The sequence below is a fragment of the Cupriavidus cauae genome, from assembly GCF_008632125.1.
In the GTDB taxonomy this organism is placed as follows: domain Bacteria; phylum Pseudomonadota; class Gammaproteobacteria; order Burkholderiales; family Burkholderiaceae; genus Cupriavidus; species Cupriavidus cauae.
In genome coordinates this window covers 1-57392 of the sequence record NZ_VWRN01000017.1, presented here as the reverse complement: position 1 = coordinate 57392, position 57392 = coordinate 1, and the positions used below count along the sequence as shown (strand labels likewise).

Sequence of the window (57392 nt, the reverse complement as noted above, 5' to 3'; positions counted from 1 at the left end):
GAGCATCGTGCTCAAGGAGGTCAACGGCACGCCGGTCTATCTGCGCGACGTGGCCGAGGTCACCATCGGCCATGAAGTGCGGCAGGGCGCGCTGATCAAGAACGGCCAGACCGAGGCGGTCGGCGGCATCGTGATGATGATGCGCGGCGGCAACGCCAAGGAAGTCGTCAGCCGCGTCAAGCAGCGCGTCGCCGAGATCAACGAGCGCGGCATGCTGCCCGGCAAGTTGCAGATCGTGCCGTACTACGACCGCAGCGAACTGGTCGATGCCGCGTTGTGGACGGTGACCAAGGTGCTGCTCGAAGGCGTGGTGCTGGTGGTGATCGTGCTGTTCCTGTTCCTCGGCGACCTGCGCTCGTCCGTCATCGTGCTGGCCACGCTGGTGCTGACGCCGCTGCTGACCTTCATGGTGATGAACCAGGTCGGGTTGTCGGCGAACCTGATGTCGCTGGGCGGTCTGGCGATCGCCATCGGCTTGATGGTCGACGGCTCCGTGGTGGTGGTCGAGAACGCGTTCGAGCGATTGGGGCGCAAGGATGAACTGAGGCTGACCAAGACCGAGGTGCTGGTCAAGGCGGTGCAGGAAGTGGCGACGCCCGTGATCGTCGGCGTCGGCATCATTATCCTGGTGTTCCTGCCGCTGATGACGCTGACCGGCACCGAGGGCAAGATGTTTGCGCCGCTGGCCTTCACCATCGCGATCGCGCTGGCGATCTCGCTGGTGCTGTCGCTGACGCTGTCGCCGGTGCTGTCGTCGTACCTGCTCAAGGGCGGTGCGGAGCACGACACCAAGGTGATCGCCTTCCTGAAGCGCCACTATCTGCGGATGCTGGGCTGGGCGATGGCGAACAGCCGCAAGACCGTGGTCGCCGCCGTGGTCGCGTTCCTGGCCACGCTGGCGATCGTGCCGCTGCTCGGTTCGTCGTTCATGCCGGAGATGAAGGAAGGCTCGATCGTTCCGGCGATCGACCGCGTGCCCAACATCTCGCTGGAGGAATCGATCAAGCTCGAGAAGGAGGCCAACAAGCTGGTGCTCAGCGTGCCGGGCGTCAAGTCGGTGGTGTCCGGCGTCGGCCGCGGCGAGAGCCCGGCGGACCCGCAGAGCCAGAACGAGTCCACCCCGATCGCCAGCCTGAAGGACCGCGACGAGTGGCCCGACGGCTGGACCCAGGACGACATCGCCGAACAGATCCGGCAGAAGCTGCGGGCGATCCCCGGCGTGCAGATCGTGATGGCGCAGCCGATTTCCGACCGGATCGACGAGATGGTCAGCGGCGTGCGTTCGGATATCGCGGTCAAGATCTTCGGCGACGACCTCGGCAAGCTGCGCGAGCTGGCCGGCGAGGTGGCGCGCGTGGCGGGCGGCATCCAGGGTTCGCAGGACATCCGCATCGAGCGCATCACCGGTCAGCAGTACCTGTCGATCGAGATCGACCGCCAGGCGATCGCGCGTTATGGGCTCAATGTCTCGGACATCCACGACATCATCGAGATCTCGATCGGCGGCAAGCGCGCCACCGACATCTTCGAGGGCGAGCGCCGCTTCAGCGCCGCGGTCCGCCTGCCGGAGCGCTTCCGTCATGATGTCCAGTCGATCCGCCAGCTGCTGGTGACCACGCCGGACGGCATCCAGGTGCCGCTGCAGAGCGTCGCCAAGATCGAGGTCAGCGACGGCCCGGCGCAGATCAGCCGCGAAATGGCCAAGCGCCGCGTGGTGGTGATGATCAACGTCAAGGACCGCGACCTCGGCGGCTTCGTCGCCGAACTGCAGCAGGCGGCAGACAGCAAGGTCAAGCTGCCCGAAGGCTATTACTTCGAGTGGGGCGGCCAGTTCCAGAACATGGAACGCGCGATGGGCCACCTGAAGATCATCGTGCCGATCACGATCGCCGCGATCTTCTTCCTGCTGTTCCTGCTGTTCAACTCGCTGCGCTTCGCCACGCTGATCATCACCGTGCTGCCGTTCGCATCGATCGGCGGCATCATCGGCCTGTTCGTCACCGGCGAATACCTGTCGGTGCCGGCATCGGTGGGCTTCATCGCGCTGTGGGGCATCGCGGTGCTCAACGGCGTGGTGCTGGTGTCCTATATCCGCGGGCTGCGCGACAGCGGTCTGGATCTGGACACCGCGGTGCGGCAGGGCGCCGCCCAGCGCTTCCGCCCGGTGATGATGACGGCGACCATCGCGCTGCTGGGCCTGGTGCCGTTCCTGTTCTCGACGGGGCCGGGCTCCGAGGTGCAGCGCCCGCTGGCGGTGGTGGTGATCGGCGGCCTGATCACGTCGACGCTGCTGACGCTGGTGATGGTGCCCACGCTCTATCGCTGGTTCGACGACCACAAGCCGAATCCGGCGACGGACGAGCCGGTGTAATCGAAGGCCGGGCGCCGGCACCGTGCCGGCGCCATGGTGGTGCGTTGGGGTCCCCGCGAAGGCGGGGGCCCTTTTTTATTGCCGGGCGCTCCGTCAGTCGTCCCGCGCCAGCCGATGCACCGGCTCGGGCAGCGCATCGAACAGCGGCTTGCCGAAATACTGCCGATCGCTGACCGCCAATTGCCGCAGCCCCTCGCGCAGCGAACGCAGCGCACGGGCCGCCTGTTCCAGTTGGCCCGCATGGGCGGCATACCACGCCAGTTCGAACCACAGGCTGCTCTGCTGCAGCAGCGGATACTTGCGCTCGCCGCGCTGCGATTCCGCCAGGCGCCAGGCGGCGACCTCGTGCCAGCTGTCGGGCCAGGCCGGGCCGGTGAAGGCGTCGGCGAAGGGCCCGGCCAGTTGGCGCAGCGCGGCCACGCCGATCGGCGCGGCGGCCTGGAATTCGGCCAGCGTGGGACGCGGCGCGGTATGGCAGGCGCCGCGGGCGATGCGCATCAGATAGATCGCGTTCCACGCCGACGGATGGCGATTGCCCGCGCCGCGGCCCAGCCATTCCGACAGGCCGATCCACTGGATCGCGCGCTCGGCCTCGCGCTCGGACGAGACCCCGGGCACGGCACCGGGCAGTGCGCCGGGCAAGGCGCCCGACCATGCGATGCCGGCCTCGCCGAACAGCCATAGCGCCATGCCGATATTTGCCGCGACGTGCTGAGCGGCATCGGAGACGTTCGATTCGAAGGCCGCCGCCAGCGCCTGCTCGAAATGCGCGACGGCCTGCTCGGCGAGCGTGCCGGCCGCTGCCGTGTCGTTGGTCGCGGCCGCCGACAGCGCATGCGAGCGCTGGATCAGCGCGGCGAGGTTGTGCCACTCGAAGCGGACGTGCGGGTGCACCTGCACCAGCGTCGCGCCGGGCGCGTTCTGCGCCAGCGCCTGCAACAGCGCCAGCGCCCCGCGCAGATCGCGCTCGTCGTAGGCGCACCAGGCCGCGACGATGCCTTCCATCGCGTCGAGGTAGTCGTTGCCCGCGATCGCGTGGCCGCGCCGACGCCGTCGCAGCGCGCGCAGCATCTTGCGGGTTTGCGCGCGGTCGCCGAGGCGGCGCCACAGCAGCGCCTCGTTCAGCGCGACAAAGGCGTGTTCGAATTCGCTGACGGCGAGCCGGCGCGCGGCGCGAAATGCCGTCAGCGCGGCCGGGGCGTCATGGCTGCCGTTACCACCCTTGCCGGTGGCAGCCGCTTCGTCACGCGCCAGCGGCGTCAGCAATCGCCCCTCGCGCAGCGCCTGCTTGCCGTCGACGAAATGGCGCCAGAAGGACAGGTCGGTCTGCGTCACCATCCGCTGCGGCGCGGCGGCCTTGCCTTGTGCGCGCCCGTCGCGGTCCAGACCGAGAAAGGCGGCAATCTCGTGCGCAGTGGCGGGCGCGCCTTCGACCTGGCAGACGATGCGCTGGCGCTCGTGCGCGGCCAGCCAGAACGGCCCCTGGCTGCGTCCTTCCAGATTGAGGAAGCGCGGGTCGCGGCTCGCGTCCTCGCCCCATCCGACCTGCAACTGCCAGCGTCCGAAGTCCTGGAAGGCGCGGGCGATCGCCATCCGCAGCGTGCGCGCATTGCTCATGCGCTCGCGCAGGTCGTCCGCGTAGACCAGTGGCCGTTGCGGCGATGCCAGCGTGGCGTGGTGCAGCCGCACCAGCAGCCAGACCGACTGGTAGGCGGCGCGCGTGCCGTTGACCGATTGCGGGGCGGACAGTTCGACGACGACGGGATCGGGCATGGAGCAGGGGGAGCGAAAGGGGCGCAACGGAGCGGAAGGAAGACGGAAGGATGGCAAAAAAGGCCGGTCGATGTGACAGCCGTGACAGCCGTGCCGGATTGTCGCATGGGCAGGATTGGACCGGAACTCCGCCATGGCTACGATGCGCACTGTCCGGCCGGCGATGCGCCGCGCCGGCCGGACCGGCGCGCACAACCCGCCGCTGCCATCGGCAAGCCGCCGATCGCAGCAGCCCCAACGAACAAGGAGAGACCATGAAGTCCCGTACCGAAGCGCAGTCCCTGCACGCGCATGGCCTGTATCGCCGCCGCCTGCTGCAACTGGCCGGCGGCGCCGCGCTGCTGCCTGCCGCGCGCCTGGCGCTGGCCGATGTCGCGCCGGCAAGCGCCGTCGCCGCGCCGAGCGAAGTCGCCCGCGGTGATTTGATGGCGCACTTTCGCGCGCTGGACGTCGACGGCTGTTTTGCGCTGTTCGACGTCAAGGCGAACCGGATGACGCTGGTCAACGCATCGCGTGCGAAGACGCGCATGGTGCCGGCGTCGACCTACAAGATTCCGAACAGCCTGATCGCCTTCGAGACCGGCGTGGTGGCCGATCCGGACCAGATCCAGCCATATGGCGGCGGCAAGACGCGCTTCCCGCAGTGGCAGCGCGACATGAATCTGCGCGAGGCGATCGCGATGTCGAATGTGCCGGTCTACCAGGGCATTGCCCGGCGGATCGGCATGCAGCGGATGCAGACGTGGGTCGACCGGCTCGACTATGGCAACCGGCAACTCGGGAAGGTGGTGGATCAGTTCTGGCTGCGCGGGCCGCTGGCGATCTCGGCGGCCGAACAGACGCGCTTTCTGGCGCGGCTGGCACAGGGCCAACTACCGGCGTCGCGCCTGAGCCAGCAATGGGTGCGCGAGATCCTGCGCGTCGAAGCCAATGACGATCACGCGATCTACGCCAAGACGGGCTGGGCGATGGATGCCGGGCTGAACCACGGCTGGTGGGTGGGGTGGGTCGAACGCAGCGGCGGCGTCCATGCCTTCGCGCTCAATATGGATCTGCAGCGCGAGGAACTGGCGCCAAAGCGCATGGCCATCGCACGGGCGATGATGGCGGAACTTGGCGTGTTGCCCGTGGAGAACGGGCAAGCGCGCAAGATGAGCTAGCGCAAGACGGACCAGCCCAAGCGAGCCAGCGCAAGATGAGCTGGCGAAGAGCAGCTGGCGAAGACGAACTGGCGCGGGGCGGAGCTTGCCGCGCCGGGCGTACCGGCTGCGTCAGGCTGTCGCGTGCGCCTTCGTGGCCGCGGCCTTGCGCTTGCCCTTGGTAAAGCTCGACAGGCCGTCGATCACATCGCGACCGTAGGCGACGGCCGCTTCGATCGCCTCGCGCGGACTGCCGGCGCGATGCGAGCGCAGCGCCGGCAAACCGGTCGACGGCTCTCCGCCCAAGGCGATGATGTTGACCGTTGCCTCGAAGCTGTCGCGCGCGGTGCCCGACTTGCCGGCTTGTTCGCCGGCGTGATGGACGTGTGCCGAGAGGCGATAGCCCTTGTAAACAGCGTGATTGGCGTACATGGTGGACTCCTTGGAAATGCGCGCGCTCAATGGCGGCGCAAGCGCGTAATCGCGCGTTCGCCCGCCTGGCGGGCGACCTGCTTTGCCTGCGCTTCCGTGCGATGCAGCGTGTCGCGTACCGCGACGTTTTCGAGCACCCGCTCGCGTCCGCTTTCATAGCGGCTGACGATGTAAGTGGCGAACCACTGGCCGGGGCTTTGCTGGATCGGATGGACGGCGACGGTGTATTGGTTCTGGTTCTGGTTTTGGTTGTGTTGTTGATTCATGTCATTGGAAGGGGGCGGTCCCTTGCCCTGATCCGATGGGTCCGCGCAGATGCCAGAGGCAGGTGCATGCGGATGTCGAGCGCTGCGGCGCGTGAGTGCGCGCCAGTTGCGGCTTACGGAAACGGCTTGGTCGCGAGGCGAGGCCCGGCTCGGTTGAGCCGAAACAGCGGTGAGGCGACGGAACGGGAACGCTGGGTGGTGAATGCCGGACGTCAGGTCGGGCGGCGGGGCCCTGGGGGCCAGCCGGACAGTGTCTTGTCTTAATAATCTGTCCGGGTTTTCGCCTCTTGGGGCGAAGGCACACACTATAGCACGGTTGGCCTGTCAGCACGGGCTGCGCGGGTAGGCTCCTCTCCCGCGCGCGGGAGAGGGTAGGGGAGAGGGAAAAACGGCGCTCGCCACGGCATCGCCGTCGCAACCAGCCTTCGTCTCCCCCGCAGCGCAGCGAAGCGCCTCACATATGCAGCACGCCGCGAATCGTCTCCGCCAGATCCTTGGCGAGGAACTTCGACACGTAGGCGTCCGCGCCGACCTTGCGCACATGGTCCTCGCTGGCATTGCCCGACAGCGACGAATGGATGACCACCGGAATGCCCTGGAAGCGCTTGTCCGCCTTGATCTTGCGGGTCAGCGTGAAGCCATCCATCTCCGGCATCTCGAGATCGGTCAGCACGCAGGCGATCTCGTCGCGCACATTGCGCCCGGCCTTCGCGGCGGTGGCGGCGATGTCGTTCAGTTCGTCCCACGCTTCCTGGCCGGTCTTGGTCATCACCACGGATACGCCCATCGCATCGAGACCTTGCTCGATCAGGCTGCGGGCGAGGGCGGAATCGTCGGCCGCCAGAATTTTCGTGCCCGGGCGCAGCGCCAGCTTCGGTCCGACGGTGGACGGGTCGACATCGGGCTGGCTGGTCGGCAGCACGTCGCGCAGGATCTGTTCGACGTCGAGCACCTGCACCAGGCGAGCGTCGGGGGTGTCCGCATTCAGCTTGGCGATGCTGGTCACCAGCCCCCCCTTGGTGCTGGCCTCGGCCGAGACCACTTCGTTCCATTCCAGGCGCACGATTTCCTCGACGCCCTCGACGGCGAAGCCCTGCGTCGAGCGGGCGTACTCCGTGACCAGCAGGATGCCGCAGCTGCCCCCCTGTGGCGTGCAGCCGACGATCTTGGCCAGGTCGATGACCGGAATCACCTGCCCGCGAATATCCGCCATGCCCAGCATCGCCGGCGCGCCGCCGACCACGGTCGTGATTTTCGGCATCACCAGAATTTCACGGACCTTGAATACATTGATGCCGAATATCTCGTTCTGGCCGGAACGCTCGGCATTCCCGAGCCGGAACAGCAATAATTCGAACTGATTATTGTTGGTCAGGTTGGTCCGCTCGTCGATTTCCTTCATCAAGCCGCTCATGACTTCCTCTTGTTCCTCGCGACGCCCGCGTGACCGGTGGCGCAGTGTGTTGTCGATGACACACGAGGGCACGGCTACGAAGAGGGCCCGACCGCTCGCGGTACGGGTCATTAACGACAGGGCGGACGGAACCTTGAGGGTGCATGCGAGGCACCAAAAGCGTGCATGTGTCAACTAAAGACTTACTTACATGTGATATAAAAATTACTGTATGAAAATTACAATATTCGCGTCTATGATCGCGTGTACGACGATGTAACATCATTGATACATCAATTACAAATAGAAATCCCCCGGACATGCGCCTCGGCTCGGCGCAGTTCAGGCGGATGCAAGGCAGCACCCGCGTACCTTTGCGGGATGCGGCCTGCTACGGGTATGGCAAGGGGCGGTTAGACCGGGTAAACCCGGCGTATCGGTTGGGAGAAGTCTGTATGCACGAGCCGAATAGGGTGCCGTGGTGTCACGCCACGCGCACGCCTTCTCTCCGTACGCATTGGCGCCTGCGCGCCGACGCGGTGTTCTACCGCGCGCGCTTCACTTTGCAACTCATCTGCGGCCTCCGGCGAGCGCCTCGTGCCTGGCACGTCGGCCTCGCGCCCGACCGTCTTCTGGTCGGCGCCGCGACGGGCGCCATGCCCTGAAACCGTCCACGACCCGTGGTCGTTTCGCTCACGCGACAGTTTCCGCAAAGTTCACATTCGTTTTAATTCCGATTCACGGATCGCCGCTATGATCGCCAACGAGGCGATCAATGTATTTACTTTAATACAATGAATACATTGCGATGTTGGATCGAGCCCGGAGCAGTGAAACCGGGACCGGACCTGGCAATTCGCAAGGAGAAAATCCAGATGTACGAGCCCAACCAGCAGCACCACGCGAGCGGAGCCAAGCTCGCGCCCATGGGCTGCATGATCCAGCCGCGTTTCGCAGGCACGTCGCAGCGCGCCCTTGTGCGGCTGCCGGCTGCCGCATTCATCACCGCAGCGTTGGCAGCGCTGATCGCGGCGTCGCCCGACGCCGCGGCACAGGCCGCCGCGCCGCAGCCGGCTGCCAATACGTTCCAGGCGCAAGCCGCGCAACTGGGCATCAAGTCGTGCGCTCCGCTGTTCGCCAGCCTGGGCGAAAGCCTGACGCGCGGCACGACCTATGCCTCGACCGCACAAGCCCAGCAAGGCGCGCCGAACGATCACGGGGCGCACGCCGTCGTTGGCATGAAGTACGACACGCCGAACTACAAGGGGCAGGCAGCGGGTGTGATCTACACCGCGCCGACCAAGGCCGGCGGTTGCGAAGGCAATCTCGTGCGCGTGGCGCCGTTCCCGCAGTCGTGTCCGGACGTCGTCCGGCAGCTGCCGCAGGGAAGCACCCTCGCGACCACTCTTTCCGGTACGCCGCTGTACAACCTGGGCGGCAACCAGGGGCAGGCACTGCTGGTTCCCAGCGGTGCCGGTTGTGTTGTTGTCACAGTAGCAAGCGCGATGGAACGCCGATGAAGCGGGCCACGTAGCCACAGCACTGCATCAAATCGCACCGGCCGGTTCAGGCCGGGCGACTTCCAATTTCGATTTGGGGATCGAAACCCCGGTTTACGCCGGGGAAGGGGGGCTTTTTGTCTTCGCAAATGGCCCATTCAGTTTTTTGGCGAACTTTCTGGGGGTAGTCGCCATGCATCAAGCCAATACGAGGGCCCGAGCGCGCGCTCGGGCCGGTCTGTCTGGAACTTCGGTTGCTGCCACGGATGGCATGCATCCTTCCGTGCGACGTCGCATCTTCGCGGCGCTGCGTCGCGCACACCGCGTGCTCGGCATGAAACGGGATGGGCTCGGCCTGGGCGCACTGGGCGCATTGGGAACGGCCGGTGTGACAGCGTCGGGGTCCGCCGCCGCAGCCGGCGGTGAAGGCATGGTGGCGCGCAATGCCGGAGGGCTGCTCGCCGGAATGAGCGGGCTATTGCTGATGACGTCGCTGGTCGCACCGGCGCATGCGCAGTATTCCGCGGGCGGAGGCACCGCGACCGGCCTGAACTCCGTTGCGGTGGGACCGGGCTCGAGTGCTACTGGGTTGCGCAACGTCGCGGTGGGCAGTGGCGCCAATACAGCCGGAATCGATTCGATCGCACAGGGTACCAGCGCAACGGCAGGCGACCAGAATGCGATCGCCATCGGCTTCCAGGCGTATGCGACCGAAATCAACGCCATCTATCTTGGCGCACGGACCGTCCCGACATCGGGCAGCACCGCCGTAGGCGCGGTGGGGATCGGCACGGACGTCACCGCGTCCGCGCTCAACGCGATTGGGGTTGGAACGCGCGCTCTTTCGTCGGGGCAATACACGGTTGCCATCGGCCAGGACTCGGTCGCCAGCGGCGGGGGCGGCGCGGTAGCAGTGGGCGGCGGTGCCATCTCGAGCAACGTCAATACGGTAGCTATCGGCGTTGCATCCGAAGCCACTGCAGCCGGGGGCAGCGCCCTGGGCACCAATTCGCATGCGTTGGGAGGAAACTCCACTGCGGTCGGTGTCGGCTCCACGGCCAGCGGAAATTTCGCCATCGCTTCTGGTTACGCATCCAACGCAAGCGGTCTCAATGCGATCAGCGTGGGTCGTGATTCCGTTTCGTCCGCCGAAAGCGCGGTTGCGCTCGGCCAAGCCGCCCAAGCAACAGCAATTTCTTCCGCCGCATTTGGCCCTCAGGCTGTTGCCAGTGCTACTGAAGCGCTAGCTCTCGGCTATCAAGCCACGGCCAGCGGCGTCAATACGGTCGCGATCGGCAACCAGGTCACCGTAGCGGGCGAAGGCAGTATTGGAATTGGCGCCAACACGGGTCCGGCGGTCGATGCCGCGTCGACCAATGCGGTCGCTATCGGTTGGGCCGCACAGACCGTCAACGCGCCTTCCGCCGTGGCCATTGGCGACACAGCGATCGCGAACGCTGCGTCGGCTCTCGCTTTGGGGGATGGCGCTCAGTCCTCGGCTGCGAACGCAATCGCCATGGGTACCAGCGCAATCGCCGATTCCGCGGACGCCGTGGCAATCGGCAACGCCGCGCGAGCCACCGGCGGCAAAGCCGTCTCGATCGGTTCGGGCAACGTCGCGAGCGGCAACGGCGCCGTTGCGATCGGCGACCCGAACACCGCCACCGGCGACGGCGCGGTCGCGCAAGGTATGGACAACACCGCGACCGGCAACGGCTCGGTCGCGATGGGTAACACCAACATGGTGGGCGGCGGCGGCCAGGCTGTGAGCACGCCGGGCACCGCTGCGCAGGGCGCAGTCGGCATCGGCTACCAGAACAGGGTGGTCGGGCAAGGCAGCGTGGCCCTCGGTAACGCCAACCAGGCTCTGGGCGCCGGTTCGCTGGCCTTCGGCGACACGGCCGTCGCCGGTGCGGCTCGAGCGACCGCGATCGGTGCCGGTGCGCAAGCCGCGGCCTTGGATACCGTTGCAATGGGTACCAGTGCGGATGCGACCGGCGTAGGCAGCATCAGCATCGGCGTCAACGCTTCCGCTTCTGCTGGCACTGGTGTGGCCTCCGGCACCGCGATCGGTAACAATGCCGTGGCCTCTGGCCTAAACGGCGGCGCGACGGCGGTCGGCCAAAACGCCTCTGCCACGGGTGAGTATTCCGTGGCGCTCGGTCTGGGCAGCTCCGCTGGTGACCACGCCTCCATCGGCATTGGCACTTCGTCGAACGCGTCGGGTCTTCGCGCCATCGCCATGGGCGATACCGCTCAGTCCACTGGCGCAGGCTCGATCGCCATCGGCGGCAGCCAGGCGGGATCGTCCGTCGCATCGGCAGACGATGCCATCTCCATGGGTGGGGCGGCAAATGCCACACAGGTCGGAGCGATTGCGCTCGGCGCAGGCGCGCGGGCGACGGTGAGGGCAGGCGATGTCGCGCTTGGCTCCGGATCGGTAACTTCGGCCCCGACGCCGACGGCCAGCACCGTCATCCGCGGCACCACCTACACGTTCGCCGGCGCTAATCCGCAGAGCGTCGTCTCCGTTGGTGCCTCCGGTGCCGAACGCCAGATCCAGAACGTGGCGGCAGGCCGGATCGCGCAAAACTCGACGGACGCGATCAACGGTTCGCAGCTGTATGCCGTGCAGCAGTCGCTGCAGTCCGCAGTGACGGGGGCGTCTGCCCATTACTACAGCGTGGACAGCAACGGGACGACCGGAGCCAATTACAACAACGACGGCGCGACCGGACGCTTCGCGCTGGCCGCGGGTGTGGGTGCAACTGCGAGCGGCATCCAGGGTACGTCGGTCGGCTATCTGGCCAATGCCAGCGGGCAAGAAGGTACTGCGATCGGCTATGCCAGCACGGCGAGCGCCGTCAATGCCACTGCCTTGGGCAATCAGGTCACGGCCGCTGCCGACGGCAGTGTCGCCATCGGCACGAACAACATTGGCACGCACGTCGACGCCGCTTCGACGAACGGCGTGTCGATCGGCTTCTGGACCCGGGTGAACAACGCGCCGTCCGGCGTCGCCATCGGCGACCGCGCCCTGGCCACCGGTGCCAACACCACGGTCGTCGGGGCCAATGCGACGGCGGGCAATGCTGGCGCCACCGCGTTTGGGGCGGGTGCGCAAGCCGCCAATGTCCAGACGCTGGCTGTTGGCCAGAACGCTAGCGCCACCGGTCCGGAGTCTTCTGCCTTCGGCTATAACGCGGCTTCGGTGGGGTCGAACTCCCTCGCCGTCGGCTCCGCCAGCACCGCCGCCGGCAACACCACCATGGCAATTGGCCAGAATGCCAATGCGTCGAACTACGCGACGATTGCGATGGGTCTGAACACGGTGTCGGACGGCAATAGCACCATCGCGATCGGCAACGGTGCCGTTGCACACGATTACCAGGGCGTGGCAATTGGCGGAAACAGTGTCGCGAGCAACGCGGGAACGGCGATCGGTGGCGTCAGCGTCGCGACCGGCAACAACGCCACGGCAGTGGGGCGGTCGACCACCGCAACCGGTGACCGCAGCGTTTCCGTCGGCGTTCTGTCACAGGCGACGGCCGCAGACGGCATCGCCATGGGTTACCTGGCCAACGCAAGCGCTGCCGGCGGTGTGGCGATGGGCCTCCAGTCGTCGGCAGCTGCGGCCAATGCCATTGCGGTAGGCACCACTGCCGTGGCCGACTCCGCCGACGCGGTCGCGATGGGTACCGGCGCTCGTGCAACGGGCGGCAAGGCGGTCTCCATCGGCGCGAACAACGTCGCCTACGGCGATGGCGCGGTGGCGATCGGTGATCCGAGCTACGCCAGCGGTACCGGCGCGTTCGTCGGCGGTGCCAACAACATCGCCAATGCAGACGGCACGGCAACCGCCACGGCGGCCAACGCGGCCAACGGCGCGGTGGCGATCGGTAATGCCAATACGGCCATTGGCCAGGGCTCGGTCGCGTTGGGCAATGGCTCCCGTGCGGGTGCGGCCGGTGCGCTGGCCTTCGGTGATACCGCGACGGCAACCAATGCCGGCGACGTGGCACTGGGCTCGGGCTCGGTGACCGGCGCCGCGGTCGGCACGGCGGGTGCGACGATCGGCGGAACGGCCTACACCTTCGCGGGTGGCAACCCGTCCTCGACCGTCAGCGTGGGCGCCGTGGGTGCGGAACGCACCATCACCAACGTCGCGGCGGGCCGTCTGGCTTCCGACTCGACCGACGCCATCAATGGTTCGCAGCTGTACGCGACCAACCAGAAGGTGGACCAGAACACCACCGATATCACCAATCTGAGCACCACGATCGGCGATATCAACAACGGTGCTGGCATCAAGTACTTCCACGCCAATTCGACGTTGCCGGACAGCCAGGCGATCGGCACCAACTCGGTGGCGATCGGCCCGAACGCGGTGGCCAACAACGCGGGCGACATCGCGCTGGGCTCCGGCTCGGTGACGGCCGCCGCGGTGGGCACGCCGGGTGCGACGATCGGCGGAACGGCTTACACCTTCGCGGGTGGCAACCCTGCCTCCACCCTCAGCGTGGGCGCCGTGGGTGCGGAACGCACGATCACCAATGTCGCGGCGGGTCGCCTGGCTTCGGACTCGACCGACGCCATCAACGGTTCGCAGCTGTACGCGACGAACCAGAAGGTGAACCAGAACACCACCGATATCACCAATCTGAACAACACGATCGGCGATATCAACAATGGTGGCGGCATCAAGTACTTCCACGCCAACTCGACGTTGCCGGACAGCCAGGCGATCGGTACGGACTCGGTGGCAATCGGCCCGAACGCGGTGGCCAACAACGCGGGCGACATCGCGTTGGGCGCGGGTTCGGTGACGGCAGCGGCTGTGGGTACGGGTGGTGCGACGATCGGTGGCAACGCCTACACCTTCGCCGGTGCGACGCCGACCTCGACGGTCAGCGTTGGCGCCCCGGGCGCGGAGCGGACCATCACCAATGTCGCGGCGGGTCGTCTGGCTTCGGACTCGACCGACGCGGTCAATGGCTCGCAGCTCTACGCGACCAACCAGCAGGTGGATCTGAACACCACCGACATCGCGACCAACACGACCAATATCGCCAACCTGAACAACATCATTGGCGATATCAACAACGGCGCGGGCATCAAGTACTTCCATGCCAACTCGACGTTGCCGGACAGCCAGGCGCTGGGCACGGACTCGGTCGCGATCGGTCCGAACGCCATCGCCAACAACGCGGGTGACATCGCGTTGGGCGCGGGTTCGGTCACGGCTGCCGCAGTGGGGACGGGTGGCGCGACCATCGGTGGCAACGCCTACACCTTCGCCGGTGCGACGCCGTCCTCGACGGTCAGCGTGGGTGCGGCTGGCGCCGAGCGGACCATCACCAACGTCGCCGCGGGTCGCCTCAGCGATACGTCGACCGACGCGGTGAATGGCTCGCAGCTGTACGCGACCAACACGCAGGTGAACTTGAACACCGCCGATATCAACAATCTGAACACCACGATTGACAATATCAACAACGGTGGCGGCATCAAGTACTTCCACGCCAACTCGACGTTGCCGGACAGCCAGGCGATCGGTACGGACTCGGTGGCAATCGGTCCGAACGCGGTGGCCAACAACGCGGGCGACATCGCGTTGGGCGCGGGTTCGGTCACCGCTGCGGCAGTGGGTACGGGTGGTGCGACGATCGGTGGCAACGCCTACACCTTCGCCGGTGCGACGCCGACCTCGACGGTCAGCGTTGGCGCGGTGGGCGCGGAGCGGACCATCACCAATGTCGCGGCGGGCCGCCTGAGCGGCACGTCGACCGACGCGGTGAATGGCTCGCAGCTGTACGCGACCAACCAGCAGGTGGACCTGAACACCACCAACATCGCCACCAACACGACCAATATCGCCAACCTGAACAACATCATTGGCGATATCAACAACGGCGCGGGCATCAAGTACTTCCACGCCAACTCGACGCTGGCGGACAGCCAGGCGCTGGGTACCGACAGCATCGCGGTCGGTCCGCAGGCCGTGGCCAACAACACGAACAGCATCGCGATGGGTAACGGCGCGGTCTCGAGTGTCGATGGCGGCGTGGCGCTGGGTTCGGGTTCGGTGTCGGATCGCGCGCTGGCCCCGGTCAGCGGCACGATCACGGCCGGTACCGCCCTGGTGCCGTACAACACCACGGACGTGAATCTTGCCGGTGCGGTGTCGGTCGGCAATGCCGCGACCAACACGCTGCGCCAGATCACCAACGTCGCCGACGGTACCAGCGCGCATGACGCCGTGACGATCCGCCAGCTGCAAGGCGCGATTGGCTCGGTCACCGCGACCGGTACCAAGTACTTCCACGCGAACTCGGCGCTGGCCGATTCGCTGGCGGTCGGTGTCGACTCGATCGCGGTGGGCCCGGAGACGATCGTCAACGGTGACAACGGCATCGGCATGGGCAAGAACGCCCAGGTCGCGCAGACCGCCCCGGGCGGTACCGCGATCGGCCAGAACTCGCTGGTGTCGCAGGCCGATGGCGTCGCGCTCGGTACCAACGCGCAGTCGCAGGGCATCCAGTCCCTGGCGCTGGGCGCCGGTTCGCAGGCGGTGTTCGCGAACAGCGTCGCACTGGGCGCAGGCTCGGTGACGACGGTGGGCGCGCGTACCGGCTACATCGGCTACGGCGTGGGCGGCGGCCAGAACTCGGTGGGCGAAGTGTCGGTGGGCAACGTGGGTGCCGAGCGGCAGATCACCAACGTCGCAGCAGGCTCGGCGCCGACCGATGCGGTCAACGTCAGCCAGCTGAACCAGGTCGCGCAGAACACGGCGACTTCGCTGGGCGGCGGTGCTTCGTACGATTCGACCACGGGCTCCTATACCGCACCGAGCTACTCGGTCGGCGGCAGCACCTACAACAACGTGGGCGACGCGCTGGGCGCGCAGGACACCATCGTCAAGAACCAGGGCGACAGCATTGCGAACCACCTTGGCGGCGGTACGACCTACAACCCGGCGACCGGCACCATCGGCGGCGGCTTCACCGTCAATGGCAAGACCTACGCCAACGTGGCCGACGCGATCGGCGACACGGCGGGCCAGGTCGAGAACTCGATCCAGTACGACAACTCGGATCGCTCGCAGATCACGCTCGGCGGCACCAACGGGACGAAGATCACCAACGTCGCCGCCGGCAACATCAGCGAGAACTCGACCGACGCCGTCAACGGCTCGCAGCTGCACCAGACCAACACCACGGTCAACAACCTGGTCGAGGGCAAGATCGGTATCGTCAAGCAGGAAACGAGCAACGGTCCGATCTCGGTGGGTGGCGATACCGGCGGTACCACGGTGAACATGGCCGGCAAGGATGGCGATCGCCGCATCACGGGCGTGGCCGAAGGCACGGCCCCGACCGATGCGGTCAACGTCAACCAGCTGAACCGCATCAGCCAGGGCATCGACCAGAAGTTCGCGGGCATGGACAGCCGTATCCGCGCGGTCGAGAACCGGTCCAACGCGGGTATCGCGTCCGCGATGGCGATGGCGGGTCTGCCGCAAGCCTATCTGCCGAACAAGAGCATGGTGGCCATCGGTGCCGCCACGTTCAACGGCGAGACCGGCTATGCGCTCGGCCTGTCGCGCGTGTCGGACAACGGCTCGTGGATCTACAAGGCGTCTGGTGCCGCTTCGTCGCGTGGCGACTACGGTGGCGCGGTGGGCGTCGGCTATCAGTGGTAAGCCGATCAGTGGTCAGCCGCGCGGAATTGTCCGTGTAGCAAGGGCGTGCGCCTGTCCCCCAGCTGGCGCACGTCCGACCACTACCCGATCATCAACGTCCCGTCGGCGCGATGACGCCAAGCCGGGACAAGGAGTTCGAAACCATGTTTGATTCGATGAAACGCCATGCCGCACCCTGCGCGGCCGTGCTCGCGGCGCTGCTGCTGGCCGGCTGCGGCAATCTCAGCAAGATCGACGACCGCGGCCACACCGCCGAGCCGGTCTGGCCGAAGATGGACGTAGAGAACATGACGCTGCTCGAGGGCATCCATCCGGATCCCGACAAGCTGGCGCTGGTCAAGCCCGGCATGACGAAGGACCAGCTGTACCATCTGCTGGGCCGCCCGCACTTCCTCGAGGGCTTCTTCTTCGTGCGCGAATGGGACTACCTGTTCCATCTGCAGACGCCGTCCGGCGACAAGGCCTGCCAGTACAAGGTCCTGTTCGACCGCGACACGCACGCGCAGCAGTTCCTGTGGCGCGAGAAGGAGTGCGAGGAAGCGGCGAAGGCGCTGGTGAAGAAGACGAGCGCCTGATCCAACGTCACCGCGCATGCGGGGACCCGGCGACTTGAGGTAGCATGCGGGGTCCCCGTGATCGCGGGGCAGCACAGTGGTTATCGGGCCGGCGACGGCCCAATTTTTTTGGAGTTGCCATGTATCGCGTCGTATCGGTCGCCGCTTCGCTTCTTGCCGTGCTCACCCTGGGCGCCTGCCAGCAGATGCCCGCCCAGCAGACCGCCCAGCCTGGTGCGATGGCGCCCGCCGCGCTGGCGGGCCAGGCACCGGCCCAGGCCCCCGCCCAAGCTCAGGCGCAAGCGCAGGCCGCGCCGCGTGCCGCGACGCAACTGCCGAGCGTCGATTTCCGCCTGGCCCAGCCCGAGCGCGCGCCCGAGCTCCAGGAGCTGCGCATGGCCAATGCGACGTTGTGGGTCGCGCCGCAGCCGGTGCTCAGCCGCGGCGACCTGAACACGGTGGTGGCCGTCAAGGCGAAGGACGGCAAGCACTATGTGCGCTTCGGCTTCACGCAGGCCGGCGCGCAGAAGCTGGCGGCGGTGACGCAGCGCTTCCCCGGCAAGGTGCTGGTGCTGACGATCAACGGCAATCTGGTGGCGACGCCGCGCATCGCGCGTCCGGTGACCAATGGCCTGTTGTTCGTGCCGATGGCCAGCGAGCAGCAGGCGCTGAACGTGGCGGCGGTGATCGGCGGCGCCGGCGCGCCGACCGGGCTCGCAGCACCCGCAGCACCTGCCGCGCGCGCACCTGCGGCGCGCGCGCCCGCCGCGCGGTAAGGCGCTCGCCGCCTACTTGCCGATATAGCCGGGTAGTCCCCTTGCCTTGGGACTCCTGGCTGCCTTGACCGCCAACGCCAGCGCATAGGCAAAGCATTCCGTATTCCCCATCGGCCCGCGAATCTCGCGCCGGAAGAAGTCCGCCCATTTGAAGTCCGGATAGGCCTGCTTGACCCGGCGGTAACCGCCGGCAATGCGGGCAAAGGCCTCGAGGCTGCGATACGGATCGTCGCGCATTCCCGCCACCGAGCGCGGCAGCGCCGACAGCGGCTGGCGCTGCCCGTGCTCGTCGTAGGGGTGGACCTGATGCCGGCGCAGCATGTACTCCCAGAACTCGTCCTCGGAGCGGTCGCTCAGGTCCTTGCGCACGAACACCGGGATGATCTCGAAGCCGAGCTCGTGCCAGGCGCGCACCCAGTGGTGATGGTCCACGACCCACAGCACATGCTGCGGTCCCACCACCACGTGGATGCGATGCTTGTCGAAGAAGGCCTCGAGCCGGTCCTCCGGCTGCCGGCGCGTCGTCTGCATCTTGCGCTTGACGTGCAGCATGCCGACCGTGATCTGGGTCGGCCGCAGCTCCGCGATCGGTGCGCGGAGCTTGCTGCCTTTGGCGAGGGTCGTGGTGCCCACGTGCGCCGATCCGGCCGGGCTCAGCGGTTGGTTCCCTTGCCGGTCGAGCCGAGCCCGTCGCCGATATCGGGCGTGCTGCCCGAAGCGGAGGAGACCGACGAGCCGGATGTCCCGGTCGTTCCCGATGTCCCGGACGTGCCCGACGTTCCCATCGAGCCGGTGCTGCCGGTGGTGCCGGACGTTCCCATCGTGCCGGACGACAGCGGCGAGCCGGTCGACGTGGCCGAGGTGGAGCCGGACGAACCGGAGGAGCCCGACGTTCCCGACATCCCGCCGCTGCTGCTGCTGCGATAGTCGCCACCCGCTTCCGAACCGGCACCCGCGCTGCCCATGTCGCGCGTCACGCGGATCTGGTTGTGGACCTCGTTGACGCCGAACACTTCGTCGGCGATGTCCTCGATCACGAACTTCTCATGGCGCTCGCGGACCGTGCCGGTCAGCGTCACCGTGCCGCCGCTGACTTCGACCGAGACCTGGCTGACATCGACCATCGGCACATCGGACAGCCGCTCGCACAGGTCCTCGCGAATGCGCTCGTCCGAGCGCTGATAGCCCTTCGGGCCGACGCGCCGGCGGCGTTGCTGTTGTCCGTATTGCTGGCCTTGCTGGCCGTACTGGGAAGCTTGCTGGCCATATTGCTGCCCCTGACCATACTGCTGACCCTGGCCATATTGCGAGCCGTAGCCCGACTGGTACTGCGAGCCGCCCCGGCCGCCGGATTCGTAGCTCTCCAGCCCGTAGCCGCGGCCGCCCTGGCCCGAACTGCCGCCATAGCCGGAGGTACCGCTCTGGCGATAGCCCGGATCGCCGGGATAGGCCCGCTGACCACCGCTGTACGACTGTCCGCCGCTGGAGCTGCTGCCGTAGTAGCCGCCGCCATAGCCGGGCTCGTTGCCGCCGCGACGCGAACGGTCGCGCGCCTCGAGTTCGCGCCAGGTTTCCGCGCCACCGCCGCGGCGGCCTTGCTCGCGCCCATAGCCACCGTACTGCTGGCCGCCGGATTGCTGGCCGCCGTACTGCTGGCTGCCGTACTGCTGGCTGCCGTAGCCCTGGCCCGCTTCCCAATCGTCCTCGCGGCCGGTATCGCGCACGCCGTACATGCCGTAGCGCTCCACGCCACCGCCGCTGGGGTCGTAGCCGGCATAGCCGCTGCTGTACGGATTGCGCGCGCCGCCCATGTCGGTCGGATCATAGCGGCCCTGGCCGCTGCCGCGATAGCGCGGCGAGGATTGCTGCTCGAACGAGGAACCGCCGCCGCCGCTGCGCGAGCGATCGCCACCGCCGCCACCACCACCGCCGCGTCCAGCGCCCCATTCATCGCGCCAGCGTTCGCGTTCGTTCTCATGGCGTTGCTGGCCCTGGCCTTGCCACTGCCCCTGTCCTTGTCCGTACCGCTGCTGGCCCGAGCGCTGGCCGCCGTATCCGCCGGACTGCCCGCGGCCGGATTGTCCGCGGCCGTATTGCTCGCGTGACTCGCCCTCGTCGCCGTATTCGCCAAACCGCATTTCTTCGCCCATGTCGTCACCGTCCTTGTCGCGCCACCATTCGCTGCCGCTCCCCTGATCCCGCCCCGGACCGCCGCCATAGCCACCGTAGCCGCCGGGGTAGCGCTGATTGCTACCGTTGCTCATTTGTCCCTCCTTGCGTACCAAGTGGCGGCACGCGCCGCGCACTGCGCCGGGCGGATGTTGCTCCTGCTCTGCTGCTGCCCGGCCGGGTGAAGAACCGCAAGAACCGTACCGCTGTGCGCGAGAGGCGGCATGCGAAAGCGGGGCGCGCGCATCGCCCGCGATCGCCGCGGCGCCAGCAATCCACATGCAAAGTTTGCCGCCGTCACTTGTAAAAAGTACGGCGCATGGCGGGGCCGTCACCGAAGCGCAGTCTCTTTCGTCATTTGCGTGCGTCGCGCCTGACGGATCGACGTCGCAGGTATGGAACTTGCCGTATAGCGGTATTGCCCATCACCGGCGCGGGCGTGCCTTGCGTGCTGTGGCCCGCCATGCCGGAAGGCGCCCAGAGAACAGCCATGTCCGACGTAGCCAGTACCGACCGCGAACGCCTCGCCAGCGCCGCCCGCGAAGTCATCAACGGAAAGTCCGCCAACGGCAAGGCAGCCAACGGCAATGCCAGAGGCGCCGGCAATGGCGCCGGCAATGGCGCGTCGGAAGAGGACCGGCAGGGCTGGCGACGACGTGTGATGCACGCCTTCGAATGGTTCGCCGGCCATGCCACGCGGGGCGCCGGCTCGCCGATCGCGTTCGCCTCCGCCGTGGGCGTGGTGCTGCTGTGGGCGGTGACGGGGCCGATGTTCGATTATTCCGAGACCTGGCAGCTTGTCATCAATACCGCCACGACCATCATCACGTTCGTCATGGTGTTCCTGATTCAGCAGACGCAGAACAAGGACTCGCTGGCGGTGCACCTGAAGCTGAACGAGCTGCTGGCCTCGCATCGCCACGCCAGCAGCCGGCTGGTGGCAATCGAGGACCTGGACGAAGAGGACCTCAAGAAGTTGGCGGCCTTCTACCGGCAGCTGTCCGAGCTGGCCGAGCGCGAAAGCGATATCGAGGAAACCCACGGGCTTGACGATGCGCTGCAGACGCACGTCGCCAAGCAGGAGGCGCGGCACGATCTGGAGGAGGAGATCGCTGCGGAGCTCGACTCGAAGGCGCGCAAGGACCGCCGGCCGGACGACGCGGTCTGAAGCGGCCGAGCCTGCCTCGCGCGCAGGCCGGATCGCGATGGGCCGGTGCAGGCCCGTGTCGATCGAGTCGGTCCGTGTAGATCGGTGTGGGTGTTGCAAGTTCGACATGCGCGACGAACAGCCATCCAGCGATGACGCGCGCTGCTGCGTGCCGGCACGCGCGGGCGCATTCCTTGCACGACGCGAAGAATGTCGTTGCCGAACCCAGGAGCCAATCATGTCGACCATCGTGGCAGGGCGTTTCGATTCCTTCGCCGACGCCGAGCGCGCGGCGCGAGGGCTTTATGGACACGGATTCTCGGTATGGGATGTGTCGATCTTCACGGTTGGCACGCCGCAGGCCACGCAGGAACTGGCGCGCCCGCCCGGCGTGCTGCTGGCGGCGCGGGTCGAGCCCGAACGGCTGCAGACGGCGGCCGAACTGATCCGCCTGGAAGGCGGGCGCGAGCTCGAGCAGGCCGAGGGCCAATGGGAGAACGGCCGCTGGTCGGACTTCGATCCGCTTGGCACACCGAAGCCGTTGCAGGAGACCGCACCGCACGAGCGCGCGGGCCAGCTCGGCGAGGGCGCGCTGAGCGCGACCGGCAACGAGGACCCGGGTAGCGAGATCGACCAGTCGGTCCGGCAGGACGAAGACCGCCATCCCGGACAAGTGAGCGGGCAGGCGGGCGGGCATGCCGGCGGACAGACAGGCGGGCAGCCGGGCGGGCATGAGGCTGGAAACGGCGAGCGCGATCTCGGCGTGCTGCTGACCCCGGGCCAGCACACCACCACGCATGAGGGCGTCAGCAAGGGCGACGAGGGCCGCATGCAGGGCCAGCGGGCGGGCGAACCGCGGCAGCAGGACGCTGGCAGCCAGACTGGGTCGGCCGCCGAGGGATCGAGCCCAGGCGCGAGTGAAGGAGCGACTCAAGACGTGGGCCAAGGAAAGAGCGAAGGAACGAGCCAAGGTGCGGGCCATGGCGCGACTCAAGGCCAGAGCCCAGCGCAACGCGAAGGGCAGGGCCAGCACCCCGCCGAACAGCAACCGCGCGAAGCCTGGGAATCGGCGCAGTCGCATCGCCAACCGGGCGAGAAGACCGACGAGCCCGAACTGGTGCGCGGCGCCACCACCACACCGGAGCCCAGCGGGCCCAACGACACCTTCCGCCAGATCCGCCGCGGACAGTTCCCGCCGGGAGTCGGCGAGGGCGACCTGCGCGACCCGGGCAGCACCACGCCGGACGCGCCGAAGGTCGACAACCGGTCGTGAGGAATCCGATGACGGACCCGATGACCACCACGATGACCGCCCGATGACGGCCGCGATGACCGAACCGGTACTCCCCTAAGCGCCGCCCCCGACCAGCGAGACGATGCCGACGACCAACGGACATCCCGCCCCTGCTTCCAAACGCCGGATCGCGGCCGAACTCTGGGCCACGATCTGGCGTTTCCGCGGCCGCGTCGGCGTAGCCGTGGTGCTGCTGATCCTGGCCAAGGCCGCCGCCGTAGCGGTGCCGCTGGTGCTGAAGCTCGTGGTCGACGACGTGGCGCCGGTGGCCACCGGCGCCGCCGCGATGGCGGGCGCGGCGATCACAATGCCGGTGTTCCTGGTGCTCGCCTACGCGGCGCTGCGCCTGCTCGGCAACGCCTTCAACGAGTTGCGCGACGTGGTGTTCGCGCCGGTGACCCAGCGCACCGTGGCGACCTTCATGGAGCGCACCTTCTCCCATCTGCATGCGTTGGGGGCCCGCTTCCATGCCCGCCGTGAAACCGGCGGCGTGATCCGCGACCTGGAGAAGGGCACCGCGGCGATCGGCTTCCTGCTCGGCGTCGCGGTGTTTACGATCGTGCCGACGCTGATGGAGATCGGCTCAGTGCTGGTGATCATGATCGCGGCCTATGGCGGTGCCTTTGCCGCGATCATCGTGGTGACCTTCGCCCTGTATGCGGGCTACACCTATGTGATGACGCGGCGCCGGACGCGGGTGCAGCGCAAGGTCAACGCGGTGGAGGCGCAGACCAACAGCAAGGTGGTCGACAGCCTGCTGAACTACGACACCGTCAAGTTCTTCGCGCGCGAGCGCTTCGAGACGCGCCGCCTGTCCGGCCTGCTCGAAGGCTGGGTCGACGCCAGCGTCGAGAACCAGTACGCGCTGTCCGCGCTGCACGTTGGCCAGAGCTGCTGTATTGCGCTTGGTGTGGCGGCGGTGATGCTGCTGGCGACCGAGCGGGTCGTCACCGGCGCGCTGACGGTCGGCGACCTGGTGCTGATCAACGCGTACATCATCCAGGTCGTGTTGCCGCTCAATACGCTGGGCTTCATCTTCCGCGAGTCCAACGACGCCATGACGCAGGTCGAGCGGCTGTTCGCGCTGCTCGACGCGCAAGGTCCGCCGGGCGAGGACCACGATGCGCCGGGCGCGCGACCGCTGCACGTAACGCGCGGCGAGATCGTGTTCGAGCACGTCAACTTCAGCTATGACCCGAGCCGGCAGACGCTGTGGGACGTCAGCATCCGCATCGGCGCCGGCCAGACCGTGGCAGTGGTCGGCGGCAGCGGCTCGGGCAAATCGACGCTGGCGCGGCTGCTGTTCCGGCTGTATCTGCCGGACAGCGGCAAGATCAGCATCGACGGTCAGGACCTGCGGCTGGTCACGCAGCAGAGCCTGCGCGAGGTGATCGGCATCGTGCCGCAGGACACCATCCTGTTCAACGACACCATTGCCTACAACATCGGCTACGGCCGCGAGGGCGCGACCCGCGCCGATATCGTCGAGGCCGCGCGCGCCGCGCAGCTCGATACCTTCATCGACCGGCTGCCTGACACCTACGAGACCCGCGTCGGCGAGCGCGGCGTGCGCCTGTCGGGCGGCGAGCGCCAGCGCGTGGCGATTGCCCGCGCGCTGCTGAAGAAGCCGCCGATCGTGGTCTTCGACGAGGCCACCTCGGCGCTCGACACGCGCTCGGAGCGCGCGATCCAGCGCGAGCTGGCCGAAGTGGCGAAGGGCCGCACCGCGCTGATCATCGCGCACCGGCTGTCCACGATCGCCGATGCCGACCATATCCTGGTGATGGAGCATGGCCGCGTGGTGGAGGAGGGCACCCACGATGCGCTGCTGGCAAGGCGCGGCGTCTATGCGCAAATGTGGCGGCTGCAACAGCAGCAGCGCGAACTGGAACGGACCGAGCAGAAGCTGGCACTGCAGCCGATCCGGCTCGAGGCCATCGTCGCCGCGGTGGTCGACGGCTTGCGCGAGCTGATTGCCGAGCGGCAGGTCAATCTGTTCACCGTGCTCGGCGAGGCGGAACTGCGCGTCACCGGCGATCCGGGCGTGGTGCAGAAGGCCGTGTGGGAGCTGTGCCATGCGCTGATCGACGACATGGAGCCGGGCGGGCGCATCGAGCTGCGGCTCGAACGGCAGGGCGGCGAAGCCTCGCTCTATGTGGCCGCGCCGGACCGGCAGGCGCCGCTGCCCGATATGCGCGAGCTGGAGAACCTGCTGGAGGACCACGCGGTGCGGCTGACGGTCGATCCGCACGGACATGGCTATCGCATCGCGATGCCTTTGCGGCCGATCCGCGAAACTCCGGCGCCACCGCCGGTCGCCCCGCCCGACATCGCGGCGACCCTGCCGGCGCCGGACGCGCTGAAGGGCCTGCGCATCTTGGTGCTCGACGACGACGAGCCCACGCGCGAGGTACTGACCAGCACGCTGGAGGACTACGGCGCCGACGCCCAGGCCTTCGGCCGCGGCGACGACCTGCTGGAGCTGCTGGGCAAGGCCGATCCGCAGCACTGGCCGCAGGTCCTGCTGTGCGATATCGCGCTGGACGAGGAGGACGGCTACACCGTGCTGCGCCGCGTGCGCCGGCTCGAGACCGAGCGCAACGTGCCGCTGGCCTGCCGCCTCAGCGCGATCGCGCTGTCCGGCCATGCCGAGGCGCAGGACCGCATGCGCGCGATGATGGCCGGCTTCCAGGTGCACCTGTCCAAGCCGGTGCAGATCGGCGAGCTGGTGGTGGCGATCCATTCGCTGGTGCGCCATCGCGATGTCGACACCACGGTGCCGGGGCCGCGAAGCTAGCGCCAGGGCGCTGCCGGTCTCCGGTTCCCGGTACCGGACCGCGGCCCCCGGTCGCAGCCCTCCGGCCTCGGGCCTCGGGCCTCGGGCCCGGGGTCGCCGTTGCGGGTCCATCGATTCCGTTTCACAACCCAACCCACTACACGATCGAGGAGAAACCATGCAGCCTCACGACAGACCCGATCTGCCCAGTTCCACACCGTCCCGGTCTTCCACTGACGTGCCCGGCGCCACTGCCTCGCCGGGCAGGGCGCCGGGCAGCCGGTTCGCCGATGCGGCCAGCGCCGAGCGCGCGGTCGCGCTGGCGAGACCGATGCTCGAAGCGGCGGTGCGGGACCGCGAGGTCGGCGAAGGCGGCTTCCTGCATCTGGTGGTGATGGACCCGGGCAAGGGTCCGGCCGATTGCCCGTTCGAGCAGGCAATCCTGTACGAATACTCGGCGCCGGGGCGCGAGCGGTGGGACGCCGATTACGCCTGGTATGCGCGCGAGAAGGCCAAGGTGGCCTGGCGCACCGGCATGGCGACCGACCAGGTCCAGGCGCGCGCCCCGCATCTGCTGCGCGCGGAGGAATCGATGCTCGGCGGCGCGGTGGTGCTCGACGGCATCGTGGTGGCGGTCAGCGGGGCGAACCCCTGGTATGACGAAGCCTTCGCGCTGAGCGTGGCGGCGCTGCTGCGGGCGGTGGCGCAGCAGCGGCGGCGGGAGCAAGGGTAGGTCGCGCCGCGGAGAGTTCGTGCAGCGAGCGAATGACGCGACGGCGAGCGCGCTGGCGAACAGGTCGCTCCCTCTCCCGCTTGCGGGAGAGGGCTGGGGAGAGGGCAGCACCGCCCATGCAACTTTTACCAGCCACGGCATAAACGCCAACGCCCCCTATGTAACTCCGGACATGGGGGAACCGTTACCCCTGAAACGGCAAGCCACTGCGCCATCACGCGTCTGGCATGCAATTCGCTGAAGGCATCCCCACAGAGAACCGGATTCGCCGCCGTCGCACGGGGCGGCGGGTAGCCGGAAATGGGGAGCGATGCCGTGCATTCCCTTTTCCGTCCGCCCGCCGGCGCTGCACCTCGCGCCGCGCTTCGCGCCGCATCCCCTTGCGCCCGCGACGCATCCGGTCACGCCTTCCAAGCCAACTTCAGGAGCCGAAATGACCGATGCGCCAGACGCCAGCCTGCAAGGCAAGACCTTTCTCGTGACCGGAGGAGGGCGCGGGCTGGGCGCCGCGATCTGCCAGAACCTGTCGGCCGCAGGCGCCAGCCTGGTCGTTGCCGACGTCGACGAAACTCTGGCCCGCAACTGTGCCGAGAAGCTCGACGCCAGCGGCGAGCGGGCCTATTCGCTGTCCTTCGACGTGGCCGAGCCGGCCGCCGTCCGCTCGGCCTTCGAGCAGGTGCGCGAGCGCAGCGGCCGCCTCGATGGCATCGTCAATAACGCCGCGATCGACATCACGCTGCCGGTCGACGAGGTCGAGACCGAACGCTGGCACCGCGTGCTGATGGTCAACCTGTACGGTCCCTATCTGATGTCGCACGCCGTGGTGCCGATGCTGAAGGCGCAGGGCGGCGGCCATATCGTCAATATCGCGTCCACGGCATCCAAACGGGCCTGGCCCAACGCCTCGGCCTACCACGCCACCAAATGGGGGCTGCTGGGCTTCTCGCACGCGCTGCACGCGGAACTGCGGCCGCACGGCATCAAGGTGTCGGCGATCGTCGCGGGCGGCATGCGCACCCCCTTCCTGCTCGACCGCTTCGCCGACATCGACCAGTCCACCCTGCAGGACCCGGCCAATGTCGCCCGCGCGGTGCGCTTCGTGCTGACGCAGCCCGAAGAGACCGTGATCCCCGAGGTCATGGTGCTGCCGATGAAGGAAACGTCGTGGCCGTGATCCACGACCCCGGCGCCGGCCTCGGGGCTGGTCCCGGCGCTGGCCCCGACACTGGCCGGATCACGGGCGCCGCAGTACCGGCCGGAGGCGGCGGTGGACTCCCCGGCGCGGTACTGCTGGACAAGGACGGCACGGTATTGCAGGACGTGCCGTACAACGTCGACCCCGACAGGATGCGGCTCGCGCCGGGCGCGGCGCGCGCGCTGCGGCGGCTCGGCCGGCTGGGCGTGCCGCTGGTGGTGGTGTCGAACCAGCCGGGCCTGGCGCTCGGCCGCTTCGAACCGGAGGCGCTGGGACCAATGCGCCAGCGCCTGGGCGAACTGTTCGCGACCCACGGCGCGCGGCTGTCGGGCTTCTTCTTCTGTCCGCATCATCCGGAAGGCGTGGTGCCGCGCTTCACGCGCACCTGCCTGTGCCGCAAGCCGCTGCCGGGGCTGCTGCGCAATGCCGCGGCGATGCTGCACTTCGACCTGCGCCGCTCCTGGATGATCGGCGACATCCTCGACGACATCGAGGCCGGCCAGCGCGCCGGCTGCCACACCATCCTGGTCGATTGCGGCAACGAGACCGAATGGGTGCGCGGGCCGTACCGCACGCCGGAGCATGTCGTCGCGGATCTGGACCAGGCCGCGCGCATCGTGGTCCGCCATCTGGGCGGCACGGTGCGGCACGCCGAACGTTGCCGGGTGGAGGCCTCATGACGGCATGGCGCGACGCCAAACGCATCCTGTGCGTGCGGCTGGACAATATGGGCGATGTGTTGATGACCACGCCCGCGATGCAGGCGCTGAAGGACAGCGACCCGTCCCGTCATCTGACCCTGCTGACCTCGAGCGGCGCGGCGGCGCTCGCCAGCCACCTGCCGATGATCGATACGGTGCTGACCTGGGATGCGCCGTGGGTGAAGGGCAACGGCATCGGCAACCGCACCGGCAGCAGCGTGATGCCGATGGCGCAGCGGCTGCAGGCGGCGCGCTTCGACGCGGCGGTGATCTTCACCGTCTACAGCCAGAACCCGCTGCCCGCCGCACTGCTCTGCACGATGGCCGGCATTCCGCTGCGGCTCGCGCATTGCCGCGAGAACCCCTATCAGTTGCTGAGCGACTGGGTGCCGGAGACCGAGCCCCAGACGCAGGTTCGCCACGAGACGCAGCGCCAGCTCGATCTGGTGGCGACGGTTGGCGCGGTGCCGGCCGACACGCGGCTGCGCTTCCGCGTGCAGCCCCACGACCGGCGCGCGGTGCAGCGGCTGCTGCAACGGTGGCAAGGGGAGGGCGTGCCAGAGAGCGCCGCCTCCGCCCGCTGCGTGGTGATGCATCCCGGCGCCACCGCCGAGTCGCGCCGCTGGCCGGAGGCGCGCTTCGCCGAGGTCGCCCGCACGCTGGCCGAGCAGGACGGCGCGCTGGTGCTGCTGACGGGCGGCGTCGGCGAGCAGGCGCTGGTCGACAGCGTATGCCGCGCCGCCGGACATCCACGCGTGGTGGGCATCGCCGGCGAACTGACGCTCGGCCAGATGGGCGCGCTGATCGAGCATGCCGATCTGCTGGTCTCGAACAACAGCGGGCCGGTCCACCTCTCGGCCGCGCTCGGCACGCCGGTGGTCGATCTCTATGCGCTGACCAATCCGCAGCACACGCCGTGGCAGGTGCCGCACCGCACGCTGTATGCCGACGTGCCGTGCCGCTATTGCTACAAGAGCGTCTGCCCGCAGCAGCACCACCGTTGCCTGAACGATGTCGAAGCGGCCGAGGTCGTGGCCGCGGCGCGCGAACTGCTGGCCGGCGCGCCGGCCGTCACCGATGCGCTGCCGCCGCTGATCGTGCCCGCTCCCGTCATGCCCCCGTTGCCGCCGGTACGCGCCAGTGGCGCGGCGCTGGCGACCTGAACCGGACACAAGGAATCGCGCAGAGGGAATCGCGCAGAGGAGCCGCCATGTACACGCTTGGAATCAACGCCGCCTATCACGACACCTCCGCCTGCCTGGTGCGCGACGGCGAGGTCATCGCCGCGGCGGAAGACGAACGGTTCACGCATATCAAGCACGGCAAGCGGCCGGTGCCGTTCACGGCCTGGGAGCTGCCCTACCATGCGATCGACTACTGCCTGAAGGAGGCCGGCATCACGCTGGCCGATATCGACCATATCGCCTATTCCTTCGACCCCGCGATCATGCTCGGCGAGCGGCGCCACGACGAGACGGTGACGCTGCCGCTGGAGCCGTCGCGGCATGCGCAGCCCGGCGTGGCCGATTCCCCGTGGGACCCGCTGTTCCTGTCCTATGTCGTCAACGCGCCGCGGCAACTGGTGTCGGGCGTGCCGCATCACCTGCAGAAGCGCTTCGCCACCGTGCGCAGCAGCGCCGAGGCGCCGTACCGCTGGCACTACGTCGAGCACCATATGGCGCACGAGGCCAGCGCTTTCCTCGCGGCCCCGTTCGACCGCTGCGCGGTGCTGACGATGGACGGCCGCGGCGAGAGTGCCACCACCAGCTATGGCGTGTTCGACGGACGCGACTACCGCCGCATCAAGCAGATCGACCTGCCGGATTCGCTCGGCCTGCTGTATGAACGCGTGACGCGGCATCTGGGCTTCCTGCATTCGTCCGACGAGTACAAGGTGATGGCGCTGGCCTCGTATGGCGAGCCGACCCGCGCCGACGTGTTCCGCGCGATGGTCCATGGCGACCGCGAGGGCGGCTATCGCATCGACCAGGCCGACCTCGAAGCGGTGCTGGGGCCGCCGCGCGTGCGCGGCAGCGAATTCACGCGCGAGCATTTCAATATCGCGCGCTCGCTGCAGCTGGTGCTCGAGGAGACGGTGCTCGGCATGACGGCGTGGCTGGCCGCCGAGACCGGCGAGCGCAAGCTGGCGATGGCGGGCGGGGTGGCGCTCAACTGCGTGATGAACGCACGGGTGCGCGACCAGGGCGCGTTCGACGAGGTCTGGGTGCAGCCGGCCGCCGGCGATGCCGGCACCGCGCTGGGCGCGGCGCTGTGGATCGACTGGCAGCAGCGCGGCAAGCCGGCGCGGCGCTGGACGATGGAGCACGCTTATTACGGCCCGGCCTTCGACGAGCAGGAGATCGCGGCCTTCCTGGACCAGGCCAAGCTGCCGTACCGCCGGCTCGACGACGTTGCCGGCGAGACCGCCGAACTGCTGGCGCAGAACAAGATCATCGGCTGGTTCCAGGGCCGCATGGAATTCGGCCCCCGCGCGCTGGGCGCGCGCTCGATCCTGGCCTCGCCGATCGATCCGTCGATGCAGCAGAAGCTCAACCAGATCAAGGACCGCGAGGACTTCCGGCCGGTGGCGCCGGTAGTGATGGAGGAACGTGCCGCCGAATGGTTTACGGCGGCCTGTCCCGGCAACTGGCGCGCGCCGTTCATGCTGTTCGTGTTCGACGTCAAGTCCGGGCGCGAGGACCGCATCCCGGCGGTCTGCCACGTCGATGGCACGGCCCGCGTGCAGACCGTGCGGCGCGAGCAGAATCCCGCCTACTACGACGTGCTGGCCGCCTTCGAGCAGCGCACCGGTGTGCCGATCCTGGTCAATACCTCGTTCAACACGCGCGGCGAGCCGATCGTCTGCACGCCGCGCGATGCGGTCGAATGCTTCTGGACGTCGCCGCTCGATGCGCTGGTGATCGGTCCGTTCCTGCTGGAAAAGCCTGCGCGGGAGGGCGTCCATGCCGCTGCATGAGCCCGCGGATCAGGCAGTCGGCCACGTCGAGACCGCGGACGCCGAGCCGCTGGTCTCGGTGGTGATCCCGACCTACCGCCGCCCGGACCTGCTGCACCGCTGCCTGCGCGCGATCGGCGTGCAGCAGTTCGGCGCCGGCACGTTCGAGGTGATCGTCGCCGATGACGGTTGCCAGCCCGAGGTCGAGCGCCTGGTCCAGGAACTGAACGGCGCGTGGCCGCGCTGCACGCTGCGCTATCTGCCGGTGCCCGACACGCAAGGACCCGCCGGCGCCCGCAACGCCGGCTGGCGCATCGCGCGCGCGTCGGTGATCGCGTTCACCGACGACGACACCATTCCCGATCCTGGCTGGCTGCGCGAAGGCTGCCGGGCGCTGTCGACCTCGCCGCAATGCTGCGCGATCACGGGCAGGGTGGTGGTGCCCCTGCCGGCCCGTCCGACCGACCATCAGCGCGATACCGGCGGCCTGGCGACCGCGGAGTTCGTCACCGCCAACTGCTTCGTCCGCAAGGAGGCGCTGCTGAAGGTCGGCGGCTTCGACGAGCGCTTCACGCGCGCGTGGCGGGAGGACTCCGATCTGCAGTTCCGCCTGCTGCAGCAGGTCGGCCCGATCGGTACCGCGCACGGGGCGATGGTGGTGCATCCGGTGCGGCCGGCTCCGTGGGGCAGCAGCATCGCCGCGCAGTCCAAGGTGTTCTTCGACGCGCTGCTGTACAAGAAGCATCCGCGCTGGTATCGCGAGCGCATCCGCCCGATTCCGCCCTGGCACTACTACGTGTCGGTGCTCGGCTTGCTGGTCGCCCTGGTCGCCGCGCTGGCCGGCCATGCCGCGGTGGCATGGAGCGGCTTCGGCGTGTGGTTCGTGCTGACGGCGTGGTTTTGCTGCCGCCGCCTGCGCGGCGCGGCGCTGACCCCTTCGCATGTCGCCGAGATGATCGCGACGTCGATTCTGATTCCCCCGCTTTCCCTGTACTGGCGCCTGCGCGGCGCCCTTGCCTTCAAGGTTGGTTTCCTATGATCAGATTCGCGGACCGTCCGCGCCGGATCGCCGTATTCCGCGCGCTGCAACTGGGTGACATGCTGTGCGCGGTGCCGGCGCTGCGCGCGCTGCGCAAGGCCGAGCCCGATGCGGCCATCACGCTGATCGGCCTGCCGTGGGCGGCCTCGTTCGTCGAGCGCTTCTCGCATCTGATCGACGACCTGATGGTGTTTCCCGGGGCGCCCGGCATGCCCGAGCAGCCGATCCGCGAAGAGGAAACCCAGGCCTTCTACGAGCAGGCGCGCGCGCGCCGGTTCGATCTGGCAATCCAGCTGCATGGCAGCGGGCTGGTGACCAACGCGATCGTGCGGCAGCTGGGCGCGCGGCAGATGGCCGGATTCCGGCCGGTCCCCGCGGCGCCGGTCGCGGGCCGCGCCGAACGCAAATGGCAGCCGGGCGTCGTCTCGTACGGCGCGCGTCCGGTGAAGGAGCTGCTGATCGACTGGCCCGGCGGCAACGAGATCGAGCGGCTGCTGGCGCTGACCAGCCGGCTGGGCTATCCGCCCGATGGCACCCAGCTCGAATTTCCGCTGCGGCCCGCCGACAACGCGGCCTGGCAGCGGCTGGCGTTGATGTACGACCTGATGCCCGGCAACTTCATCTGCGTGCATCCCGGCGCGCGCATGCATTCCCGCCGCTGGCCCGTCGAGCGCTTTGCCGCGGTGGCCGACGTGTTGCGCCAGCACTGGAAGATCGTGGTGACCGGCACGCCCGATGAGGCGGAACTGGTCGGGCGGCTGTGCGACACGCTCGGTTCGCCGGTGATCAATCTGTGCGGCAAGACCGATCTGGGCGCGATGGCGGCGGTCGTCAAACACGCGCGGCTGCTGCTGTGCAACGACACCGGCGCCTCGCATATCGCCGCGGCGATGCACACGCCGAGCGTGGTGGTTTCCTGCGGCAGCGACAGGGCGCGCTGGGCGCCGCTCGACAGCTCCAGCCATCGCGTGCTGGCCGACTATCCGGCCTGCCGCCCGTGCATGCATCAGGATTGCCCGGTGGGCCACCTGTGCGCCGAGGGCGTCGGGGTCGACGAGGTAGTGGCGGCCGCGATGGCGATGACCGGCCAGTCGCGCGAGACGCAGGAGGTCAGCCATGCGTGAGCGGCTGCGCATCCTGACCTGGCACGTTCACGGCAATTATCTGTACTACCTGTCGCAGATCCCGCACGACCTGTACCTGGTGACCAGGCCAGGCTCGCCGCCGGGCTATGCCGGTGCCGTCGGCGCGCTGCCCTGGGGCGCCAACGTGCACGAGGTCGCCTACGAGGACGTGCCGAACCGCGAGTTCGATTGCGTGCTGTACCAGCACCAGCGCCATTGGGATAGCGATCGCGAGACGCTGCTGACCGAGGCGCAGCGGCGTCTGCCGACGATCTTCCTCGAACATGATCCGCCGCAGCAGCATCCGACCGCGACCGTGCATCCGGTGCAGGACCCGAACGTGATGCTGGTCCATGTGACGCCGTTCAATGCGCTGATGTGGGACAGCGGCGTCACGCCGCACTGCGTGGTCGAGCATGGGGTGGTCGTCGATCCGTCCGTGCGCTACAGCGGCGAGGCCCCGCGCGGCATCAGCGTGGTCAACAACCTGACCAAACGTGGGCGCCGGCTTGGCGCCGACATCTTCGCGCAGGCGCGCGAGCAGGTGCCGCTCGATCTGGTCGGCATGGCCGCGGAAGAGGCCGGCGGACTGGGCGAGGTGCCCAATCCCGAGCTGGCGGCCTTTATCGCGCGCTACCGCTTCTTCTTCAATCCGATCCGCTATACGAGCCTGGGGCTCGCCGTGGTCGAGGCGATGATGATCGGCATGCCGGTGGTCGGGATGGCGACGACCGAGATGTCGACGGCGATCCGCAACGAATACAACGGCTATGTCGATACCCGACTCGAGCGGCTGGTCGAGGTGATGCGGCGGCTGATCGACGATCCTGGCCTGGCCAGGGAGTGGGGCGAGCAGGCGCGCGCCAGCGCGCAGGAACGCTTCGGGATCGGGCGCTTTGTCGGGGATTGGTGCGAGGTGTTGCGGCAGGTGACCCAGTAAGAGGGAAGGGGCTGGGCGCTCTCGCGAAGGGCAGGCGGCCCAATTCCCCACCTGCCGCGCCTTACCGCATCTGCGCCGACCCCAGATACCGCCGCAGCTGCTCCACCGTCGGCGGAATCACCGTGCGTTCGCGCAGCACCCATGGCAGCCCGCGTGCGGTATCGACGCATCCCGCCAGTCCGCCTTCGCGCAGCAGCGCCGGCAGCATGCGCACGCTCTCGCGCAGCGCCGCGCCCGCCGGCAGGCGCAGCCACGCCGACCAGATCGCATTGCGCGCCAGCAGGCGGCGGCGCATCCTGTGCGCGCGGATCGGGCAGGGCTGGTGGTAGGCGATCAGTTCGGGGCAGTAGACCAGCTGCCAGCCGAGCGCCGCCAGATCGAGCGCCAGCAGCGTTTCCTCGCCGCCGATGAAGAGCCGCGGATGGTAGCCGCCGGCGCGGCGGTAGGCGTCCACGCGGAACACCGTCGCACCGGCGAGCAAGCCGAGGATCGCCTTGCCCGGCAGGCCCGCCGACGGCAGCGGACTGTCGGCCATGATGCGGCTGATCGGGTCGGTCTGCGGCTCGCTGTCCTCGCGCACCACCATCAGGTGCGCGGTCAGCGCGGCGACGTCCTGATGGCGGTCCAGCGTGTCTGCCGCCAGCTTCAGCGCGCCGGCATGCCACCACGTATCGTCGTCGCAGAACGCGACATAGGGCGTGCGCGCCCAGTCGACGCCGACATTGCGCGCCGCGGCGCCGAGATTGGCCGGCAGCCGCAGCAAGGCCGCCTGCGGAAAATCCCGCCGCACCATGTCGGCGGTGCCGTCGCTCGAGCCGTTGTCGACCACCGCGATGGCGGGACGCTCGGGCAGCGCGCACAGCCGTGACAGCGTGGCGCGCAGCCATTCGCAACGGTTGTAGGTCAACACCACCACGCTGACGCGCGTCTCCACCTGCGCCCGCGCCTGCGATTGCCGGCCGCCGCCGGGCGCAGGCGCCGTGATGCCGTCCGCTACGCTCACACGCTGCCCTCGCTGGTGCAGGCGGTCTGGACCTCGGTCGCATCGCCGGCGCTGGCCTCCCACTGCCAATAGCGCTCGGGCGCGCTCAGGTCGCTGATCGTGTTCGAGTCGAACATGGCCAGCTGGCTGGCGTAGGCGTTGCAGGCGCGAGCCTTGGTGGCGGTGTGCTCGCCGATGGCCAGGTCCACCGGCGTGGACACGGTGCCGGCCGCGTGCCAGCGCGCCAGCAGCTTGTGCAGCATGCCGGGTTTGCGCCGGTAGATCGCCTCTTCGTAATAGAGCCAGGGTGGACCGCCGTGATCGCGTTCACGCCACAGCCGCGCGCAGGCTTCGTGCACCAGCGTGTGGTCCGAATGGTAGAGGCCGCATGGCGCCACCACGGCGCAGGCGTTATGCAGCGAGATCACCTTCGACAGTTGCGCGGCGATCTCGCCCGCGGTGTGGCGCCGGTTGTACTGGCTGTCCAGAAAATCGAGCCAGACCGGCTGCGCGTCGAGGATGGCGAGGCCGGCGCGGTCTTCCTCGCGCCGCGACAGCACCGCCTGCGCCGCACTGGAGAAGCCGGCGCGCCGGTCCCAGTCCGGCGCCGGCATGTCGACCGGCGGTACGCCGGCGAAGACGGTGACGACCACGGAACCGGGACAGGCCGCGAGCAGATTGCCGCAGCTGAATACCGCGTCGTCCAGGTGGGGCGATATCACCACCAGGGGAACGGAGACCGACAGGGACATGGTTCAATCCGGTTCGGTTTGCAGGTCCGCGATGGTGCAAGGATCGCGCCAATCGGTGGCGCGCAGTGGGGTGCGCTGCGTGGTGTCCGGCGCCGCGCCCTCGGTCGTGCCGGGCGTCGCGCTCGAAGTCGGGCCGGATATTGGGCCAGATATTGGGCCGGACATCGGGCCCGATATCTGACCTGACAGTGGACCCTGTAGGGGCCGCGCGCCGGAGGGGCTGCGGTGTGCAAAGGTGTCGGCCGCCCAGTAGATCTTGCACGATGGCAGATCTTCAAGCTGCCGATAGAGGCCGGTGCGCGCGGCCTGCAGCGCTTCGGCACGGCGGCGATGCCATTCGAGCCGGTAGACCAGAAAGGTGATGTTGCCGCTCATCGCGTTGCTCCCCGCGGGCCTGGACCGGCGCCGCGCCGCGGCGCCAGCGTCGCAATGCCGGCGGCGGCCTGCGCTGCCTGCGCCGCGACGGCCAGGCCGCCATCGGCCTGCTGCGCGACGGTGTCGTTGACCGCCGGTGCCGGCATGCCGGCGCCACGCGCCAGCCGCTCGGCGAAGTAGGCGACGGTTCGGCGCAGCCCTTCGTCCAGATCGATGCGCGGCGCCCACTGCAGTTGCAGTCCCGCCTGCGTGATATCGGGGCAACGCTGGCGCGGATCGTCCTCCGGCAGCGGGCGCATCACGATCGGTGCGGACGAGCCCGTCGCCGCCAGCACCTTGCGCGCGATCTCCAGCATCGACAGCTCGCACGGATTGCCCAGGTTGATCGGTGTGCTGTGGTCGCCGGGCGCGTCCATCAGCCGGATCAGCCCTTCGATCAGGTCGTCGACATAGCAGAACGAGCGGGTCTGCGAGCCGTCGCCATAGACGGTCAGCGGCTGGCCCGACAGCGCCTGCGTGATGAAGTTGGACACCACGCGGCCATCGGCGGGATGCATGCGCGGGCCGTAGGTGTTGAAGATCCGCGCGATGCGCACGTCGACGCCGTGCTGGCGGTGATAGTCCATGAACAGCGTCTCCGCGCAGCGCTTGCCTTCGTCGTAGCAGGAGCGCGGACCGATCGGATTGACATGGCCCCAGTACGACTCCTGCTGCGGGTGGCAGTCGGGGTCGCCGTAGACCTCGCTGGTCGACGCCTGCAGGATGCGCGCCTTCACGCGCTTGGCCAGCCCCAGCATATTGATCGCGCCATGCACGCTGGTCTTGGTGGTCTGCACGGGATCGCTCTGGTAGTGGACCGGGGAGGCCGGGCAGGCCAGGTTGTAGATCTGGTCGACCTCGACATAGAGCGGAAAGGTCACGTCGTGACGCATCAGCTCGAAATTCGGCTCGCGCAACAGGTGCGCGATATTGTCCTTGCTGCCGGTATAGAAGTTGTCCACGCACAGCACGTCGTGTCCGGCCCGCACGAGCCGGTCGCACAGATGCGAGCCGAGAAAGCCCGCGCCTCCTGTGACCAGCACGCGGCGTCGATTGGCTTCTTTCATGGGGTCGCTCCGTTCAGGCCGCGACTTGCGGCGCTTGCGCCGTGTCGTCGACGGTGACACCGGCCAGCCGCGCATATACCGTTTCCATCCGCGCGGCGACACCGGCCCAGGTGAAATGCGCGTGCGCGCGGCGGCGGCCGGATGCGCCCATGCGCTCGGCCAGCGTCGGGTCGCACGCCAGCCGCGCGAGCCGAGCGGCCAGCGCCGCGGGATCGTTGGGCGGCACCAGGTAGCCGGTACGGCCATTCAGCACGGTGCTGCGGATGCCGCCGACCGCGGCGCCGATCACCGGTACGCCGCAGGCCATCGCCTCGACCGGCGTGATGCCGAACGGCTCGTACCACGGCGTGGTGACGAACACGTCGGCCGCGCTGTAGAACAACCGCAATTGCTCGCGGCCGCGCCGGCCGACGAAGGTCACCGCGTCGGCCACGCCTTCCTCGACGGCGATCTTCTGCAGCCGGCCGATCTCCGGCGTCGCCGCGGGGCTGGGCTGATCGGAATTGCCGCCGACCACATACAGCCGGGCGCGCAGGCCGAACGCGCGCCGCAGCTCGCCCATCGCACGCACCACGTTGTCGATGCCCTTGCGCGGCACCATGCGGCCGAGCTGCAGCACCGAGAATTCATGCGACGGCCAGCCGAGCGCGCGCCGTGCTTCGAGGCGCGGCACCGGCGAGAATTCGTCGCCGTCGAAGCCGCACGGCACCGTCTCGATCGTGCCGGGATCGGCGCCATAGAGGCGGATCAGGTCGTGCCGGTCCTGCGGGCATTCGGCGATCACGCAGTCCGACTCGCGTACCAGTCGCTCCTCGATCTCGAAGCGGCAGTCGGGAAAGCCGTCGGCGCTGCCCTGGTGCTGGCGCCTGACCTTGCCGAGCGCATGGAACGTCATGACCAGCGGAATATCAAGCTTTTGCTTGACGCGCAGCGCCGCCAACCCTGACATGAAGAAGTTCGCGTGCATCACCATATAGCCGACGCGATCGCGCGCCATGAATTCGGCCATATACGCGCCGAACTCGTCCATATAAGGCAACAGCTGTTCCTTCGGCACGTGGACCGCGGGGCCGGCGGGAACATGGATCACGCGCACGTTCGGAGCGAACGCCACGACCTCGGGCAACAGGCCCTTGTCGCGGCGCGTGAACACGTCCACCGGATAGCCTCGCTTGCCAAGATGGCGCGCCAGCTGCGCCACGTAGATGTTCTGTCCTCCACTGTCCACGCTACCCGGCCCGGCCAGAGGGGAAGCGTGCTCGCTGATCAGCGCGATCCTTTGCATGGTTGGCTCCCAGGGGAGCGAGCTGCCGGCCGTCGCAGCCGGGCGATCCGCTCGCTAGTAAAGCCAGCGTGATTGCAGCTTGCATGCCAGCGTGCGACTTCTCAGGCTGTTGACGGCGAGAAGCGTTATATCGCTTCTCGTTCGGTTCCCATGCCGCACATGAAAATCTGCGCGGGCGTTCGCAGGGCGCTGTCCGGCGCCATGGCGAAATTGCAGCATTTTGTAATACGCGCAAGCAGGCGGCGATGGGCCACTGTTGCATGTCCCGCGCGCGCGACGCACCGGCGCTCCATTTGCGCTGCGTGCGCACTTCCGTTGCACAACGGTGCCGCGGTAGCGCACGAGCATCGCCGGAGCAACTCCGGGAACGCTCTTTGCAGGAAGGTCAAGGCTGCCGGCGGCGAGGCCCGTGCCGGCTGCCACGCGCGTGGTGCGGCGCCGCGATGCGGTGGATGGAGACCCGGGCCGCTGGAGTAGCAAGCAGATGAGAATGACGCTGAAGAAAATCGGGTCGCAGGTGATCGTGATCACCGGCGCCACCAGCGGCGTGGGCCTGCTCGCGGCGCGCAAGGCGGCCGCGCGCGGCGCGAAGCTGGTTCTTGCGGCGCGCAGCGAAGAGGCGCTGCACCAGCTCGCCGAACAGTTGCGCGAGACCGGTTCCGAAGTGATCACCGTGCCGACCGACGTCGGCGATCTCGAGGCGGTCAAGGCGCTCGCGCAAGCGGCGATCGAGCGCTTCGGCGGCTTCGATACCTGGGTCAACAACGCGGGGGTGACGATCTACGGCCGGTACAACGAGGTACCGATGGAGGACCAGCGCAAGCTGTTCGATACCAATTACTGGGGTGTGGTCCATGGCTCGCTGGTCGCGGCCGCGCATCTGCGCGAGCGGGGCGGCGCGATCATCAACATGGGCAGCGAGGCCTCCGATGTACCGCTGCCGCTGCAGAGCGCCTATGCCGCGTCCAAGCATGCGATCAAGGGCTTTACCGACTCGCTGCGGCTCGAGCTCGAACAGGAACGCGCGCCGGTGTCGGTCACGCTGATCAAGCCGGCGGCGCTCGACACGCCGTTCGCCAGCCATGCCAAGAACTATCTGGACGTCGAGCCGGAACTCGCGCCGCCGGTCTACGATCCCGAGATGGCAGCCGAGGCGATCCTGTTCGCCGCCGAGCATCCGCGCCGCGACATGTTCGTCGGCGCCGCTTCCAAGGCCATGTCGTCCGCGGCTTACCACATGCCGGCCCTGTACGACCGCGTGATGCGGCGCTTCCTGGGGCGCGCGCAGTGCACCGCCCGTCCCGCGGGTCCCCGCGAGAACAACGCGCTGTTCCAGGCCACCAACGACCTGGTCGAGCGCGAAGGGCGCCGGCACGTGGTCCGCACCTGCCCCTATACCGCCAGCACCCGCCATCCGGTGATGACCGGCGCAATGGTGGTCGGCGCGTCGCTGGCGCTCGCAGCGGCGCTGGGCATGCGGCGCACGCGCATGCGATGAGCGATGAGCAGCAACGATGGCTGAGGCGGCCACGCTGATCCTGATGTACGGCCTCGTCCCGCTGTGGCTGGTGGCGGGACTGGGCGACTGGGCCTGCCATCGTCGCGAACGGATCGAGCGCAATGCGGGCACCTACGAATCGGCGCTGCATCTGCTGATGCTGGCCGAGGTCGGCGTGCCGGTGCTGCTGGCGCTGTTCTTCGAGGTCAATGCGCTGGTGCTGGCGATCATGATCGTCGCCGTGGTGGTGCACGCCGCGACCGCCTGGTGGGATGTGCATTACACGTACGGCCGCAGGGTCATCGGCCCGACCGAACAGCATATGCACGGGCTGCTTGAGGTGCTGCCGTTATCGGCGGTGGCGCTGGTGGCAGTCGCGCACTGGCCGCAGGCGCTGGCGCTGTTCGGACTGGGCGACCGGGCTCCCGACTTCTCGCTGACGCCGAAACAGCCGCCGCTGCCCGGTTGGTATCTCGCCGCGGTGCTGGCGGCGACGGCGCTATGCGGGGTGTTGCCCTTCGTCGAGGAGTTTTATCGTTGCCGACGCTGGCGGCGCGAGCATGGCGCCGAGCGCGAGCAGCGCGCGGCGGTGGTGACGGAGGGGTGAGGGAGGCGGAGGTTAAGGTGAATGACCTCGGGCGAATGACCTCAGGTGATGGACCTCATGACCTCGGGTGAACGCGCCAGGGTGAGTGAACTGAGGTGACGGCCGGTCGGATGGCCGGCCCGCCGCTCAGCCGACCCGACGCCAACTGCGCACGACCAGGTAGGCCCCATAGGCCGCGGCCAGCGCGAAGATGACGCCGACCACCACCGCATTGTCGCTGCCACCGGCACTCGGCAGGCGCGCCAGCCAGCCTTCTCCCCCCAGCCAGATGACCGCCTCGTGCACGGCCGCGACGACCAGCAGCGTCATTGCCAGCGCATCGAGCAGGCGCGTCCATGCCGGCCGCGTGACCGGCGGCGTGGCAAGCGGCGTGGCAAGTGGCGTGGCGGCCGGCGGCACCGGGTCCGCCGGCGCGCGGCGCAGATCGGCAGCGGGATTGCGCGGGGATTGCGCAGTGGGGGAATTCGGCGAGTCGGGTGAGTTGGGCGGATTCGTCGGCATCGACACAGCCTTCGTGGTCTAGCGGTGTGGCAGCGGCCGGTTGACGGTCGGCCGCGACGGCGAGCGGCGCGTGGTGGCCGGGTACTGCTCGCGCGTCAACTGCTCCAGCACCCGCAGCAGGTCGGCCGCCTCGTGGTAATAGCGGATCAGCCAGGGGCGCAGCATCGGATCCTCCAGTTCGCCGCGCAGCAGCGCCCCGCAGGCGGCCACCGAACGCCCCGCCCGGCGGCAGGCCAGCTGCAGCGGCGTATCGCCGGGGCGCTCGCGATGCGCCGCGCCATCCCCGCGCGGCGGTGCGGCGGGCGTACCGGCGGCGCGCTGCGACAGATCGGCGGCGGCGCGTCGTTGCAGGTTGGCGCGGTGGATCAGCAGCGCCCGCAATTGCGGATCGGCGGCGCTCACCGATGCGGCTTCGAGCGACTGCCCGCAGAGCGCGGCCAGTTCGCCCAGGGCCGCCAGCATGGCGGCCGGGTCGTCTGGAGACGGAGAGGTCGATTTCACAGTGTGCGGACGGTTCGGCAAACGGGCTTGGGCAAACACGGCAATCTCGGCTCGGCAAGGGGGGCGGAGGTCGTGCGGATCGGTGGGATCCGGGGCGCGCTACCGCATGCCGGGGCTTGGCTGCGTGCTGATGGCGGCGTGCTCTAGTGTTTTAGAACGTTTTTCGGAATTGGTTCAGGTGTTTTCCACCGGCGGCTCACTTTCTTGCGGATTGCCGCCGGGGCGCTTCACCGACGGCGGCTCGCCGTTTTCATCGGGAAGGTCGCGCCCGGCCGCGGGGTCGGACTCGCTTGCGGAGCTGCCGCCGCTGTCGCGCTGATCTTGCCGACTGTCGCTCCGACTGTCGCGCTGGCCATTGCGGCCACCGGCATCAGGCGCGCTCTGCGCCGGGGTCGGGCCGGAGGTCTGGCTCCCGCCCGGATCGTTGCGTTGGCCGACCGGGGCGCTGGTTTGCCGCCCGGTATCGCCGGCGCCGGTGTTGCCGGTATCAGGGGATGCGGTCCCGGGCCGAGATTCTGTTGCCATGCGTCCACTCCGTCGAAGGCAAGTTGCACTTCCCACGCATGAGCACTAACCATGCCAATCGCGATTGCTGGCACCGCAGCGCTCTGCACCGCGAGGCGCGGCGCGATACGCCCAGTTTTCGGCCGGTTTTACATGGACGTTGTAATTCGTTGGCCAGGCCGGGCCGCAAGCAGGGCGATTCCGCGCGGCGTCCGGCGCGGCAGTCCGGCCCGGCAGTCCGGCGCGGCAGTCCGGCGCGGCAGTCCGGCGCATACGGGACTCGCCCGGACGCGGACTATAGCTTTTGACCCTCCCGGTCTTGCGGCCTCGCTACCGCTCACTAAGCTGGCTCGCATCCGGCCGAACGGCGATGCCATCCCGCGCCCGGGTCCCGCCATGAACACCTTCGATTCCGCCGAGGCCACGCAGGCCGATCCCCAAGCCGATTTTCCGCTGCGCCGGCGCGTCACCGCGCTGCTGCTGGCCAGCACTCTGCTGTTGCCGCTGTGCCTGCTGGCCGGCTGGGGATGGCTCGCGCTGCGCGATGCGTTCGCCGATGCCCAGCGTCAATGCGCGCTGCTAGCACGGGTGGTGCAGGAGCACGCGAGCAAGGTGATGGAGAGCAACCGGCTGGCTGACCAGCGCCTGCGCGACCTGACGGTGCAATGGAGCAACGCGGACATTCGCCACCATGAGCTCGAACTGCATCGGCGCATGGCACGGATGGGCCGTGGTCTGCCGCAAGCCTTTGCGCTCGGCATCTTCGGCGACGACGGCACGCTGCTGGTCAGCAGCCTGCTCTACCCGGCGCCGATGCTCAATATCTCGGAACGGGAGGACTATCGGGCGATCATGGTCGATCGCGAGCCCATGCACCTGTCCGCGGTGCTGATCGGCGGCGTGATTCCCGAGCCGGTGTTCAAGGCCAGCATGCCGCGCATGCATGGCCAACGGCTCGCCGGCATCGTGTCGATCTCGCTGCGGCCTTCCTATTTCGCCGACTTCTACCGGCAATTGCTCGAGCACACCGACGGTTACCGCGCGGCACTGGTGCGCAGCGATGGCGCGGTGCTGGCGGCGTATCCCTGGCCGGACCCCGACGCGGCGCGCTTCGCGGCCATGGTGCGGCATGCGCGGGACGGCGACGCAGCACAGCGAGTCGAGCGCGCCGACGGCCATGCATGGCTGGTCACGGTCCATCCGGTCGAAGACGGCGTGGCCAGCGCCATGGTCAGCGTGCCGTATCGCGTGGTCTATCGCGCCTGGTGGCAACGCATGGCGCCCGCCTCGCTGGCGGCGGGCATCGTCTCGGCGGTGCTGTGCCTGTCGTTATGGAGCGCGTTGCGGCGCATTCGCGCCGAGGAAGCGGTACGGCGGCGCTGGCGCGACGAATGCGCGCGCCGTGAACAACTGGAAAAGCGCTATCGGCAGTCGCGCAAGTTCGAGGCGATGGGGCAGCTGATCGGCTCGGTCGCGCACGACTTCCGCAATGTGCTGGCGGTGATTTCGGCCTATACCGACGTGCTGCTGCTGCGGCCCGGTGTCGCGGGAAATGCGGACCGGGCCGAGCGGGCGGACCGCGCCAACCGTACCGCGCTGGCCGGCATCCGCAAGAGCCTGGCCAGCGGCGCGCTGCTGGCCGAGCGGCTGCTCGGCGTGGTGCGGCGGCGCGAACATCGCAGCGAGGCCATTGCGCTGCACGAGGAGCTGCAGCAATGCGATCCGCTGATCCGCGCGACGCTCGGCTCCGGCATCGCCTTGCGCTATGCGCTCAGTCCCGATTGCCTGCCGGTCCTTGCCGACCGCTGCGAGCTGGGTCTGGCGCTGTTGAACCTCGCGGCCAACGCGCGCGATGCGATGCCCGAGGGTGGGGTGCTGGAGATCGGTGCCGCCAATCTCGGCGCGGCCTATGGCGGTGGGGCCTCGCTGCCGCCGGGACTCGCCGCGCGGCGCGGGTCAGCGGAGCCGTCCGATGATGTCCATCTTGCCGATCGTACCAATACTGCCGATCGTGCCGATCCTCGGGCGGAAGCTCACGCCGAAGAAGACCGCGCCGGAGCACACCACGCCGCAGAAGACGGCGCGGACGAAGACCGCGCCGAAGACGATTCGCGCGATGCCGCGACGCCGATGCGCGGCGTCTACGTGCGGCTCTGGGTCAGCGACAGCGGCATCGGCATGCCGGCTCACGTCGCGGACCGGGCGCTTGAGCCGTTGTTTACTACCAAGCCGGACGGCGCCGGCACCGGTCTCGGCCTGAGCCAGGTCAGCGACTTCTGCCGCGAGGCGGGCGGTGCGGTCACGGTGCGCTCGGCTCCGGGCAAGGGAACCACGGTCACGCTGTTCCTGCCGGCGTGCCAGCCGTCCCGTCGCGCCTGATCTCATCGGGGCACGCGTTGCCCCGCCAGCTTGGCCGGCCAGTCAGCCCGGCCGGCAAGGTCAGCGAGGTCAGGGAGGTCAGCGAGGTCGGCGAGGTCGGCGAGGTCGGCGAGGTCGGCGAAACCAGCGAGATCATCGCTCCCGCTGCTGTGCCAGCGCGTAATAGCGGGCGATCTGCGCCAGTGCGAATTCGGCGGCCGCCTCGCGAACCTCGTTGCGGCCGCCGCGCAGGCGTACCGTCTCCGAAAACTCGACGGTACGGCCGTCGCCGCGACCGGTCTGCCTGAAGATCCAGGCGAAACACTGCGTGCCGGGCGGCGTGCCGTCATCGCCCTTGCCGTCCGCAATGCCGGTGTTGGCGATCGCCAGGTTGGCATCGGTCAGCGCCAGCACGCCGCGCGCCATCGCCAGCGATACCTCTTCGCTGGTCAGCCCATGGCGGCGGATCGTTTCCGGCGACACGCCCAGCACGCGATGCTTGATTGCCGGGGCATAGGCCACCACCGCGCAACGCAGCGCGTCGCCACAGCCGGGCACATCGGCGATGCGCGCGGCGATCAGGCCGGCCGTGCACGATTCCGCGGTGGCCAGGCGCAGGCCATGCCGCAACAGAAAGCGTGCGGCCTCCTCATGGGCATTCATCTCGTTTTCCTCCCGCTTTCCCAATCCAAAACGACATCGACATCCACATCGCGTGTGCAGATTCCATGCCACCGACGCGCCTTGGTCAAATCTGCACGCTTTGCCACGTGGCGCGCGGCGGACATCGGGAAAGTGTGTAAAAAGCGGCGCTGCATGCAATTCCGAACGCCGCAAACACGCCGGCAGCGGCCATTTCCCGGCGAGAGCGTGTGCAAGAGTGGCCGTCGTGCCGGCGGTATGGATATTGCGTCTTGGCTCGAAGCCGCAGCTTGGACGCGCCTCAGCGCCGGCCCGCGGCGATCGATGCAAACCGGAGCACAAGGAGTCGAGGCATGCAGCAATCCACCAGCAATCCGCGAGAACGCAGTGTCACCGGGGCACCGTTTGCCGCGCCGGGGACCCGCACCGACCGGTCTGGCGACGAGGTGCGCAGCCGCAGTGCCGATCCCGGTCAAAGCAGTTACGGCGGCTTCAAGAACGAAAACCCGAGCTATCAGCGGCAAGGCGATGCCGGCCGCGGTGCGGGCAACCGCATCAGCTATTCGGACGATCGCATTCTGGATCGGGTCTGCGAGCGCCTGTGGCGCGCGGGGCTCGATGTCAGCGAGGTATCGGTCCGCGTCGAAGGCGGCCACGTCACGCTCGAAGGCCAGGTCGGCAGCCGTACGGCGCGCCGGCAGATCGAGGAGTGTGTCGACGCCTGCCAGGGCGTGTCCGATATCGAGAACCGGATCCGGGTCGCGCCGGATCGCAGCGAGTCCCGGGCCTGACGGCACCCGCCGAAGGGTAACGACGGACCGGATGGAAACAGGGCTTCGGTAACGGCCCACGCAGCACTGACGCAGCACCACAAAGCAATTCCCCACCACGATAAAAGGAGTTTCGCATGGACAAGTCCAAGATTCCGACCGCGCAACGCGCCGCGCTGAGCCTGCTGCTCGACGACCACCGCAACGTCAAGAAGCTGTTCAAGTCGTTCGAGAGCGCGAAGGAGCGTTCCGAGAAGGAGCAGATCGCGCAGCAGACCTGCCATGAGCTGACCGTGCATGCGCAGATCGAGGAGGAGATCTTCTATCCCGGCTTGCGCGGGGTCCACGAGAAGATCGACGAGATGCTCGATGAAGCGAAGGTCGAACACCAGGTCGCCAAGGACCTGATCGCGGCGATCGAAGGCGACCTGAGCGGCGAGATGCTGGAGGCCAACTACAAGGTGCTGTCCGAATACGTCAACCACCACGTGCAGGAAGAGGAGAACGAACTCTTCAAGATGGTCATCAGCAAGAACGTGGAGCTGGGCGAGATGGCCGAGCAGATGACGGCCCGCAAGGAAGAGCTGATGGGGGCCATGGCGTAAGGCTCGTCACTAAGGCCTCGTCGCCGAGGCTCGTCGGCTGAGGCTCGCCTGACGGCCTCGGCTGCCTGCGGCGCGGATTCATACCGCGCCGCAGGCGTTTTCAGCGGCCGTGCTGCGGTCTCACAGCGGCGCGGCCTCACACCCGCGGCCTCACACCCGCGGCCTCACACCCGCGGTCTCACGCCCGCGGCCTCGCACCCGCGGTCTCACACCCGCGGTCTCACACCCGCGGCCTCGCACCCGCGGCCTCGCACCCGCGGTCTCACACCCGCGGCCTCGCACCCGCGGTCTCACACCCGCGGCCTCGCACCCGCGGTCTCACACCCGCGGTCTCACACCTTGTGATGGATCGGCCCGGGCGGCGGCGGCAACGGTGCGCCGCGTTCTCCCCGCTCGCCGGGCTCGGGCGCGTCGATGGCATCGGCGGCCTCGGCTCCCGCGATCGGGCTGGCCGGTTCGCTGTTATCGGCCGCCTGCAGTTCGTTGTAGACGCCGAGGATGCCGGGACCGATGGCCGCCGCCTTGGCGATGCGCTCGGCGGTCGGCAGATCGGCCACGCGTCCGCGCAGCCGGATGCGCTTGTCCTCGATGCCCACCTCGATGCCCTGCGGCAGGGAGCCGCCGAATTCCTCGGCGATATGGTCGCGCGCCTGCCGGAGCAGGTCGTCGTCCTGCGCGGAGGTGGCGGCGGCGGTCGGCGGGGTGGGCTGAGAAGGAATGGAGTCTGGCATGGGCGTGCTCGCTGAGTCAGGAAAGCAAAGAGAGGCGCGCGCCGTTGTCTTCGCGCGCCCGTCCAGTCGGGAAATCGGACCGCGACCTCATCGCTGCGCGATCCCGCTGCGCCACGTCATGGTCCGCGTGGACATCGACTTGCCCTGCGACAGGCGCTCTTCCAGCATCGGCAGCGTGCGCTTGGCGAAGGCCCGAAGCGCCGGGTCCTTGCCGATCTCGGCCTGCCGCTGGAACAGCGCCAGCGCCTGGCGATTGGCGTCGACCGCGACGATCTGCACGAACATGCGGTCGAACTCGGCGCCCTTGAGCGAGCGCAGCTTGGTGACCTCCGGCGCCTCCGGCAGCCGCTGTTCGGGCTGCACGCCCTTGCTCTGCGCGATGCGTGCCAGTTCCGCCGCGAGCGCGCGGTAGTCGCGGGCCGCGCTGCGGGCGTAGGCCAGCAGCGTCGGATCGGCGGAGACCTCGAGCGCCATGTTGGCGGTCTCGACGCCCATTGCCGCGGTCAGGATCGCTTCGTCGATAAAGCGCAGGTCGTCCGTCGACAGCGAGGTCGCAGGCGGCTTGGAGGCGCCCGTGGGCGGCGTCGCCAGCGGCGAGGCCGCGCCGGGCTGCGCCGGCGCCGGGCCCGCGGCCAGCGCGGTGGCCAACGCGGCGGCGGCCAGCAACAGCCGGGCCGCCGTGCGAGGGGTGAATGCGCTTGTCGTCATCGCGAATCTCCATCGACGGACGTCGCCGGCTGGTGAGCCCATCAGTCCCATCGGACCTCTCGGACCTCTCGGACCCATCGGGCCTGACGGGCCTGACGGGCCTATCGGACCCGATCGGACGCCGGTGACTTGCATCAGCTCTCGGACTTGTGGTCCGGCTTGCCCTTCTGCGGCGTCGATGCCATGTCGTGCAGTTCCTTCTCGCTCATCGACTTGTACATCGACTTCGACGCGCCCTTGAGCTCGCCGACCTTCTTGTCGCCACGTTTGGCCGACAGCGCGGCCCCGGCGGCCATTTGCTGCGATTTCGATTTGGCTGGCATCGTGTCCTCCATTGAGTCATCGAATCGGGTGGGCGGGGATCGGTGCAATCTTGCAAGCCTTGTAAATCCCGGTCGTTGCCTGCGCCCGCAGGCAAGCGGCATTCGACGTCGGCGCGACGTCAGCGCGACATCAGCGGGACGGCTGCGCCGGTTGCGAAACGCCCTGCAGCGCCTCGCCGGTACCGCCGGTGTCGCCGGTCTTCACGGCCAGGTCGCCCAGCGACACCATGCCGACCAGATGATGATCCTTGTCGATCACCGCCAGACGGCGAATCTGATGCGCCGCCATCTTCTCGCGCGCGGTGTCGATGGACTCGTCATCGCTGCACCACTGCACGTCCTCGCTCATCGCCTGGGTCACCTTGGTGCTGGCGGGGTCCGCCCCAGCCGCGGTGCAGCGCACGGTGATGTCGCGGTCGGTCACCATGCCGGTCAGCCGGCGCCCGTCGCAAACGGGCAGCGCGCCGACATCGAGCTGGGCCATCAGTTCGGCCGCGCGCTTGATCGTGTCGTCCTGCGTCAGAAAGGCTGGCTGTGCGGTCATCACATCGCGAAGAACGCCGCCGGACCGCTGGGCGCCGCCTCCTTGCATCTGGGTTGCCATCGTCGTTTCTCCTTGCGGATAGTTGGCACTGCGCGCGTTTCGCACGCATCCACGGTTTCGCAAGATGCGTTCCAGAGCGCCTGCGCGGATGACGCCGCCGTGACACGCAGTGCGCGACCGATCGACGCGGCGGTACGGTTCTTGCGCGGCATGACGGATACGGGCGCGCATCGCGCCGGACCACCTGCAGGAGATCGATATGCGAAACGAATCCATGCGACGCAATCGGCCAGAGCAATCCTGGCCTGGCTACGATCAACGTGACGATGGCTGGAGCGACAACCGTTCCGAACGCTGGGCCCAGGATGACTGGCAGGCGGAATCGGACGGCAACGACTGGGAGTCGCGCTGGCGCAGGGCACGCCTGACGCCGTACCAGCTCAGCGAGGGCGGCCCGCCGCGCGGCGCCTTCGAGGACGACGACACCTATGGCACCGGCTACGGCCGCGAGGCCGGCCGGCAGAGCCAGCCATACCGCAGCGGCAGCAGCAGCGGCACCAGCAGCGGCTATGGCGAGGGACGCTACAGCGGCGAGCAATACACCAGCGGACCGTCGGGCCGCGGTCAATACGGCCGCGCTCAAGGCGGCGGTCAAGGCGGCGGCCAGTATGGGCGCGGCCAGTACGGGCGCGAGCATGGCGGTGGCCGATTCGGTGGCGGATACAGTGGCGGGTACAGTGGCGAGTCCGGCTATGGCTCTGAATATGGGTCGGAGTACGGTGGCCAGTATGGCGGCCAATACGGGCGCCAATCTGGCGGCGGATATGGCAGCGAATATGGCGGCGGATATGGTGCCGGATATGGCCGCGGCGAGGAACGCGGCGATTGGCGCGGCCGCGGCGAATCGTCGACCCGCCGCAACGAATATCGCACCGATCCCTGGCAGTCCGGCTACTCAGGCGCCGCCGCGCTTGAGACCGGCACCGGGCCCTCGTACGCCACCGGCACGCGCGGCGACGAATGGCGCGAGGAAGAGGAGCGCTACGGCGGGACCACCACGTGGCGCGGCGGCCAGCGGCAGGGCATGCGCAACCGCGATCAGGACTGGCTGCGCGAAGCCGAACGCAGCAGCGGCTACAGCAATGCCGGCACGTCGAACTACGGCTGGGACCGCTTCGACGACGATTGGCCCGGCCGCAACTATGCCGTGCCGGAGCACCGCTACGGCGGCGATTACCGGGAGGAATGGTCCGGGCGCGAGGCGGGCCGGCAGTCGGCCGGCGAATTGAGCTATGGCGGCGGCTACAGCCGCTACGGGCGCGACGACGGCCGCTACGGGCGCGACGATGACCGCGAGGAGCACGGCCCGCTGTACAACATCGGCCGGCGCATCGGCGAGGCGGTCAGCGAATTCTTCGGCACCGACGATCGGCCGCAGCGCCGCGTCGGTCCGAAGGGCTATCGCCGCAGCGACGAGCGTATCCGCGAGGCGGTGTGCGAACGGCTCGCCTATGCCGAAGGGCTCGATGTCAGCGAGGTGACGGTCGATGTCAACGGCGGCATCGTCAAGCTCGCCGGCACGGTGCGCAACCGCAACGAGAAGTACGACATCGAGGACCTGGTCGACAATGTCTTCGGCGTGACCGACGTGGAGAACGACATTCGCGTCCGCCGCGACAGCGGCGAATCGCCGGCGAAGATGGACGATCTGAAGGGCTGGACGCCGGGCTGATCGGCCGAGGCTCCGGCGCCCGGGCAGGCCCCGGCAGGCTGCGTAGGCGGTCGGTGCAGCGGGCGGTGGGGCGGTAAAAGCGGTGAAGTGGCGGCGGTGAGGCGGGGCGGTGAGGCGGGGCGGTGAAGCGGGGCGACCGCCTGGCGCCCGCCCGTTCCATCCCGCCAGCCCCCCTTGCGTGCGCTGCCGCACGCGTGTCAGACAGGCGCCGATGGCGCCGCGCCACCCTCTGGGCAATACTGCGCTCACAAAACAGGGAGGGCGCCATGACCGCCAATGAGGGTTTCATCGCTGCCAACCGGCCGGCGGCACAGCCCGATGCCGGCGCACCGGCATCGGCCCAGGCCAATGCCGAAAAAAAGCGTGCGCCATGGTGGCAGCCGGGCGTCTACTGCAGCGCACCGGCCGTATTTCTGTGGATTGCCTCACGCCTGCCGGAAGACATGCTGTCGCAGATGTTCCGCGGCGAATCGATGCCGCTCGTGCTGAATCAGTTCGGCGACGCGCTGTTTTTCTGCGGCTGGGTCATCAGCGCGATTCTGCTGTGGGGCAGCCGGCGCCAGGGGCCAGCGGCCTGACCCGCCGATCCCCTCTGCAGGTTTCTGCTGCAGATCCCGCCATTACGGGCCATTACGGCCATTACGGCCATCAACCGTCATGAACCGCCTACGAGGCCGCACCGGCCTCGTCGCGCCTGAGCACGCGCAGCCGCAGTACGCCTGGCAGCGCGGCCAGCGCCTGTTCGAGTTCGGCCGAGGGCGCCTTGTCCAGGTCGGTGACGACATAGCCGGTGGTGCCGCGCGTTTCCAGATGCTGGCCCGCGATATTGATGCCCTCGCGCGCGAGCAGCGTGTTCAACGCTGCCAGCGCGCCCGGCGCATTGCCGTGGACGTTCAATAGCCGCGCGGGGCAATCGACCGGCCCCGGATCGACCTCGGGGAAATTGACCGCGCCGATGGTGGCGCCGGTCGTCAGATAGTTGACCAGCTTGGCGGCCACCTCGACGCCGATGTTCTGCTGCGCCTCCTCGGTGCTGCCGCCGATATGCGGGGTCAGCAGGACGTTGGGCAGGTTCTGCAGCTCGCTGACGAACGCATCCTTGTTGCTCTTCGGCTCGCTGGGGAAGACGTCGATCGCGGCGCCGCCGACCCGCCCGTCGCGCAGCGCCTGCGCCAGCGCGGCAATATCGACCACGCTGCCGCGCGAGGCGTTGATCAGCATCGCGCCGCGCTTGAAGGCGGCCAGCACGGTGGCGTCGATCATGTTGCGCGTGCGCGGCGTCGCCGGTACGTGCAGCGTCACGACGTCGGCATGCGCGACGGCGTCGGCCAGCGAGCCGGCCGCCTTGGCCGAGCCCAGCGACAGGCGCGGCTGCACGTCGTAGTAGACCACCCGCATGCCCATCGCCTCGGCCAGCACGCCGACCTGCGAGCCGATATTGCCGTAGCCGACGATGGCGAGCGTCTTGCCGCGCGCCTCGAAGGCGCCGGCCGCGCCCTTGGCCCATTTGCCGGCATGCGCCAGCGTGTTCTTTTCGGGAATCCGGCGCAGCAGCATCACCGCCTCGCTGACCACCAGCTCGGCCACCGACCGCGTATTCGAGAACGGGGCGTTGAATACCGGGATGCCGGCCGCGGTCGCGGCGGCGAGGTCGACCTGCGAGGTGCCGATGCAGAAGCAGCCGATCGATAGCAGATTCGCCGCATGGCGAATGTCCTCGGCATGCAGATGGGTCGCCGATCGAATGCCGATCAGCTCGTTGGCGGCCAGCACTTCGTGCAGTTCGCCGCCGGCCAGCGCACCGGCGCGGCGGTCGACCTGCAGTCCGGCCTCTGCCAGCCGTTCGCTGGCGCTTTCGTGAATGTTCTCGAGCAGCATTACCTTGGTCATCGCGGCCTCGTGTGGCGGTCGTGGTGGGCCCCGACGGTGTCGGTGCAGCGCTCTATCTTGCCTCAACTTCGGCAGGGAAGTGAGGTAGGCGACGATTTGCGGCGCGCCGGGCGGGCCGGCATCGGACCGCATTCGACAGTCTTGCCGGCCGCGGACGGGACCGCGATGGATGCCTTCGCGGCGCGCTCGGGCGACGCGGATGCGTTCGGCGATCTGGACGATGTCGACGATCTGGACCCTTGGGAGGACCTGGCCGAAGCGCCCAGCATCGCATGCGCGCGAATCAGCGAAATCTCTTCGCCGTCGGCATCGGCGTGTTGTGCATCGCGCCGGTCGCTGAATTCGTTCAGGTTGGCCTGCATCCGCTGCAGCAGCGTCGACAGCATCGTGCGTTCGTCGCTGCTGAACGGGCTGACCGACACCGAATGCAGGGCCTTGAGCGACTGCGCAATGCGCTGCACGCGCGCGCGCTCGGCCTCGGGGACGACGGGCTGCGCCTCGGGCTGGGCCGGGCCGCAGGTCATGCCGGCGCGATCGACGAAGGCGATCCAGCGGTCGCGATGCAGCTCGGCCAGCAGATGCTCGCCCATCTCGACGTCGATCAGGATCGCACCCAGATACGGCCGGTGCCGGACATAGTCGCCGCGCGCGACGGCACGCAGCAGGATCCATTTGACGTAGGTCAGGCCGGAGGTGGACAGCGTCGAATCCAGCGCGCGCTGCCAGGCCTTCATCGCCTCGACCAGGGCCACGATCGTCGGCTCTCCTGCATCACTGCGGTGCAGCGTCATCCATGTCTCCCTGTCATGTTTTTGAACGGCGTAACGTACACGAAAACCAAGGCAGTTCGAGGGCAACTAAGGGAAATCGAGAACAAGGAATCCCCTCGATATGACGGCTGCGCCGCAGGTTTCAAGCCGGCGCCATCGCCGTCTCGCGATGACCGACCGGCCGGTCGTCGATTGGCCAGTGCAGCACGGTCGCGCCGAGTCCGACCACGATCGCGCCCATCCACACCAGGTCGTAGGAACCGGTCCGATCGAACAGATAGCCGCCGAGCCAGACGCCGAGGAAGGAGCCGAGCTGATGGCCGAGAAAGACGAAGCCGAACAGCGTGGCCACATAGCGGGTGCCGAACACCTGCGAGACCAGGCCGCTGGTCAGCGGCACGGTGCCCAGCCAGACGAAGCCCATCACCGCGGCGAACACGAAGACGCTGACGCTCGAGAGCGGCACCAGCAGGAACAGCGCGATCGCCGCGGTGCGCAGCAGATAGATGCCGCTGAGCGCGCGATGCCGCCGCACATGGTTGCCGAGCAGGCCGCACAGATAGGTGCCGGCGATATTGGCCAGCGCGATGATCGCCAGCGCGATCACGGCGTCGCGCGCGGGCAGCCCGCGGTCGAGCAGATAGGCGGGCAGGTGCGAGGCGATGAAGGCGAGCTGGAAGCCGCAGGCCAGAAAGCCGATATTCAGCAGCCAGAAGCCGCGATGGCCGCAGGCCTGGCGGATCGCGGCGCGCATCGATTGCTGGCTGCCGTTCGCGCCGGCCGCTGCTGCGGTGGGGGCGGTGGCCGGTGTGGCCGGCGTGGTCGGTGCGGCCGGTGCGGCCGGTGCGGCCGGTGCGGCCGGTGCGGTGGCCGGTGCGTCGACTGCCCGAGCGCCCCGCTCGCGCAGCGGCCACACCAGCGGCAGCGCCACCAGCACGCACGCGGCCATCGCCCACAGCGCGGCGCTCCAGCCGATCCGCTCGACGCCGGCCTGCACCGCCGGCACCAGCAGGAACTGGCCGAGGCCGCCGAACGAGCCCGCCACGCCCAGCGCCCAGCCGCGCCGCTCGGCGCTGACCAGCCGGCTCAGCGCGGCGAACACCACGCCGAAGGTCGTGCCCGACAGCGCCAGGCCCAGGCAGATGCCGGCGCTCCAGACAAAGGCGGCGGTGGTCGTAGCCTGCGTCATCGTGTAGAGCCCGAGCGCATACAGCAGCAGGCCGGCCAGCATCACGCGCGCCGAGCCGAAGCGGTCGGCGATCATGCCGGCGAAGGGCTGCGCCAGCCCCCATACCAGGTTCTGCACCGCCATCGCGAAGCCGAACGCCTCGCGCGTCCAGCCGCGCTCCATCGTGATCGGCAGCAGGAACAGCCCCTGCACATGGCGCATGCCGAGCGCGAGGCCGAGGATCAGGCCGCCGGCCACGGCCAGTACCAGGGGATCGGTGGCGGACAGCCGGGGAGCGGGGGAGGCGGAACCGAGCGGAGAGCGGAGGCGGGAGCGGGACATGGTCGTGACGGCCTTCGAATGAGCGGTTAGCATGCGGTGGAATCACCGGATTCCATTAAGCCGGCTGCATGTGGCCAGCTCAATTGATTTCTTCGTCCGCTCGCATGCGCTCCACGAATGTGAAAACCGCCATGCAAACCCTCGTCAGCCTGCCGTCGCTCGATCTGCTCAAGGGCTTTGTCGCCGTCGGCCGGCGCATGAGCATCACGCTCGCCGCCGAAGACCTGTGCCTGACCCAGTCCGCGGTCAGCCGGCAGATCAGCGCGCTGGAGGCGCAGCTCGGCGTCCAGCTGCTGGTGCGCCGGCATCGGGCGATCGCGCTGACCGGCGCCGGCGAGCGGCTGTTCCGCAGCGCCAATGCCGCGGTCCAGCAGATCCAGGACGTGGTCGGCGAACTGCGCGTGCAGGCCGCGCAGCGGCCCGTCACGCTGACCGCCAGCGTCGGTGTCACCGGACTATGGCTGCTGCGCCGGCTGGGGCGTTTGCAGCAGGCGCATCCCGAGCTTGAGTTGCGGCTGTCGGCGAGCAACCGGGTGGCGGACCTGCGCGCCGAGCAGATCGACCTGGCGATCCGCTACTGCGCCGCCGACCATGCGCCGCCGGGCGCGATCGCGCTGTTCGGCGAGACCATCGTGCCGGTGGCCCATCCCGCGCTGGGCGTCGCGGCGATCGACAGCGTGCGGGCGCTGCAGGGCCTGAATCTGCTCGAGCTGGACGACGACACCAATCCGCGGCTGCGCTGGCGCCACTGGCTGGAGGAGCGCGGCTGGCAAGGGGCGAAGCCGCGCGCGATGACGCAGTTCAACCAATACGATCAGGTCATCCATGCCGCGCTGGCGGGGCAGGGCGTTGCGCTGGGACGGCTGGAGCTGATCCGCGACCTGCTCGACGACAGGCAGCTTGGCGTGGTGGCCGCGCCGCCGCCAGCCGCGGGCGACAGCTTCGGCTACTGGCTGATCCAGGCGGACGAGCGGCCGCGTCCCGATGTGCTGAAGGTGGTGGCGTGGATTCGGGCCGAGGCGGCGGGGCATCGGATCGGCGGCTGATTTTCCCGAGTCCGGCAGTGGGTCTCTCTTGATGATGGTCAAAATACTGTATAAACATACAGTATCCGAAAGCTGAGTTTCTTTGCGCTTTGAAGTGCACTGAAGGCTCCTTGAAGCGCAGAGAAAGCGCTTGAAATGCACAAAAAACGCATCGAGAGACCTTGAAAACACAATGATTGCGTCATCACCTGCCGTCACGTTACCGCCTGCCGCTGCCGTCACGTCGCCTCCTTCCCTCCCGGAACCCCCGCTGGATCGCCAGCGCGCGCTGGCCGAGCTGGAACGGCGCCATCCCGACCTGTGGCGGGCCGGCCAGCTTGGCCGTGCCGCGTCGCTGCCGGTATGGCCGACCGGCTACGACACGCTGTCGGCGCAGCTGCCGGGCGGCGGCTGGCCGGTCGGCGCGGTGACCGAGCTGCTGGTGCCGGACAGCGGCGTCGGCGAAGTGCGCCTGTTACGGCCGGCCTTGCAATCGCTGGCCGAGGCCGGGCGCCGGCTGGTATGGGTCGGCGCGCCGCATGCCCTCAATGCGCCGGCGCTGGCCGCCTGGGGGTTGCCGGCACGGCAGGTGTATTGGGTCCGTGCGGGCGAGGGGCAGGAGGGTGCCGAGGGCGCGGCTCGCCAGGCCGCCTCCAGGGGCAGGCGCCTGGGGCGCCAGGCCGGCCAGGCCGCTCGGCAAGCCGTTCAGGAGGCCACCAGGCAGGCCACCAGGCAGGCCGATCTGCTGTGGGCCGCCGAGCAGGTACTGCGCAGCCAGGCCTTCGGCGGCGTGCTGGTGTGGCTGCCTTCGGCCCGTCCCGAGGCGGTGCGGCGCCTGCAGGTACTGGCCCAGGCCAGCGAGGCGGTGGTCTGGGTCTGCCGTCCGGCCGCGGCCTTGCGCGAATCGTCGCCGGCGGTGCTGCGGCTGCTGCTGTCGCCGCTGCCCGGCAATGCGCTGTCGATCGTCTTCCACAAGCGGCGCGGGCCGGTGCGCGATACCCCGCTGATCCTGCCGCTCGGCGCGATGCCGGCGGTGCCGGCCGGGCGCTCGGTGGTGTCGGGATCGACATCCGAACCGGCATCCGGATCGATGTCCGAAACGATGTCCGGAACCGCCCACGAATCCGCCCACGAATCCCTCCACGAGTCCGATCATGCCGTTCTGGATCGCGGTGCATCTGCCGCGCCTGCCGCTGGACGCGCTGCACCCCAGCTGGCCTGAGGCCGCGGGCACCGCCGGCATTGCCGGCACGCTGAGCCATGCGGTGCCGACGGTCGTGCTGGAGCAGGAACGGGTGGTGCTGGCCAACCGGCCGGCGATGTCGCTGGGCGTGTCCGCCGGCATGCGGCGCGGCGGCGTGCAGGCGCTGTCGGCCGAGGTGGTGCATCTGGAGCGCGACCCGGCCGCCGAAGCGCAACTGCTGACCGCGGCCGCGCTGTCCCTGCTGCGCTTCACGCCGCAGGTCACGATGGACGAGGAACTCGGCCCCGCCACCGTCGCGCTTGACGTGACCGCCAGCCTGCGCCTGTTCGGCGGCCATCGCGCGCTGTGCCGCGCGGTGCGCGCCTGCATCCGCAGCCTCGGCACCTTCGCGCAGATCGGCTGCGGCACCACCGCCCATGGCGCCGCCTGGCTGGCCGCGATGCCGCTGCGGCTCGGGCGCCGCGGCCAGGTGCTGCGCCCCGCCCGGCGC

General features: G+C 68.6%; 49 protein-coding genes and 2 pseudogenes (1 of these 51 running past the window's edge). 29 read left to right on the top strand and 22 right to left on the bottom strand.

Annotation, left to right across the window (positions count from 1 at the left end):
* Positions 1-2371, top strand: partial view of an efflux RND transporter permease subunit gene (locus F1599_RS05000; RefSeq protein ID WP_149319962.1) — the 3' portion only. It extends 749 nt beyond the left edge of the window; the window shows 2371 of its 3120 coding nt (coding positions 750-3120); the start codon falls outside the window, past its left edge; the stop codon is at positions 2369-2371.
* A 93-nt stretch (positions 2372-2464) separates the two neighbouring features.
* Here F1599_RS05000 and F1599_RS04995 read toward each other — a convergent pair whose 3' ends face one another.
* Complete coding sequence (locus F1599_RS04995; RefSeq protein ID WP_150082383.1) at positions 2465-4144, bottom strand: hypothetical protein; 1680 nt, start codon at positions 4142-4144, stop codon at positions 2465-2467.
* A gap of 254 nt (positions 4145-4398) precedes the next feature.
* Between F1599_RS04995 and blaOXA the strand changes: the two genes are divergently transcribed.
* The gene (gene blaOXA / locus F1599_RS04990; protein WP_150082382.1) at positions 4399-5304 is read left to right on the top strand and encodes an OXA-837 family class D beta-lactamase; all 906 of its coding nucleotides are present in this window, start codon (positions 4399-4401) and stop codon (positions 5302-5304) included.
* Positions 5305-5415: 111 nt separating this feature from the next.
* Here blaOXA and F1599_RS04985 read toward each other — a convergent pair whose 3' ends face one another.
* The 3 genes from F1599_RS04985 to F1599_RS04975 all read right to left on the bottom strand — a co-directional run bounded on the left by F1599_RS04985 (position 5416) and on the right by F1599_RS04975 (position 7395).
* Positions 5416-5745, bottom strand: a complete 330-nt coding sequence (locus F1599_RS04985) for a GTP cyclohydrolase (protein WP_149319964.1) — start codon at positions 5743-5745, stop codon at positions 5416-5418.
* The gene (locus F1599_RS04980; RefSeq protein ID WP_149319965.1) at positions 5742-5981 is read right to left on the bottom strand and encodes an isochorismatase; all 240 of its coding nucleotides are present in this window, start codon (positions 5979-5981) and stop codon (positions 5742-5744) included. Before F1599_RS04980 ends, F1599_RS04985 begins: the two co-directional genes overlap by 4 nt.
* 454 nt (positions 5982-6435) lie before the next feature.
* Complete coding sequence (locus tag F1599_RS04975) at positions 6436-7395, bottom strand: chemotaxis protein (RefSeq protein ID WP_149319966.1); 960 nt, start codon at positions 7393-7395, stop codon at positions 6436-6438.
* A gap of 854 nt (positions 7396-8249) precedes the next feature.
* Here F1599_RS04975 and F1599_RS04970 point away from each other — a divergent pair.
* From F1599_RS04970 to F1599_RS04905, 6 genes and pseudogenes are all read left to right on the top strand, one after another.
* Positions 8250-8894 (top strand): hypothetical protein, encoded by a 645-nt coding sequence (locus F1599_RS04970; RefSeq protein WP_150082381.1) that lies wholly within the window; start codon positions 8250-8252, stop codon positions 8892-8894.
* Positions 8895-9066: 172 nt separating this feature from the next.
* A pseudogene (locus tag F1599_RS26655) lies at positions 9067-9567 on the top strand (hypothetical protein); the annotation flags it as partial.
* 243 nt (positions 9568-9810) lie between these two features.
* Positions 9811-15480, top strand: a pseudogene (locus F1599_RS25755) (ESPR-type extended signal peptide-containing protein); the annotation flags it as partial.
* Positions 15481-16575: a YadA family autotransporter adhesin gene (locus F1599_RS26650; protein WP_455423653.1), complete on the top strand. Its 1095-nt coding sequence runs from the start codon at positions 15481-15483 to the stop codon at positions 16573-16575.
* A 143-nt stretch (positions 16576-16718) separates the two neighbouring features.
* A complete protein-coding gene (locus F1599_RS04910; protein WP_149318041.1) occupies positions 16719-17150 on the top strand; it encodes an outer membrane protein assembly factor BamE in 432 nt (143 codons plus the stop codon).
* A gap of 119 nt (positions 17151-17269) precedes the next feature.
* Positions 17270-17905, top strand: a complete 636-nt coding sequence (locus F1599_RS04905) for a SecDF P1 head subdomain-containing protein (protein WP_150082380.1) — start codon at positions 17270-17272, stop codon at positions 17903-17905.
* 12 nt (positions 17906-17917) lie between these two features.
* Here F1599_RS04905 and F1599_RS04900 read toward each other — a convergent pair whose 3' ends face one another.
* Both F1599_RS04900 and F1599_RS04895 read right to left on the bottom strand, forming a co-directional pair.
* Positions 17918-18538, bottom strand: coding sequence for a ParB-like protein (locus tag F1599_RS04900; RefSeq protein WP_149318043.1), 621 nt, complete (start codon positions 18536-18538; stop codon positions 17918-17920).
* Between the two features lie 20 nt (positions 18539-18558).
* Positions 18559-20169 carry a BON domain-containing protein gene (locus F1599_RS04895; RefSeq protein WP_150082379.1) on the bottom strand — a complete coding sequence of 537 codons (1611 nt, stop codon included), beginning with the start codon at positions 20167-20169 and terminating at the stop codon, positions 18559-18561.
* 566 nt (positions 20170-20735) lie between these two features.
* Between F1599_RS04895 and F1599_RS04890 the strand changes: the two genes are divergently transcribed.
* The 11 genes from F1599_RS04890 (at position 20736) to F1599_RS04840 (ending at position 33979) form a co-directional block, all read left to right on the top strand.
* A complete protein-coding gene (locus F1599_RS04890) occupies positions 20736-21242 on the top strand; it encodes a low affinity iron permease family protein (RefSeq protein WP_149318356.1) in 507 nt (168 codons plus the stop codon).
* Between the two features lie 217 nt (positions 21243-21459).
* A complete protein-coding gene (locus F1599_RS25750) occupies positions 21460-22494 on the top strand; it encodes a hypothetical protein (protein ID WP_190286306.1) in 1035 nt (344 codons plus the stop codon).
* A 103-nt stretch (positions 22495-22597) separates the two neighbouring features.
* On the top strand, positions 22598-25312 hold the full coding sequence (locus tag F1599_RS04880) for an ABC transporter transmembrane domain-containing protein (RefSeq protein ID WP_150082378.1): 2715 nt from the start codon (positions 22598-22600) through the stop codon (positions 25310-25312).
* Between the two features lie 157 nt (positions 25313-25469).
* On the top strand, positions 25470-26024 hold the full coding sequence (locus F1599_RS04875) for a heme-binding protein (RefSeq protein ID WP_223819469.1): 555 nt from the start codon (positions 25470-25472) through the stop codon (positions 26022-26024).
* A gap of 433 nt (positions 26025-26457) precedes the next feature.
* Positions 26458-27198, top strand: a complete 741-nt coding sequence (locus tag F1599_RS04870) for an SDR family oxidoreductase (RefSeq protein ID WP_053823623.1) — start codon at positions 26458-26460, stop codon at positions 27196-27198.
* Positions 27199-27257: 59 nt separating this feature from the next.
* Positions 27258-27899: a D-glycero-alpha-D-manno-heptose-1,7-bisphosphate 7-phosphatase gene (locus F1599_RS04865; protein WP_150082438.1), complete on the top strand. Its 642-nt coding sequence runs from the start codon at positions 27258-27260 to the stop codon at positions 27897-27899.
* The gene (locus F1599_RS04860; RefSeq protein ID WP_150082377.1) at positions 27896-29083 is read left to right on the top strand and encodes a glycosyltransferase family 9 protein; all 1188 of its coding nucleotides are present in this window, start codon (positions 27896-27898) and stop codon (positions 29081-29083) included. The genes F1599_RS04865 and F1599_RS04860 overlap by 4 nt, the downstream gene beginning before the upstream one ends.
* A 47-nt stretch (positions 29084-29130) precedes the next feature.
* Positions 29131-30897 (top strand): carbamoyltransferase family protein, encoded by a 1767-nt coding sequence (locus tag F1599_RS04855; protein WP_150082376.1) that lies wholly within the window; start codon positions 29131-29133, stop codon positions 30895-30897.
* Positions 30884-31915 carry a glycosyltransferase family 2 protein gene (locus F1599_RS04850; RefSeq protein ID WP_150082375.1) on the top strand — a complete coding sequence of 344 codons (1032 nt, stop codon included), beginning with the start codon at positions 30884-30886 and terminating at the stop codon, positions 31913-31915. The genes F1599_RS04855 and F1599_RS04850 overlap by 14 nt, the downstream gene beginning before the upstream one ends.
* Complete coding sequence (locus F1599_RS04845; protein WP_150082374.1) at positions 31912-33039, top strand: glycosyltransferase family 9 protein; 1128 nt, start codon at positions 31912-31914, stop codon at positions 33037-33039. The genes F1599_RS04850 and F1599_RS04845 overlap by 4 nt, the downstream gene beginning before the upstream one ends.
* Positions 33032-33979, top strand: a complete 948-nt coding sequence (locus F1599_RS04840) for a glycosyltransferase family 4 protein (RefSeq protein ID WP_150082373.1) — start codon at positions 33032-33034, stop codon at positions 33977-33979. The genes F1599_RS04845 and F1599_RS04840 overlap by 8 nt, the downstream gene beginning before the upstream one ends.
* A 61-nt stretch (positions 33980-34040) precedes the next feature.
* Here the strand turns inward: F1599_RS04840 and F1599_RS04835 are convergent, their stop codons facing one another.
* From F1599_RS04835 to F1599_RS04815, 5 genes are read right to left on the bottom strand one after another with little or no spacing between them, the layout of a single operon-like run.
* A complete protein-coding gene (locus F1599_RS04835) occupies positions 34041-34964 on the bottom strand; it encodes a glycosyltransferase family 2 protein (protein WP_149318359.1) in 924 nt (307 codons plus the stop codon).
* Between the two features lie 14 nt (positions 34965-34978).
* Complete coding sequence (locus F1599_RS04830) at positions 34979-35713, bottom strand: PIG-L deacetylase family protein (RefSeq protein WP_149318051.1); 735 nt, start codon at positions 35711-35713, stop codon at positions 34979-34981.
* Between the two features lie 3 nt (positions 35714-35716).
* The gene (locus F1599_RS04825) at positions 35717-36088 is read right to left on the bottom strand and encodes a hypothetical protein (protein ID WP_150082372.1); all 372 of its coding nucleotides are present in this window, start codon (positions 36086-36088) and stop codon (positions 35717-35719) included.
* Complete coding sequence (locus tag F1599_RS04820; RefSeq protein ID WP_150082371.1) at positions 36085-37194, bottom strand: UDP-glucuronic acid decarboxylase family protein; 1110 nt, start codon at positions 37192-37194, stop codon at positions 36085-36087. Before F1599_RS04820 ends, F1599_RS04825 begins: the two co-directional genes overlap by 4 nt.
* A gap of 13 nt (positions 37195-37207) precedes the next feature.
* On the bottom strand, positions 37208-38479 hold the full coding sequence (locus F1599_RS04815; protein WP_149318054.1) for a glycosyltransferase family 4 protein: 1272 nt from the start codon (positions 38477-38479) through the stop codon (positions 37208-37210).
* A 484-nt stretch (positions 38480-38963) separates the two neighbouring features.
* On the opposite strand from F1599_RS04815, the gene F1599_RS04810 reads away from it, so the two are divergent.
* Positions 38964-39977 (top strand): SDR family oxidoreductase, encoded by a 1014-nt coding sequence (locus F1599_RS04810; protein WP_149318055.1) that lies wholly within the window; start codon positions 38964-38966, stop codon positions 39975-39977.
* A 16-nt stretch (positions 39978-39993) separates the two neighbouring features.
* Positions 39994-40584: a diguanylate cyclase gene (locus F1599_RS04805; RefSeq protein ID WP_149318056.1), complete on the top strand. Its 591-nt coding sequence runs from the start codon at positions 39994-39996 to the stop codon at positions 40582-40584.
* Between the two features lie 126 nt (positions 40585-40710).
* Here F1599_RS04805 and F1599_RS04800 read toward each other — a convergent pair whose 3' ends face one another.
* The 3 genes from F1599_RS04800 to F1599_RS04790 all read right to left on the bottom strand — a co-directional run bounded on the left by F1599_RS04800 (position 40711) and on the right by F1599_RS04790 (position 42111).
* A complete protein-coding gene (locus tag F1599_RS04800; protein ID WP_150082370.1) occupies positions 40711-41085 on the bottom strand; it encodes a hypothetical protein in 375 nt (124 codons plus the stop codon).
* Between the two features lie 18 nt (positions 41086-41103).
* A complete protein-coding gene (locus F1599_RS04795; RefSeq protein ID WP_149318057.1) occupies positions 41104-41547 on the bottom strand; it encodes a hypothetical protein in 444 nt (147 codons plus the stop codon).
* A gap of 213 nt (positions 41548-41760) precedes the next feature.
* Positions 41761-42111: a hypothetical protein gene (locus tag F1599_RS04790; RefSeq protein ID WP_150082369.1), complete on the bottom strand. Its 351-nt coding sequence runs from the start codon at positions 42109-42111 to the stop codon at positions 41761-41763.
* Between the two features lie 375 nt (positions 42112-42486).
* Here F1599_RS04790 and F1599_RS04785 point away from each other — a divergent pair, with 375 nt between their 5' ends.
* A complete protein-coding gene (locus tag F1599_RS04785; RefSeq protein WP_150082368.1) occupies positions 42487-44469 on the top strand; it encodes an ATP-binding protein in 1983 nt (660 codons plus the stop codon).
* A 132-nt stretch (positions 44470-44601) separates the two neighbouring features.
* Here F1599_RS04785 and F1599_RS04780 read toward each other — a convergent pair whose 3' ends face one another.
* Positions 44602-45111 carry a CinA family protein gene (locus tag F1599_RS04780; RefSeq protein ID WP_150082367.1) on the bottom strand — a complete coding sequence of 170 codons (510 nt, stop codon included), beginning with the start codon at positions 45109-45111 and terminating at the stop codon, positions 44602-44604.
* 332 nt (positions 45112-45443) lie between these two features.
* Here F1599_RS04780 and F1599_RS04775 point away from each other — a divergent pair, with 332 nt between their 5' ends.
* Both F1599_RS04775 and F1599_RS04770 read left to right on the top strand, forming a co-directional pair.
* Positions 45444-45881: a BON domain-containing protein gene (locus tag F1599_RS04775; RefSeq protein WP_149318062.1), complete on the top strand. Its 438-nt coding sequence runs from the start codon at positions 45444-45446 to the stop codon at positions 45879-45881.
* A 116-nt stretch (positions 45882-45997) separates the two neighbouring features.
* Positions 45998-46465 carry a hemerythrin domain-containing protein gene (locus tag F1599_RS04770; protein WP_149318063.1) on the top strand — a complete coding sequence of 156 codons (468 nt, stop codon included), beginning with the start codon at positions 45998-46000 and terminating at the stop codon, positions 46463-46465.
* 332 nt (positions 46466-46797) lie between these two features.
* On the opposite strand, the gene F1599_RS04765 is transcribed toward F1599_RS04770, so the two are convergent.
* The 4 genes from F1599_RS04765 to F1599_RS04750 form a co-directional block, all read right to left on the bottom strand.
* A complete protein-coding gene (locus F1599_RS04765; RefSeq protein WP_150082366.1) occupies positions 46798-47196 on the bottom strand; it encodes a BON domain-containing protein in 399 nt (132 codons plus the stop codon).
* A gap of 87 nt (positions 47197-47283) precedes the next feature.
* Complete coding sequence (locus F1599_RS04760; RefSeq protein WP_150082365.1) at positions 47284-47904, bottom strand: DUF4142 domain-containing protein; 621 nt, start codon at positions 47902-47904, stop codon at positions 47284-47286.
* A gap of 134 nt (positions 47905-48038) precedes the next feature.
* Complete coding sequence (locus tag F1599_RS04755) at positions 48039-48227, bottom strand: DUF3008 family protein (protein ID WP_144833264.1); 189 nt, start codon at positions 48225-48227, stop codon at positions 48039-48041.
* A gap of 130 nt (positions 48228-48357) precedes the next feature.
* Positions 48358-48771, bottom strand: coding sequence for a CBS domain-containing protein (locus tag F1599_RS04750; protein WP_223819468.1), 414 nt, complete (start codon positions 48769-48771; stop codon positions 48358-48360).
* Between the two features lie 259 nt (positions 48772-49030).
* Between F1599_RS04750 and F1599_RS26115 the strand changes: the two genes are divergently transcribed.
* Together F1599_RS26115 and F1599_RS04740 are read left to right on the top strand one after the other, a co-directional pair.
* Complete coding sequence (locus F1599_RS26115) at positions 49031-50503, top strand: BON domain-containing protein (protein WP_223819467.1); 1473 nt, start codon at positions 49031-49033, stop codon at positions 50501-50503.
* A 266-nt stretch (positions 50504-50769) separates the two neighbouring features.
* Entirely contained in the window at positions 50770-51081 is a 312-nt protein-coding gene (locus tag F1599_RS04740; RefSeq protein ID WP_150082362.1) for a hypothetical protein, read from the top strand.
* 88 nt (positions 51082-51169) lie between these two features.
* Here F1599_RS04740 and serA read toward each other — a convergent pair whose 3' ends face one another.
* The 3 genes from serA to F1599_RS04725 form a co-directional block, all read right to left on the bottom strand.
* Positions 51170-52393: a phosphoglycerate dehydrogenase gene (gene serA / locus F1599_RS04735; protein ID WP_150082361.1), complete on the bottom strand. Its 1224-nt coding sequence runs from the start codon at positions 52391-52393 to the stop codon at positions 51170-51172.
* Between the two features lie 62 nt (positions 52394-52455).
* Positions 52456-53184 (bottom strand): hypothetical protein, encoded by a 729-nt coding sequence (locus F1599_RS04730; RefSeq protein WP_149318069.1) that lies wholly within the window; start codon positions 53182-53184, stop codon positions 52456-52458.
* A 121-nt stretch (positions 53185-53305) separates the two neighbouring features.
* Complete coding sequence (locus F1599_RS04725) at positions 53306-54673, bottom strand: MFS transporter (RefSeq protein WP_150082360.1); 1368 nt, start codon at positions 54671-54673, stop codon at positions 53306-53308.
* Between the two features lie 131 nt (positions 54674-54804).
* On the opposite strand from F1599_RS04725, the gene F1599_RS04720 reads away from it, so the two are divergent.
* The 3 genes from F1599_RS04720 to F1599_RS04710 all read left to right on the top strand — a co-directional run.
* Positions 54805-55719 carry a LysR substrate-binding domain-containing protein gene (locus tag F1599_RS04720; RefSeq protein WP_150082359.1) on the top strand — a complete coding sequence of 305 codons (915 nt, stop codon included), beginning with the start codon at positions 54805-54807 and terminating at the stop codon, positions 55717-55719.
* 172 nt (positions 55720-55891) lie between these two features.
* Complete coding sequence (locus tag F1599_RS04715) at positions 55892-56920, top strand: damage-inducible protein (RefSeq protein ID WP_150082358.1); 1029 nt, start codon at positions 55892-55894, stop codon at positions 56918-56920.
* Positions 56853-57392 (top strand): Y-family DNA polymerase (locus F1599_RS04710; protein WP_455423652.1); only part of this gene is annotated, 540 nt, incomplete at its 3' end. The genes F1599_RS04715 and F1599_RS04710, both read left to right, overlap by 68 nt.

Excerpts from the sequence above, each read along its gene's own strand:
- F1599_RS04995 (WP_150082383.1), bottom strand. The coding sequence starts at position 4,144 with ATGCCCGATCCCGTCGTCGTCGAACTGTCCGCCCCGCAATCGGTCAAC.
- blaOXA (WP_150082382.1), top strand. The coding sequence starts at position 4,399 with ATGAAGTCCCGTACCGAAGCGCAGTCCCTGCACGCGCATGGCCTGTAT.
- F1599_RS04980 (WP_149319965.1), bottom strand. The coding sequence starts at position 5,981 with ATGAATCAACAACACAACCAAAACCAGAACCAGAACCAATACACCGTC.
- F1599_RS04975 (WP_149319966.1), bottom strand. The coding sequence starts at position 7,395 with ATGAGCGGCTTGATGAAGGAAATCGACGAGCGGACCAACCTGACCAAC.
- F1599_RS04970 (WP_150082381.1), top strand. The coding sequence starts at position 8,250 with ATGTACGAGCCCAACCAGCAGCACCACGCGAGCGGAGCCAAGCTCGCG.
- F1599_RS04910 (WP_149318041.1), top strand. The coding sequence starts at position 16,719 with ATGTTTGATTCGATGAAACGCCATGCCGCACCCTGCGCGGCCGTGCTC.
- F1599_RS04905 (WP_150082380.1), top strand. The coding sequence starts at position 17,270 with ATGTATCGCGTCGTATCGGTCGCCGCTTCGCTTCTTGCCGTGCTCACC.
- F1599_RS04895 (WP_150082379.1), bottom strand. The coding sequence starts at position 20,169 with ATGAGCAACGGTAGCAATCAGCGCTACCCCGGCGGCTACGGTGGCTAT.
- F1599_RS04890 (WP_149318356.1), top strand. The coding sequence starts at position 20,736 with ATGCACGCCTTCGAATGGTTCGCCGGCCATGCCACGCGGGGCGCCGGC.
- F1599_RS25750 (WP_190286306.1), top strand. The coding sequence starts at position 21,460 with ATGTCGACCATCGTGGCAGGGCGTTTCGATTCCTTCGCCGACGCCGAG.
- F1599_RS04880 (WP_150082378.1), top strand. The coding sequence starts at position 22,598 with ATGCCGACGACCAACGGACATCCCGCCCCTGCTTCCAAACGCCGGATC.
- F1599_RS04875 (WP_223819469.1), top strand. The coding sequence starts at position 25,470 with ATGCAGCCTCACGACAGACCCGATCTGCCCAGTTCCACACCGTCCCGG.
- F1599_RS04870 (WP_053823623.1), top strand. The coding sequence starts at position 26,458 with ATGACCGATGCGCCAGACGCCAGCCTGCAAGGCAAGACCTTTCTCGTG.
- F1599_RS04860 (WP_150082377.1), top strand. The coding sequence starts at position 27,896 with ATGACGGCATGGCGCGACGCCAAACGCATCCTGTGCGTGCGGCTGGAC.
- F1599_RS04855 (WP_150082376.1), top strand. The coding sequence starts at position 29,131 with ATGTACACGCTTGGAATCAACGCCGCCTATCACGACACCTCCGCCTGC.
- F1599_RS04850 (WP_150082375.1), top strand. The coding sequence starts at position 30,884 with ATGCCGCTGCATGAGCCCGCGGATCAGGCAGTCGGCCACGTCGAGACC.
- F1599_RS04845 (WP_150082374.1), top strand. The coding sequence starts at position 31,912 with ATGATCAGATTCGCGGACCGTCCGCGCCGGATCGCCGTATTCCGCGCG.
- F1599_RS04840 (WP_150082373.1), top strand. The coding sequence starts at position 33,032 with ATGCGTGAGCGGCTGCGCATCCTGACCTGGCACGTTCACGGCAATTAT.
- F1599_RS04830 (WP_149318051.1), bottom strand. The coding sequence starts at position 35,713 with ATGTCCCTGTCGGTCTCCGTTCCCCTGGTGGTGATATCGCCCCACCTG.
- F1599_RS04825 (WP_150082372.1), bottom strand. The coding sequence starts at position 36,088 with ATGAGCGGCAACATCACCTTTCTGGTCTACCGGCTCGAATGGCATCGC.
- F1599_RS04820 (WP_150082371.1), bottom strand. The coding sequence starts at position 37,194 with ATGAAAGAAGCCAATCGACGCCGCGTGCTGGTCACAGGAGGCGCGGGC.
- F1599_RS04815 (WP_149318054.1), bottom strand. The coding sequence starts at position 38,479 with ATGCAAAGGATCGCGCTGATCAGCGAGCACGCTTCCCCTCTGGCCGGG.
- F1599_RS04810 (WP_149318055.1), top strand. The coding sequence starts at position 38,964 with ATGAGAATGACGCTGAAGAAAATCGGGTCGCAGGTGATCGTGATCACC.
- F1599_RS04805 (WP_149318056.1), top strand. The coding sequence starts at position 39,994 with ATGGCTGAGGCGGCCACGCTGATCCTGATGTACGGCCTCGTCCCGCTG.
- F1599_RS04800 (WP_150082370.1), bottom strand. The coding sequence starts at position 41,085 with ATGCCGACGAATCCGCCCAACTCACCCGACTCGCCGAATTCCCCCACT.
- F1599_RS04795 (WP_149318057.1), bottom strand. The coding sequence starts at position 41,547 with ATGCTGGCGGCCCTGGGCGAACTGGCCGCGCTCTGCGGGCAGTCGCTC.
- F1599_RS04790 (WP_150082369.1), bottom strand. The coding sequence starts at position 42,111 with ATGGCAACAGAATCTCGGCCCGGGACCGCATCCCCTGATACCGGCAAC.
- F1599_RS04785 (WP_150082368.1), top strand. The coding sequence starts at position 42,487 with ATGAACACCTTCGATTCCGCCGAGGCCACGCAGGCCGATCCCCAAGCC.
- F1599_RS04780 (WP_150082367.1), bottom strand. The coding sequence starts at position 45,111 with ATGAATGCCCATGAGGAGGCCGCACGCTTTCTGTTGCGGCATGGCCTG.
- F1599_RS04775 (WP_149318062.1), top strand. The coding sequence starts at position 45,444 with ATGCAGCAATCCACCAGCAATCCGCGAGAACGCAGTGTCACCGGGGCA.
- F1599_RS04770 (WP_149318063.1), top strand. The coding sequence starts at position 45,998 with ATGGACAAGTCCAAGATTCCGACCGCGCAACGCGCCGCGCTGAGCCTG.
- F1599_RS04765 (WP_150082366.1), bottom strand. The coding sequence starts at position 47,196 with ATGCCAGACTCCATTCCTTCTCAGCCCACCCCGCCGACCGCCGCCGCC.
- F1599_RS04760 (WP_150082365.1), bottom strand. The coding sequence starts at position 47,904 with ATGACGACAAGCGCATTCACCCCTCGCACGGCGGCCCGGCTGTTGCTG.
- F1599_RS04755 (WP_144833264.1), bottom strand. The coding sequence starts at position 48,227 with ATGCCAGCCAAATCGAAATCGCAGCAAATGGCCGCCGGGGCCGCGCTG.
- F1599_RS04750 (WP_223819468.1), bottom strand. The coding sequence starts at position 48,771 with ATGACCGCACAGCCAGCCTTTCTGACGCAGGACGACACGATCAAGCGC.
- F1599_RS26115 (WP_223819467.1), top strand. The coding sequence starts at position 49,031 with ATGCGAAACGAATCCATGCGACGCAATCGGCCAGAGCAATCCTGGCCT.
- F1599_RS04740 (WP_150082362.1), top strand. The coding sequence starts at position 50,770 with ATGACCGCCAATGAGGGTTTCATCGCTGCCAACCGGCCGGCGGCACAG.
- serA (WP_150082361.1), bottom strand. The coding sequence starts at position 52,393 with ATGACCAAGGTAATGCTGCTCGAGAACATTCACGAAAGCGCCAGCGAA.
- F1599_RS04730 (WP_149318069.1), bottom strand. The coding sequence starts at position 53,184 with ATGACGCTGCACCGCAGTGATGCAGGAGAGCCGACGATCGTGGCCCTG.
- F1599_RS04725 (WP_150082360.1), bottom strand. The coding sequence starts at position 54,673 with ATGTCCCGCTCCCGCCTCCGCTCTCCGCTCGGTTCCGCCTCCCCCGCT.
- F1599_RS04720 (WP_150082359.1), top strand. The coding sequence starts at position 54,805 with ATGCAAACCCTCGTCAGCCTGCCGTCGCTCGATCTGCTCAAGGGCTTT.
- F1599_RS04715 (WP_150082358.1), top strand. The coding sequence starts at position 55,892 with ATGATTGCGTCATCACCTGCCGTCACGTTACCGCCTGCCGCTGCCGTC.